Source organism: Halomonas sp. THAF5a (assembly GCF_009363755.1).
Lineage (GTDB): Bacteria > Pseudomonadota > Gammaproteobacteria > Pseudomonadales > Halomonadaceae > Halomonas.
Genome location: NZ_CP045417.1, coordinates 3,500,822 through 3,556,669 on the forward strand (window position 1 = coordinate 3,500,822; position 55,848 = coordinate 3,556,669).

Here is a 55,848-nt window from a genome sequence, read left to right on the forward strand (position 1 = left end):
CTCGGCGCCGAAGTCGCTCTGGGTGTTGGTCATGCGGGCCACCCGGCCGTCCAGACCATCCAGCACCATGGCGATGAAGATGGCGATGGAGGCCGCGGTGAAGTCGCCGTTGACGGCGGCCACCATGGCGAAGAAGCCCGAGAAGAGCGCCGAGGTGGTGAACAGGTTCGGCAGCAGGTAGATCCCCTTGCGGCGAATCTTCTTGCCGCCCTCCTCGGCCTCCTCGATGACCTCCGACTCGCGCACGAAGGTCGTCGCCAGGTCCTCCTCACCGGACTGGCCCGGCTCATGCTCGCTGCTGTGCGGATCCCGACTCATCTCTTTCTTCCATCGCCTTGGGTGTCGTTCCATTCTACACACACCGTGACGAAACACTCACGGGGGAGAGAACGCAACGAGGGCGCGGATATCCGCGCCCTCGTGTCGATCGAGACGACTCGCCGCGATCAGTTCTTGGACTTGTCGACCAGCTGGTTGGCGGCGATCCACGGCATCATGCCGCGCAGCTTCTCGCCGACCTGCTCGATCGGGTGCTCGGCGTTGAGGCGGCGACGCGCGGTCATCGAGGGGTAGTTGGTGTTGCCCTCGTTGATGAACATCTTGGCGTACTCGCCGGTCTGGATGCGCTTGAGCGCGTTGCGCATGGCCTCCCGAGACTGCTCGTTGATCACCTCGGTGCCGGTCACGTACTCGCCATACTCCGCGTTGTTGGAGATGGAGTAGTTCATGTTGGCGATGCCGCCCTCGTACATCAGGTCGACGATCAGCTTGAGCTCGTGCAGGCACTCGAAGTAGGCCATCTCCGGCTCGTAGCCCGCCTCGGTCAGGGTCTCGAAGCCGGCCTTGACCAGCTCCACGGCGCCGCCGCACAGCACGGCCTGCTCGCCGAAGAGGTCGGTCTCGGTCTCGTCCTTGAACGAGGTCTCGATGATGCCGCTGCGACCGCCGCCGATGGCCGCCGCATAGGAGAGCGAGAGCTCCTTGGCGTTGCCGGAGGCATCCTGGTGGATGGCGATCAGGTCCGGGATGCCGCCGCCGCGCACGAACTCGGAGCGCACGGTGTGGCCCGGGGCCTTGGGCGCGATCATCACCACGTCCAGGTCCTGGCGCGGCTCGATCTGGTTATAGTGGATGTTGAAGCCGTGGGCGAAGGCCAGGGTGGCACCCTGCTTTAGGTTCGGTTCGACCTGGGTCTCGTAGATCGCCTTCTGGTTCTCGTCCGGCGCCAGGATCATCACCACGTCGGCGCTCTTGCTGGCCTCCTCGACGGAGGCGACCTTGAGGCCGGCGGCCTCGGCCTTGGCGGCGGAGGAGGAGCCTTCGCGCAGGGCGACGGTGACGTCGACGCCGGACTCCTTGAGGTTGTTGGCGTGGGCGTGGCCCTGTGACCCGTAGCCCACGATGGCGACCTTCTTGCCCTGGATGAGGGAGAGATCGCAGTCCTTGTCGTAATAAACGCGCATGATGTGCTCCTGAGGCAAAGAGTGGTGATCGTTCGATGTTCTGTGTCGAGCTTCAGCGTTGATGGCCACCCGTGCCGTCTGACGCGGCACTGGGATTCGATGCAGCCGATGGACCCACCTTACGACAAGGGGCGCGTTGCGTAAAACGCGATATTTGCAATATCACATGCCGTCTTGTGCAATAATGCCAGCCATGGACATGCGCCCCCTCAAGCACTTCCTCGCCCTGGCCGAGACCCTGCACTTCGGCCGCGCCAGCGAGGCCTGCCACGTCAGCCCCTCGACCCTCTCCCGCGCGATCCGCCAGCTGGAGGAGAGCCTCGGCGTCGCGCTCTTCGAGCGCGACAACCGACACGTGGCGCTGACCCGCCAGGGTCGCACCTTCCAGACCTACGCCCGGGAGGCCCTGGAGGAGTGGGAGGCGCTGCGGCAGTCGCTGATGAGCGAGGCGCACACCCTGACCGGCGAGATCAGCATCTACTGCTCGGTGACCGCCAGCTACAGCTTCCTCTACGAGCTCTTGAGCGAGTTTCGCACCCGCCACCCGGGCATCGAGCTCAAGCTGCACACCGGCGACCCGGCCCAGTCCCTGCAGCGGGTGCTGGCCGGCAACGAGGACATGGCGATCACCCCGCGGCCCCGCCAGGTACCGGACGCCCTGGGCTTCAAGTCGCTGACCCGCTCGCCGCTCGTGTTCATCGCGCCCCACGCCGCCCACGGCTGGATCCCCACCACCCCCGAGTCGCCCTCGGCGACGCAGTGGCGGGAGGTGCCGATGATCCTCTCCGAGGCCGGACTGTCACGACAGTACACCGACACCTGGTTCCGGGCACTGGGCGTGGCACCGCGCATCTACGCCCAGGTGGCCGGGCACGAGGCCATCGTCAGCATGGTGGGGCTGGGCTTCGGCCTCGGCGTGGTGCCGCGGATCGTGCTCGACACGAGCCCGCTGGCGGAGCGGGTGCGGATCCTGCCGGTCAAGCCGGAGCTGCCCCACTACGACGTCGGCCTCTGCGTGCTCGAGCGCCGCCTGAAGAGTCCGCTGATCGCCGCGCTGTGGGACGAGGTCGCGGAGCGCTTCTGAGTCCGGCCAGCCAACCTGCTCTTAAGCAAAAAAAGCCGCCCCGAGGGGCGGCCTGGCAATTTAGCAGCAGGACGATTTACCTCACGAGCGAAGATAGGTCGGCCGCCGCCGGAGCGCAGCAACCGAAGTTGACTGGCTGCTCAATGAGGATTGTGAGCACCGCCGGCGGCCGAGATATCGAGCGCAGTAGTAAATCAAAGGGAGAGCACCTTGTCGCCCCGGGCAATGCCCGAGACCCCGGTGCGCGCCACCTCGAGCAGGCCCACCGGCGCCATGGCCTGGAGGAAGGCATCCAGCTTGCCCGCGTCGCCGGTGATCTGCACCGTGTAGAGGCTCGGCGTCACATCGACGATCTGCGCACGGAAGATGTCCACGGTGCGCTTCACCTCGTCGCGGGCCGCGCCCAGGGCCTTGACCTTGACCAGCATCAGCTCGCGCTCGATGTGGTTGCCCTCGGTCAGGTCCACCAGCTTGACCACGTCGATCAGCTTGTTGAGGTGCTTGGTGATCTGCTCGATCACCCGGTCATCCCCCACGGTGGTCACGGTCAGCCGCGACAGGCTGGGATCGTCGGTGGGCGCCACGTTCAGCGTTTCGATGTTGAAGTTGCGCTGCGAGAACAGCCCCACCACGCGAGACAGGGCGCCCGGTTCGTTTTCCATCAGAATCGAGATGATATGGCGCATCAGGTCCGCTCCGTCTTGGAAAGCAGCATGTCACGCATGGAGCCCAGGGGCACCTGCATCGGGTAGACGTGCTCGTGCGGGTCGACGAGAACGTCGAGGAACACCAGCTCGTGCTTGTCGGCAAAGGTCCGTTCCAGTGCCGGTTCGAGCTCGGCCAGCGTCTCCACCCGCAGCGCGGTGAAGCCATACGCTTCGATCAACTGCTGGAAGTTGGGCAGCGACTCCATGTAGGAGTGCGCATGGCGGGACTTGTAGTTCAGGTCCTGCCACTGGCGCACCATGCCCAGCGAGGCGTTGTTGAGGTTGACGATCTTCACGCCGCCGCCGAACTGCTTACAGGTCGACAGCTCCTGCATCATCATCTGGAAGCTGCCCTCCCCGGTCACGCAGATCACCTGCTCCTCCGGGAAGTTGTGCTTGATGCCCATGGCCGCCGGGAAGCCGAAGCCCATGGTGCCGAGCCCACCGGAGGTGATGAAGCGATTGGGCTTGTCGAACTTGTAGAACTGGGCCGCGAACATCTGGTGCTGGCCCACGTCGGTGGTCACGTAGGCCTCGCCGCGGGTCGCCCGGCAGACGGCCTCGATGACCTCCTGGGGCTTGATCGGCTCGTCGGGCTTGGAGGGCTCGTAGAGCTTGCCGCGACGCTCCTCGCGCCAGCCGTCGATCTGCGTCCACCAGTCGGCCAGCGCCTCGGGGTGGGCGATCTCCTGGCCCTGCACCAGGCTGATCATCTCGTTGATCACGCTCCCCGCCGGGCCGACGATGGGCACGTCGGCACGCACCGTCTTGGAGACCGAGCTCGGGTCGATGTCGACGTGGACGATCTTCGCGGTGGGGCAGAACTTGGAGGTGTTGTTGGTCACGCGGTCGTCGAAGCGCGCGCCGATCGCGATGATCAGGTCGGCGTGGTGCATGGCCATGTTCGACTCGTAGGAGCCGTGCATGCCCAGCCACCCCAGGCACTGCCGATCGCTCTGCGGATAGGCGCCGATGCCCATCAGCGTGGTGGTGATCGGATAGCCGAGCCGCTGCACGAGGTCGGTCAGCCCCTCGCAGGCGTTGCCGGTGACCACCCCGCCGCCGGTGTAGAAGACCGGGCGCCGGGCCTTGAGCATCAGCTCCACGGCCTTCTTGATCTGGCCGGTGTGACCGCGGGTGACCGGGTTGTACGAGCGCATCTTGACCTTCTTCGGGTAGACGTACTCGTAGCGTTCGGTGGGCGCGGTCATGTCCTTGGGAATGTCCACCACCACCGGGCCGGGACGCCCGCTCGCGGCCAGGTAGTAGGCCTTCTTGAGGACTTCGGGAATCTCGGTCGGGTGCTTGATCGAGAAGCTGTGCTTCACGATCGGCCGGGTCACGCCGACGATGTCGGTCTCCTGGAAGGCGTCGTCGCCGATCAGGTGGCTCATCACCTGGCCGCACAGCACCACCATCGGGATCGAGTCCATGTAGGCGGTGGCGATGCCGGTGACGGCGTTGGTCGCCCCGGGCCCGGAGGTCACCAGCACCGTGCCGGGCTTGCCGGAGGCCCGGGCATAGCCGTCGGCGGCATGCGTGGCGGCCTGTTCGTGGCGCACCAGGATGTGCTTGACCTTGTCCTGACGAAACAGCGCGTCGTAGATGTGCAGCGCCGCCCCGCCGGGATACCCATAGATATATTCGACGCCCTCATCCTGGAGGAAGCGGGCAATCATGTCTGCGCCGGAAAGCAGTTCCACAGATGTATCTCCCCTGGAGGTCTCGAGTGCGATCCGTGTCCGCCGTCGGGACACGAAGTCGAGTGCGGCGGTATGCCGCTGCCGGCCGTGCCGGCACCTGATGCCAAACCCTGGCAGTAAGGGCCCTGTTGGGGCCTGCACTCTCATCACGGCGGGTCGCCGCGTCGGGGCGTTGGCCAGGCCGGGCGGTTGGCCCGGACCCGGAAGTCCTTCGGCGGGTAGAGGCCCTTGGCCTACCCTTCGCGCGGGGTTGGGGGGTGGCCCGCTGGTATCCGCGCCCGCAAATCAGGAAGGCTCAAGGTTCCATTAGCGTTGTTGGCGTGTCAACCGCGGAAACCGCGTGGGTAGCCCATGGCGGGACTTTCGGCAAGTCCGGGCGGCCAGGCTGGCGCCAGAAAAAAGAGCCCGCCGACTCACGCAGAGCGGCGGGCAAGGGGGGTTACAGGACGCAACCTGATGTTAAGTCTAGACGGTTGTCGCCCGGGCGCCGGGCGACGAACGTAACGCTTTGTGGCGGTTTGTGGCGCATTGTGGTCACTGTCATGCCGGGGCTCGCGCCTCAGCTCTGGAAGACCAGCTGGTCGCCCTCCGTCTCGACATGGATGACGTCGCCGGGCGTGAACTTGCCGGCCAGCAGGTCCTGGGCCAGCGGGTTCTCGATGCGGCTCTGGATCGCCCGCTTGAGGGGGCGCGCCCCGAACACCGGGTCGAAGCCGACCACGGCCAGCTGCGCCAGGGCCGCGTCGCTGACCTCGAGCGACAGGTCGTGCTCGGCGAGGCGCGCGCGCAGGCGCTCGAGCTGGATGCCGGCGATGGCCTGGATCTGCTCCTGGCCGAGGGCGTGGAACACCACCACCTCGTCGATGCGGTTGATCAGCTCGGGACGGAAGTGATCGGCGACCACCGCCATCACCATCTCCTTCATCTGCGCATAATCCTGGTCGGCGTCACCGCTGTCGCTGCTCATGCGCTGGATGATGTCCGAGCCCATGTTGGAGGTCATCACGATCACGGTGTTGCGGAAGTCCACCGTGCGCCCCTGGCCGTCGGTGAGGCGGCCGTCCTCCAGCACCTGCAGCAGGATGTTGAAGACGTCGGCGTGGGCCTTCTCGACCTCGTCGAGCAGCAGCACCGAGTAGGGCTTGCGGCGCACCGCCTCGGTCAGGTAGCCGCCCTCCTCGTAGCCGACGTAGCCGGGAGGCGCGCCGATCAGCCGGGCCACGGAGTGCTTCTCCATGAACTCGGACATGTCGATGCGCACCATCGCCTCCTCGGTGTCGAAGAGGAAGTTCGCCAGCGACTTGCAGAGCTCCGTCTTGCCCACCCCGGTCGGGCCGAGGAACAGGAAGGAGCCGTTGGGGCGGTGCGGGTCGGCGAGCCCGGCCCTTGAGCGGCGCACGGCGTTGGCCACGGCGGTGACCGCCTCGTCCTGGCCGATCACCCGCTCGTGGAGCGCCTCCTCCATGCGCAGCAGCTTGTCACGCTCGCCCTCGAGCATCTTGGCCACCGGGATGCCGGTCCAGCGCGACACCACCTCGGCGATCTCCTCCTCGGTGACGTTGGAGCGCAGCAGCTGGTGCCTGGTAGTGTCGGCCTCGGCCTCGGCGCTCTCGGCGATCTTCTTCTCCAGGTCGGGGATCACCCCGTACTGGATCTCGGACATGCGCGCCAGGTCGCCCTGGCGGCGGGCCTGCTCCAGGTCGATGCGGGCGCGATCGAGCTCGTCCTTGAACTGCGCCGCGCCCTGAATGCTGGCCTTCTCGGCCTTCCAGATCTCGTCGAGGTCGGCGTACTCGCGCTCGAGCTCGCCGATCTGCTCCTCCAGGCCCTCGAGGCGCTTCCTGGAGGCTTCGTCGGTCTCCTTCTTGAGGTGCTCGCGCTCCATCTTGAGCTGGATCAAGCGCCGGTCGAGGCGGTCCATCTCCTCGGGCTTGGAGTCGAGCTCCATGCGGATGCGCGAGGAGGCCTCGTCGATCAGGTCGATGGCCTTGTCGGGCAGCTGGCGGTCGGTGATGTAGCGGGTCGAGAGCCTGGCTGCGGCGATGATCGCGCCGTCGGTGATGTCGACGCCGTGGTGCACCTCGTAGCGCTCCTTGAGGCCGCGCAGGATCGCCACGGTGTCCTCCTCGGAGGGCTCGTCGACCAGCACCTTCTGGAAGCGGCGCTCCAGGGCCGCGTCCTTCTCGATGTACTGGCGGTACTCGTCGAGGGTGGTGGCGCCCACGCAGTGCAGCTCGCCTCGGGCCAGGGCCGGTTTCAACATGTTGCCGGCGTCCATGGAGCCCTCGGCCTTGCCGGCGCCGACCATGGTGTGCAGCTCGTCGATGAAGAGGATCACCCGGCCCTCCTCCTGGGCCAGCTCCTTGAGCACCGACTTGAGGCGCTCCTCGAACTCGCCGCGGAACTTGGCCCCGGCCAACAGCGCGCCCATGTCCAGCGACAGCACGCGCTTGTCCTTGAGGCCCTCCGGCACCTCGCCGTCGACGATGCGCTGCGCGAGCCCCTCGACGATGGCGGTCTTGCCGACGCCGGGTTCGCCGATCAGCACCGGGTTGTTCTTGGTGCGCCGCTGCAGCACCTGGATGGTGCGGCGGATCTCGTCGTCGCGGCCGATCACCGGGTCGATCTTGCCACTGGCGGCCCGCTCGTTGAGATCGAGGGTGTACTTGGCCAGCGCCTCGCGCTGGTCCTCGGCGTTGGGATCGTCGACGCTCTCGCCGCCGCGCACGCCGCTCACGGCGGTCTCCAGCGCCTGGCGAGTCAGGCCGGCCTGGGTCAGCCGCTTGGTCAGCGCGCCGCCCATCTCCAGGGCGGCCAGCAGCACCAATTCGCTTGCGATGTACTGGTCGCCGCGCTTCTGGGCCTCGCGGTCGGTGAGGTTGAAGAGCTTGATCAGGTCGCGAGAGGGCTGCACCTCGCCGTCGAAGTTGGCGACCTTGGGCAGGTCGTCGAGATGGCCGACCAGGCCGTCGCGCAGCCGCGCGGCGTCGGCGCCGGCCTTCTGCACCAGCGCCTTCACGCCGGTATCGGTGGCATCGAGCAGCGCCAGCAGCAGGTGGGCGGGCTCCAGCTGGTTGTGCCCGCGGCCCACGGCCAGCGACTGGGCATCGGCCACGGCGTTCTGCAGCTTGGCGGTGAACTTGTCGAATCGCATGGTGATTCCTCCATCGGGATGGCGGCGCGTTCGGACGCGCCGCGTGACCCTGTCAATGTGTCTTGAGGGCTTCAATGGAGTCAGGGTGGCCGGCTTTCAAGTCGCCGGCCAGGGAAGGCGAAGGAGGTTGATATGGATCAAGCCTGCGGACTAGAGACCATGGCCATCGGGGTCAGACCCTTAAGCATGCTTTGGAATTTCATACCAAAGCATACTTAAGGGTCTGACCCCAAACAGTGGTGTGCCCGCCAACGGTGCCCACTTGGCTCTTGCCTCAGCGCAACCAAATCACGCTGGCCATGCGGCCGGTGACGCCGTCGTCGCGGCGGTGGGAGTAGAAGCGCGACTCGCAGGCGGTACAGAAGTGACCGCCGCTGATGTGCGACACGCCGAGGCGCTCCAGGCGCAGGCGGGCGAGCTTGTAGAGGTCGGCCATGTAGTGCCCCAGCCGATAGGGGCTCGGGTCGAAGGCCGCCTCGGCCTCGGGATGCACGCCGACGAAGGCCTGCTGCACCTCGGGCCCGACCTCGAACTGGGCGTTGGAGATCGCCGGGCCCAGCCAGGCCATCAGCGCCTCCGGGGGCAGCCCCATGGCCCCGACGGTCGCCTCGATCACGCCGCCGGCGAGCCCGCGCCAGCCGGCATGGATGGCCGCCACCCGGGTGCCGTTCCGGTCGCAGAGAAAGATCGGCAGGCAGTCGGCGGTCAGCACCACGCAGGCGTAGTCGCGGCTCATCGCCACCGCGGCGTCCGCCTCGGGCCGGGCAGCGGAGTAGGCCTGCTGCACCCGGGCGCCGTGTACCTGATCGAGCCACAGCAGCGGGCGGTCGTCGCCGACCTCCTTCTCCAGCTGGCGACGGCACAGCGCCACGTGGTCCGGGTTGTCGCCCACGTGGTCGGCCGCGTTGAAGGCGGCGAAGGCGCCCTGGCTGGGGCCGGTCTCGCGGGTGGTGACGAAGGCCCCGACGCTCTCCGGGGCGGGCCAGTCGGGCAGGATCGGCGTCGGGCGCAGGTCGAGGGTATCGCTCATCACGGGGTCCTTGGCACACGGGCCTCAGCGCATGGTCTCGCCGTCTTCACGCAGGAAGTCGAGCAGCATCAGCAGGTCATCCGGCAGCGGCGCGCGAAAGGCCATGCGCTCGCCGCTCTCCGGGTGCACGAAGGCGAGCTTGCGGGCGTGCAGCGCCTGGCGCGGGAACTCGCGCAGGATCTCCTTGAGCCGCTCGTCGGCGCCGGCCGGCAGCTTGAGGCGCCCGCCATAGACCGGATCGCCGATCAACGGGTAGCGCACGTGGGCCATATGCACGCGGATCTGGTGGGTGCGCCCGGTCTCGAGCTTGCAGCGCACATGGGTGTGGGCGCGGAAGCGCTCGACGACCCGGTAGTGCGTCACCGCCGGCTTGCCCGAGGCGTTCACCGCCTGGCGCTTGCGGTCGCGCGGATGGCGGCCGATGGGCGCATCCACGGTGCCGCCGGCGGTCACCACCCCGACCACCACGGCATCGTACTCCCGGGACACGCTACGCGCCTGGAGCTGCTCGACCAGCGCCGTCTGGGCGGCCAAAGTCTTGGCCACCACCATCAGGCCGCTGGTGTCCTTGTCCAGGCGATGCACGATACCCGCCCGCGGGATCGCCGCGAGCTCGGGGTCATGGTGCAGCAGGGCGTTGAGCAGGGTGCCGTCGGGGTTGCCCGCGGCCGGGTGGACCACCAGGCCCGGCGGCTTGTCGATCACCAGCACCGCGTCGTCCTCGTAGACCACCGTCAGCGGGATGTCCTCGGGCTCGAAGCGGGTGTCGTCCTCGATCTCGACGGCGAGCGCCAGGGCCTCGCCACCGTAGACCTTGTCCTTGGGCTTGGCCGGCTGGCCATCGAGGGTCAGGGCGCCGCTCTTGATCCAGGACTTGAGCCGCTCTCGGGAGAAGTCGGCGAAGAGCTCGGCGGCGGCCTGGTCGAGGCGCAGGCCCGCCATGCGTTCGGGAACGCGCTGCTGGGCTTCGAGGGTCTGGGACATGGGTCGGAACGGGGCTCCGTGCGCACCGGGAGCGATGACTGCGTTTCGCCGCAAGGTGCTTTATAGTGGGCGGATATCGGCCGATTCTATCACGGCCACCCGGGTTGTTAGACACGAGGATCACGATGCGCGTTATCACCTCCCCCGCTCGCCTGGCCGTTCTGATGCTGGCCGGCACCCTGCTGGCCGGCTGTGCCGGCACCCCCGAGGAAGAGGAACTCGACGGCGTCGCCGAACGCCAGCTCTACGAGGAGGGGCGCGAGGCCCTCGAAGAGAGCAGCTACACCACGGCGATCAACCGGCTCGAGGCCATCGACACCCGCTTCCCCTTCGGCGAGCACGCCGAGCAGGCCCAGCTGGAGCTGATCTACGCCTACTACCAGACCGACGACTGGGAGAGCGCCCGAGCTGCGGCGAGCCGCTTCATCCGCCTGCACCCCGATCATCCCCAGGTCGACTATGCCTACTACATGCGCGGCCTGGCCGCCTGGCAGGCGGGACGCTTCAGCCTGGAGCGCCTGCGCGTCATCGACATCTCCAAGCGTGACCTGGGCGCCACCCGCGACGCCTACGCCGACTTCAGCGAGCTGATCCAGCGCTACCCGAGCAGCCAGTACGCCCCGGACGCCCAGCAGCGCATCGTCTACCTGCGCAACGTGCTGGCCCGCCACGAGCTGCACGTGGCCGACTTCTACCTGCGCAAGGGCGCCTACCTTGCCGCCGTGGAGCGCGGCCGCTGGGTGCTGGAGAACTACCCGCAGACCGAGGCCAGCCGCGACGCCCTGGCGACCATGGTCGAGGGTTACCTCGGCCTCGAGATGCGCGACCGCGCCCGCGAGACCCTACAGGTGCTGATCGACAACGCGCCGGACCACGACCGGCTGCGCGGCCGCACCTTCCAGCCGCAGCACGTGAAGGCCGAGGCACTCTCGGCCTGAACCGCGCCTGACCGCAGCCAACACCCGCCAGAACCCACAACGCCACCGCCCTCTCGGGCGGTGGCGTTGCGTTAGGGGGAGGCAGACTCGCCGACGCGGCGCTATTCGCCGGGCTGCCAGCCGTTGACGATGGGGTAGCGGCGATCGCGGCCGAAGCCGCGACGGGTGACGCGCACCCCTACCGGGGCCTGGCGGCGCTTGTACTCGCAGCAATCCACCAGCTTGACCACCCTGTAGACGTCGTCGCGGTCGAAGCCCGCAGCGATGATCGCCTCGGCACTCATGTCGCCCTCGATGTAGCGCACCAGGATGGCGTCGAGCACGTCGTAGTCCGGCAGGCTGTCGCTGTCCTGCTGGTCGGGGGCGAGCTCGGCGGAGGGCGGCCGCTCGATGACCCGCTCCGGAATCGCCGGCGACTCGCTGTTGCGCCAGCGGGCCAGGCGGTAGACCCAGGTCTTGTAGACGTCCTTGATGGCATTGTAGCCGCCGACCATGTCGCCGTAGAGGGTGGCGTAGCCGACCGCCATCTCGCTCTTGTTGCCGGTGGTCAGCACCATCAGGCCCTTCTTGTTGGAGATCGCCATCAGCAGCACGCCGCGGCAGCGCGACTGCAGGTTCTCCTCGGTGGTGTCGCGCTCGGTGCCGGCGAAGCTCTCGGCCAGCGTCGACATGAAGGCCTCGACCATCGGTTCGATGGGCATCACCTCGTACTCCACGCCGAGCAGCTTCGCCTGCTCGGCGGCGTCCTGCTTGGAGATGTCCGCCGTATAGTGGTAGGGCATCATCACCGCGTGGACACGCTGCGGCCCCAGGGCATCGACCGCGATGGCCAGCGACAGCGCCGAGTCGATGCCGCCGGAGAGCCCCAGCACCACGCCCTCGAAGCCGCTCTTGTTGACGTAGTCGCGCAGGCCCGTGACCAGCGCACAGTAGAGGTTCTCCTCCGGCGCCACCTCGGGCTCGGTCTCGCCGGCGCGCGGCACCCAGCGCCCCTGCTCGCGGACGAAGGCGACCGGCATCAGGCCCACCGCCCAGTGGGGCGCCTGGACCATCAGCTCGCCCTGGGCATCGACGCAGGCCGAGCCACCGTCGAAAACCAGCTCGTCCTGGCCGCCGATCTGGTTGACGTAGACGATGGGGCGTTCCACCTCGCGGGCCCGCGCCTCGAGCAGCTCCAGACGCTCAGCGGGCTTGTCCTGGTGGAAGGGCGAGGCATTCAGGGTGACGAGGATCTCGGCGCCGGCATCGCGGGCCTGGCGCACCGGCGCCTCGCTCCAGATGTCCTCGCAGATCAGGATGCCGAGCTTGGCGCCCTTGTGCTCGATCACCAGCGGCTGGCTGCCGGTGGCGAAGTAGCGCTGCTCGTCGAACACCTCGTAGTTGGGCAGCGCCTGCTTGGCGTACTCGCCCAGCCACTCGCCGTTGTAGAGCACGCCGGCCAGGTTCCAGTTCTCGCCTTCCCGGCGCCCCGGGTAGCCGACGATGACCATGACGTCGCGGGCCATCTTCTCGGCCATGCGCGCGCGGGCGTGGCGCAGGCGAGTCTCCATGGAGGGGCGCAGCAGCAGGTCCTCCGGCGGGTAGCCGGTCAGGAAGAGCTCGGGCAGCACCACGATGTCGGCACCATGCTCGATGCGTGCCTCGCGTACCGTCTCGATGGCGCGGTCGGCATTGCCGGGAACGTCGCCGACCAGCGGGTCGAGCTGCGCCATCACCAGGGTCAGGTCTTGCATGGGCTTGGAAATCTCTCGAGAATCGGTGGACAGTCGCCATTGTCCCGCAAGGGCGGCCGAGTGGCAAAGCCGGCCCCTACCTGGGAGACGCACAAGGAATGAACCTGTTGCTGATTCGCCTGATCATCTTCGCCGTGCTGTTCTTCGCCGGCCTCAAGCTCTACCGCATCTACCGCGAGTGGAAACTGGACCGAGACGGCCCGCAGCAGGAAGGCGACGCCTCGGGTAACCGCATGGTGCGCTGCCGCTGGTGCCAGGTGCACCTGCCCGAGGACGATGCCCTGCGCGAAAAAGGCGACTGGTTCTGCTCCGGCGACCACCGGGACAAGTACCTGTCGGAGCAGGCGGAAGAGCAGCACAAGGACGACTAGGAGCCAGCCGGGCCAGTCGCTGGCCCATCCCCTCTCACACTCGGCCCCCTCGCAGCGACGACCAGGGCACAACCAGCGGAGGTACTCGCCGCCCTTCTCGACCTCTTGGCGCACAGCGTCTATACGCTATCGCCTACGGCGGAGATAGACCGCCCGGCTAGCCTGAAGAGTGACCCCCACCGTTCAGGACATCGCCGGGAGGCCCTATGCGCCGCTTCGCTGATCGTCGCTCCTCCCCTTACCGCCACCACGGCCTGACGCTGATCGAACTGATCGCGGCCATCGCCATGCTCGCCTTCATCGCGACGATCGGCATTCTCAGCTTCGCTTTCAGCGCTTCAGCGTACGCAACGAAGTGGCTATGGGAGGTGGAGACTGGCATGGAGGCTGCCCTACGTCACGCTGCCATGCGGGTCTTGGCGCAATGAACTGCTATCATGCTTGGGCGTGTATCCGCGTAGATAGCGGATAGACAGCGATTTCTTGGCATTGCGAGCAAACACCTGATGGGAACTGATCGTTATTCGGGCTTTACACTCATCGAACTCCTCATCGTCGTGGCCATTATTGCTATCATGGCTACCTGGGCCGTCCCCGGTTTTGGTCGACTTGTGGATCGTGTCGAACTCGACCGTCAGGTCGACCGGCTCTGGTTAGCACTCGGCACCACACGTCTGGAGGCGGCAGAGCGCCGCCAGCCCGTACACCTTTGCCCCAGTCGAGACAGCAGCGCCTGCTCCAGCGACTGGCAAGACGCGCTGATTCTGTTCGTTGACGCCGACGGAGACGGCGCCTTCGATGCAGGAGAGGAACTGATCCAGAGCTTTAATGCCGCCGCTAGCGAGGTAGTTGTCAGCCCTAACGGCCAACTGGGTAACGGGCTCAATTTCAAGGCTGACGGCTTTCCATCGGAGAGGGGGACGTTCGCGTTCTGCCACCCGGCCCAACCGGACGAACCAGCCCGACAGATCGTGATCAGTCAGGCAAGGCTGCGCCGAGACCGCGGCGCGGCCGATAGCTGCCAGAGCGACTGATGCTCAGCCCCAGCAGTCCGCGCCGTCACCGCTGGCGGTGACGCTACCGTCCTGCGCGAGCGTCAGGGTACCGCAGGCATCGTCCGCCTGGGGCCCATCAGCGATCGGCGTCGCCGCGAGGGCGAAGTCATCGCCCCCGTCGCTAATCGTAACGCTGAAGGTATAGCGATCGCCGATCTCTCCGTCGAGACCGTCGACGACGATCGACGGCGTCACGTCCCCCGGTGCCGCGTCAGCCACCACCGTGCCATAGCTGTAGGTCTGGCTGTAGCGCCGTTCGAGCTGCTGAGCCATCTGCTGCAGCATCATCTCGGCCTGGGTTCGGTAGGAGCGGTCGACGTAGCGCTCGTAGGAGGGCAGCGCGACGGAAGCCAAGATGCCGACGATGGCCACGGTGATCATCAGCTCGATCAGGGTAAAACCACGTGCAAGTCTCATTCAGCGCTCCAGTTCTCGCCATGAGACTCGCCCGAGCCCAAGGGGGTTGGCCGGATCACGCTGTAGCGTTACGGCGTCGCCGGTACTGCTCACGGTGTTGATGTTCTCCACATCCTCCTCCAGCCGGGTGTCCACCACCGGGGTGTAGAGCATCCCCTCGGTACCGATCCCTACCGGGGCGGGTTCGGCAGCGAAGAGAGGCACAGCTTCTACGTCGAACACGTTCTGGCCCCCATTAGTCAGAGGCACAGGCAGTCCCGAGAATGCCTGCAGTTCGTAAAGAAAGCCTTCGTCTTCGATACCGCAGATACCCTGCCCCGGGATCAGGCTAGTGATATAGAGCCGTCTACCATTGAGCAATGGCGCCTGGATCACACGCTCACGATTATCGGGGAAATCCATATACCAGCCACTTTCGGCAGGCACACCCGCTGAAGATGCCGAGAAAAAACGAAGCTTCCGCGTGTTGCCACCGTCGTCGGTGCCGGTTCCCTCAAGCAGCTTGCGCTCGGCGAGCCTATCGCGAGTAATGGGAAGTGACTGGCTGTTATCACGAATCGCATAGAAACTGTCCGAGCCACCCGCTTCCTGGGTATCGCCCAATGCATAGGCGTAGGCGCGCTTGCCCGTACCGAAGAAGATCATCATGCCGCCTTCGGGGTGCGTCGCCACCTCGATGGAGGCCGTGATCATCTGAGCGTTGCCGTCCGAGTCGGTGGCCCTGAACAGGAGGGTGCTCGTGATATTGTCGGGGTCAGACAAGTCGAAACGCCACAGGTTGCCCTGAAGGTCCCCCCCGTAACCGATGTCGACGCGACCGTTACCATCCGAATCCACCAAGGAGACAGAGGTCATGCCGTTGAGGCCAGCATTGGCCTCATTAGCCGGCACCGAGCGCAAGACATCTGCGGCCTCGATAGTGCCATCGGCGGCGCCATCCAGGTTGATCACGTAGAGTGCGGCCTTGCCGGAGGGGCTATTGTAGCCATTGGCGAACACCGCCGCGAAGTCACCCGTTTCGAGTTGAACCAGGTTGATCCTGTCCTCGAGATGGCCCAGATGGTCCCCTTGATCAGCGAAAAGGGCCGCTTCGTGAGAAGGGCCATACTCGAACAGCGCAATGCTGTCGGCATTGTTCTCTCCGAACGTCTCGGGGGAGGAGACATCCAGGGCAAAGAGCCCCCGACCGCCGTGGCCAAGACCGCTGACCAGCACGGTATGCCAGACGCCGCTGATCTTCACATCCAGCGCGTTGGGGCTACCATCGATACGGTAACGGTGGTCATAGTCGGGTGCGCCCAGCTCGCGCAGGTTCTTGTGCAGCATGCCGGGCACATAGGCAAGGCGCTCCTCGCCAGTTGCGGCATCGAAACCATTCAGCATGCCATCGTTGGCCCCCACATACACCACGGCGGGGCGCGGATCTTCATCACACACCGGCTTATCCGCCACTCTCCGACACCCGAGCTTATCCTCCCGATACTTCAGATAGGAGGTGTCGTCCGGCCCGCTGGGAACGTAGTAGCTATTGGGCTCGGCGACCACCACCGGGCGGGAGCCGATGATATCGCCTATCGGAGCATTTTCATCGCCGTCCTTCCACTTGCGGTTTCGGAACTCACCTCCGTTATCCTGTTCGAGGGAGCCATCGCCGCGCAGGTAATTGACCAGGTCTCTGTTACTGTCGCCCCCCAGATTATCTGGCCTGAAGGCGACTCCCGCGCCGTTCACTGACGTGATGATCTCGCGCTGGTCGGGTGCAGGCATCTGCTCCCTCGCACTCCAGATCACCTCACCAAGCCCACTGGCGGTGGTCTTCAACGCCACGAGGTCGCCTGACCAGCCGTTGGCGTTGTTGTACTCGGACTGGAAGGTAAGATCGCCATACGTCTGACTGAACCCCAGGCCGGCACCGGTCAGTCGTGAGTTGAGCAATACCTGATCCAACGCCGAACGCAGGGAATCGACCAGCTCACCGATGCGGTTGACCTCGAAGTAGTTCTCAGGCGGCTCCTCACCGGAATTACCTCCGTACTTGGCGGCATAATAGAGCGGCGGGCGCAGGCTACTCGCGCTATCCGAAGCCGATACGCGATAGCTCTGGGTGCTGGGGCCATCACCCAGCTCGCATGACCCTTTCGCCTTGCAGTAAGGCGACTCATCATAACCCTCGATTCCGGAGTGGACCTGAAATCCGTCGCTGATGCCCCCAGCGAGTGTCTCACTCTCCGCATCCACGTATCGTCCCGACGTGCCGCTGAGGATATAGCCGACCCCGGCTTCTCGGCTCGTGCTCTCGTCGGTTACCTCCGTGGTGATCGACAAGCGATTCCCGACGAGTTCGTACCCCATCGTCATTTCGATATCTGAATCGTAATCGCCCCCGAATTCCGCTACTTCCCAGGTAAGTTCGACGAGCCCGCTCGAAGCATCTAGAGCCTGGGGTCGAAAGTCCACCAACGCGCACTTGCCGTTGTCACGGACATTTTCACAAGCCGGCACGATACTGACCCCATCCAGCTCGATAATGGGTGTGTTGGCCGTCAAGCGAACGGCAAACGTATCCACCGAGCTGCCATCACTGCCGTCTGGTGACCTGACCACCTCGCTTTCATGGGCATACTTGGCCAATCCGGCCACGCTATAGGTACCTTCCAACCCTGGCGCGGCAGGACAGACCCCCTGTGCACTGGACAGGCTGCTGACCGACTTGGCCGTGCAGAGCTTGTCATCAAAGCCACCGTTCTCACCGATGAAGTATTGCCCGTCGATGCCCGACTCGGAGCCGACGTCGTCGGTCCATTGAGAAATATCCGGATTATCGGGAAGGCCGAGAGCGCCGAGATTGTCGCCATCCATCGATACCTCGCTGGCATTGATCAGGATCATCGAGTGGGCCGCACACCACTTGTCGCCGACGTAGTTGTCCCAGGCGGGCGAGGTCAGCCCTTCTACGAAAACCTTCTCGACCTCACCTTCCCCTACGCTGAAGGCCTGCGTGGGTGACTGGGCGCCGGAGAGATAGCGCAATGCCTCGGCGGTGATTTCGGCGAAGGGGTTGATCCAGCTGGAGCAGTCGCCATCGCCAACCGCGCTAAGCCGCTTTCCGAAAGGACAGTTGTCACTGTTGTAGGTGCCGTCGGAATAGCGGTATCTCGACAACCGGAAGGCATCCAGATTGCTGACAATGCCCGCCTCGCCGCTAAAGACTCCCGTCGCCGGACCATACTCGTCGTAGAAGCCTCTCAAGTTGGCACGCAGCACACCGCCCTGCGTATTATTCTCATAAGATCCCGTCATCAGCCCGAAATCGATGCTGCGAGCATACTCATGCAGCAGGCCGGTGGGCTTGGGATGACTGGATTCCGGATAGCTCGTGCAGGCCTCTCCCTCCTCTGGGCACGCCTCGACTCGAACATCAAAGGTAGCGCTGCCAGAATCGTCACTGTCGGGCCTTAGGTCATCGTCCCCATTGTTGCGCCCAGATTCATCGGCCCAAACGCACTGCCAGCGCTCGTTGGCCGCCCAGCGCGGCCAGCTGCCGGAGGCGGCACGGAGCAGCGGGGGTTCGTCGACGTCCTTGGACTCATCGTCAAAACCGCTACTGACGCCGGTGGTGTTACAGAAGGAGTAGGAGCCACTGGAGAACGGCGTATTGGCACTCAGCACCTGGTCGTCATCGACCACCTTGACGAAGGAGTGAGCGTCGTAGGGCAGATAGGCCCGTTCGAGTATGGTGGTATCCTCATCGTTGTCGCGGAAGCGCTTGCCGCCATAGAGCACCTTGCGCAGGACATCCATGCGCGTCATCGAGACCCAGTTCAGGAAGTTGCCGCTCCACTCGCCATCCCCCCCCGTGCAGCTGTAGTCCGCGGCCGAGGCGCCATCGGGGCTGAAGACGCCACCGTCATAGTCATAACAGACCCCGCTATCGAAATAGCCGTAGTATTCGTAGCTACTCTTGTAGCTGTCGTCGATGACGCCATCGCCGTCGATATCGCTCCAGTCGGTATAGGCCTTGAAGAACAGCTGATGGTCGTTGGACATGACCACCATGCTGCGCGGCGTGGCGCTGGCCAGGGCGCTGGGCGGGGTCAGCGTGGAGACATCGGAGCCGTCGGGGTCATCTTCGGCCTCGCAGAGCGGATATCCTTCACAGAGCTCGCCATTGTCGTCGTCTTCGTCGTCTTCGTCGTCTTCGTCGTCCTCGTCGTCCTCGTCGTCCTCGTCGTCCTCGTCGTCCTCGTCGTCCTCGTCGTCCTCGTCGTCGCTTTCGCCTTCATTATCACCAACCGAGCAAAGAGGGTGTCCCGTGGCTTCTTCACAGAACCCATCGTCCTCCCCACCGTCGTCGCAGAGCTCATCTCTTATCTCATCGTTATCTTTTCTGTTCTCCCAATTTTCTTGTGGGCTTGCACAGAACCCGGCGACTGTATCGGCGATACATATCGACCGCCCAGACCATGTATTTTTACTACATTTTTTGCTATACTTCTTTGAACTTTCCCACCATTCGTCATCCGCCATTGCGGAGTCAACCCCTCCCTCCGGGGACATGGCAAATGCGATTAGTGCCGGCAGCATCAGTTGCTTGATACGGCCAGGTAGCTTATTGCAGGACATACCGCGCCTCCAGGGTCCGACTGATATTGCCATTGGGTCCAAAGCCACGGGCGATCACGCGAAAGAAGTGATACCTCTCGCCACGCACCTCGTCCTTGCCGACCACCACGCTCTGGGTTCTGGTGTAGCCTTCGATGGAAGATTCATCGACGCAGGCGATCGCATACCGCGGTAGTGCTGCCAGGGTAATCTCTTCATCACCATCGCCCAGCGAAAAACCATCGACCGTGACGCCACTGGCGAGCGCCGCTTCCACATCATCGTCTTGCAGAGCATTGATGCTATCGATTTCGTAGCGCTCGGAGCCCCCCTCACAGAAGTTGATGCGATGGGGAGCCTCGTCCAGCTCCTGGAAAGCCTCGCGAAGCGCGGCCTCGGCGGCCTGGAAGGCGATCTGAGCGGCCTGATCGTTACTGGCCAGGCGCTGCTGCAGCCGCGAGGACTGGCTGCCGGTAAAGGCCAGCAGGCCGGTCAGGGCGAGCAGTATTAGAGTCACCAGCAGCGCCGCCCCGGTCTGTGCTCGACGTTTCACTATGGGCATCTCACTGGCGCTCCATCACATTGCGCAGGGTCACGACTCGGTTGAACCGCGCGAACATGCGCCGGCTGTCGAAGGTCAGATCCGCCCCCTGCCAGTCAAAAGACTGTTCGTTAGGAGCATCCCAGGTGTCGGTTTCCGAGCTCACCAGCATCTCAACGCGCACCGCCCGGAGGGTCGTCCAGTCGTCCACATCGTCATGGTCCTGAAAGCTCCCGGAGTCATCGAGATAGCTAAACTGCAACGCCTCGACGCCATTGAGTAGAGGCTGTTGCTGAATATCGTTGTCGTTATCGAATCCCGACTGGCAGCGTAGAGTAGAGGTGTCATCCAGGTAGATCCGAACCCAGGCGGTCCCATCATCCGGAGGAACCTCTCGACCGGCACAGTCCACGATGTCCTGATCGAACCAGTCACTGCCCTGATAACGCACCCAAAGCTCGGAGGAGTGATCGAGGCCTTCCCCCGAATCGGCCCCGGCAACAATCTGCCCCGTTGCAAAGGCGGGATGATCAACATGTGACGCCATGCTCGGGTAGCTCGTGCTCAGATCCATCCAACCCTCGCTGTAACCCGCCTGCAGCAGCTGACGTCCGATCAACTGCACCGCATATCGCTGAGCATTGTTCAACTCGCTCGATACCACGGTCGTCTGATAGCTCTGACGGCTAGAGAGGTAGTAGCTGGTGACCATGCCCACGATCAACAGGCCGATGACCATGGCAATCATCAGCTCGATAAGACCCACACCGGCCTGGTATCGAGGGTAGGCGAAACGTGGTGGCTTCATAGGCGGGTCTCCAGCATCACGCAGCCGCCCGAGGGTGCCTCGCTCCCACAGGCCGGCAAGGGATCGTCGGCCTCAGGGGGCTGCTGCCGCCAGCGCAGAGTGATAGTGACACGCTCAACACCGTCGGACTGCTGGACATCGATGGCGGCGAGCGAATTCGGCAGGGCCTGGGTGATATCGTCCAACCAGGTTTCCATACGCTCACATATGGCAGCATCGCCACCATCACAAGCCTCGATCGTCTCGTCAGCGCCTTCCACCTTGAATTGATCGGCGTTTTCCGGCCGTGTCCGGATGAGATCGGCCGCACTGTTGGCGAGCGAGACGGCATCGGACCGCCAGCGCGCATCGCGGGCATCCTGCAAGGTAAGCAACTGCAGTCCCGCCACGCCCAGCAGCGCCACGCTGATCAGCAGCAGGGCGATCAGCGATTCGATGAGGGTGATGCCGTCCTGTCGTGCCATTGATGCTCCATCTTTCTGACTGAGGCGCGGCGGCGCCCCGCTTGCCGGATCGGCCGCGTCCCCCGTCGCGAAGGTAGCGATCATGTAACCCAATGTTGCGACAGGTTTCAGCATAGCGGGTTTCACCAGATAACGCATACAAAAAGACCGGATGTTTTCCGGTCTTTCGAATGATGCAACATCAGGAAATCAAGGACACGAGACTTACGTCTCATCGCTGGCGATCACCCGGTCGCGCAGCTCCCGGGGCATGGAGAAGGTAATGGTCTCCTCGCGGCCGGCGAGTTCCTCGGGGGCACTGGCCCCCAGCGCCTGCAGCCGCTCGATCACGCCCTTGACCAGCACCTCGGGGGCGCTGGCGCCGGCGGTCACGCCGATGGCGCTCACGCCCTCGAGCCAGGCGGGCTCGACCTGCTCGGCGCTGTCGATCAGGTAGGCCGGGGTGCCGACCCGCTCGGAGAGCTCGCGCAGGCGATTGGAGTTGGAGCTGTTGGGACTGCCCACCACCAGCACCAGGTCCGCGCCTTCGGCCAGCTCGCGCACCGCGTCCTGGCGGTTCTGGGTGGCGTAGCAGATGTCGTCCTTGCGCGGCCCCTCGATCTCGGGGAACTTGGCGCGCAGGGCATCGATGACCCGGGCGGTATCGTCCATGGAGAGCGTGGTCTGGGTGACGAAGGCGAGCCGGCTCGGGTCCTTGACCTCGAGCCTGGCCACGTCCTCTTCGTCTTCCACCAGGTAGATCTGCCCGCCGTAGGCGGTGTCGTAGCGCCCCATGGTGCCTTCCACCTCGGGGTGCCCCTCGTGGCCGATCAGGATGCACTCCTGGCCGCGGCGGGCGTAGCGCAGCACCTCCATGTGCACCTTGGTGACCAGCGGGCAGGTGGCGTCGAACACCTTGAGGCCGCGCTCCTCGGCCTCCTGCTGCACGGCGCGGGAGACGCCGTGGGCGGAGAAGATCACGATGACGTCGTCGGGCACCTCGTGGAGCTCCTCGACGAACACCGCTCCCCGCTCGCGCAGGCTGTCCACGACGAAGCGGTTGTGCACCACCTCGTGGCGGACGTAGATCGGCGGGCCGAAGACGTCCAGCGCGCCGTTGACGATCTCGATGGCGCGATCGACGCCGGCGCAGAAACCGCGAGGGTTGGCCAGCTTGATCTGAATGGGATTACGTTGCATGTGGGCCTTGCCTTGATGCCGCAGCATCGTTGCATTGGATAAATCGAGAGACACAGCTATCGCGCTGCAAGCAGCGCTCCCACAGGAGCGTCTACCGCTCGCTCAACGCCAGATCGCCAGACTGAGAGCTCCTATAGGTGCTTCGGTGAGCCGCCACACACTGCAGGAGCTTTGCTTGCAAAGCGATGGGGTCAGTGAGTCGTGGCAGGCTTCACGTCCAGCACGTCCACCTCGAAGGTCAGGGTACGCCCTGCCAGCGGATGGTTGAAGTCCACCTCGACCTGCTCGCCCTCGATGCGCTTGATCACGCCGGGCAGCTCGCCGCCGGCGGCGTCGGCGAAGGACATCACCATGCCCACTTCCGGCGCGTCGCTCTCGAAGTCCTCACGCTTGAGCAGCTGGATGTTCTGCGGGTTGTGCTGGCCGAAGGCGTGCTCCGGGGTGATCTCGAAGGAGCCGCTCTCCCCGGCGACGAGCCCCTTGAGCGGGTGCTCGAAGCCGGGCGGCAGGTTGCCGTCGCCCACCTGGAAGGTCGCCGGCGCCTTGTCGCGGGTGGAGTCGACCACGGTGCCGTCTTCCAGGCTGAGGGTGAAGTGAAGGGTCACTTCCATGCCCTCGTCGATGCGAAGTTCCGGGGATTCCTGATGGCTCATGGCGTGTCTCTCTCGTGTTCGTGCCCTGGGTGCGGGCGCAGCGTGATCGAAGGTCGCACGCGTCTGGGTGTCGATGGTCGGGATATCGGGGCGCCGGGCCGGCTTCTCAACCGCGCCGCCGCGCCCGACGGCGCTCGGCGAAGAGCGACTCCCAGATCAGCCCAATGGCGCCGAGGGTGATGCCGATGTCCGCCACGTTGAAGGCCGGGTAGTACCAGCCGGCGGCGTGGAAGGAGAGGAAGTCCACCACGTAGCCGTGCACCAGTCGGTCGTAGAGGTTGCCCAGCGCCCCGCCGATGATCAGCCCGAGCGAGACGCCGAGCAGCGTCTCGTCGGCCTTCAGGCGGCGCATCCAGACCGTCAGGCCGATGCTCGCCCCCACGGCGATGGCGGCGAACAGCCAGCGCTGCCAGCCGGGATGGCCGGCGAGGAAGCTGAAGGCCGCGCCGGTGTTGTGCAGCAGCGTCAGGTTAAAGAACGGCAGCACCTCCACCGGCCGGGCGTAGTCGAGCAGCCCACTGGCCAGGTATTTGGTGCCCAGATCCAGCACGATCACCGCCGCGGCCAGCCACAGCCAGCGCAGCGGCCGGCGCATGGGCGCCACGAAGTCCTGACCTGTCTGCCGCTCGCTCATGGGCGCCTCGCCTTGCTGGGACATCGACTCTCTCCTGGGTGAACCTTAGGCAAAGCGGCGCGTCTCGCCGGGGCCATCCGGCAGGTTGCTGATGCAGCGCCCGCAGAGGTCCGGGTGCTCGGCGTGAGTACCCACGTCCTCGCGGTGGTGCCAGCAGCGCTCGCACTTGGCGTTGGCGCTCTCGGCCACGGCCACCTTCAGGCCCTCGAGTTCGGTGGCCTCGGCCGCCGCGCTCGCCTCCGCGAGCGGCGCCAGGCGCACCTCGCTGGTCAGCATCACGAAGCGCAGCTCGTCGCCCAGCCGGGTCAGGATCTCGCGCAGTTCATCGTCGACGTAGAGGGTGACCTCGGCGGCCAGGCTGCCCTTGATCGCCTTGGCGTTGCGAGCGTCCTCCAGGCACTTGTTGACCGCCTGCTTGACCTCGAGCACCCGCTCCCAGAAGTCGCGGCCCATGGCGGCGTCCTCTGCGAGAGTATCGAGCCCGGCGTAGTACTCCTCGAGCAGCACGCTATCGCCGCGGCTTCCGGGGATGTTCTCGTAGATCTCCTCGGCGGTGAAGGAGAGGATCGGCGCCACCCAGCGCGCGAGCGCCTCGACCACGTGGTAGAGCGCGGTCTGGGCGCTGCGGCGCGCCACGGAGTCGGCCTGGGTGGTGTACTGGCGATCCTTGATCACGTCCAGGTAGAAGCCGCCGAGCTCCCGGGCACAGAAGCCGTGCACCTGCTGGTAGACGTCAAGGAAGCGGTACTCCTCATAGGCGCGCTCGATGCGCGCCTGCAGCTGGGCGGCGCGATCCACCACCCACTGGTCCAGGGCCAGCATCTCGTCGAAGGGCAGCACGTCGCGCTCGGGCGCGAAGCCGTTGAGGTTGGCCAGCAGGAAGCGCGAGGTGTTGCGGATGCGCCGGTAGACGTCGGCGGTGCGCTTCAGGATCTCGTCGGAGACCGCCATCTCGCCGGAGTAGTCGGTGGAGGCGACCCACAGGCGCAGGATATCGGCGCCGAGCTTGTCCATCACCGCCTGGGGTGCGACCACGTTGCCCAGCGACTTGGACTGCTTGCGCCCCTTCTCGTCCACGGTGAAGCCGTGGGTCAGCAGCTGCCGGTAGGGCGCGTGGCCGTCGATGGCGGCGCCGGTGAGCAGCGAGGAGTGGAACCAGCCGCGGTGCTGGTCGGAGCCCTCCAGGTAGAGATCGGCGATCGGTCCCTCGGTGTGGCCGTGGGGGTGCGAGCCGCGCAGCACGTGCTTGTGGGTGGTGCCGGAGTCGAACCAGACGTCCAGGGTGTCGGTGACCTTGTCGTAGTCGGCGGCCTCCTCGCCCAGCAGCTTGGCGGGGTCGAGGCGGAACCAGGCGTCGATGCCCTCGGCCTCGACGCGCTTCGCGGCCTCTTCCATCAGCTCGACGGTGCGCGGATGCAGCTCGCCGGTGGCCTTGTGCAGGAAGAACGGGATCGGCACGCCCCAGTTGCGCTGGCGCGAGATGCACCAGTCCGGGCGGTTGGCGATCATGCTGTGCAGGCGCGCCTTGCCCCAGGCCGGGGTGAAGGCGGTGGACTCGATGCCCGCGAGCGCCCGCTCGCGCAGGGTGCGGCCGTCCTTGCCGGCGACGTCCATGCCGACGAACCACTGGGCGGTGGCGCGGTAGATCACCGGGGTCTTGTGGCGCCAGCAGTGCATGTAGCTGTGGGTGATCGGCGTGTGCGCCATCAGCGCGCCGACCTCCTCGAGCTTGGCGACGATCTGCGGGTTGGCCTTCCAGATCATCTGGCCGCCGAAGAACGGCAGGTCGTCGACGTAGACGCCGTTGCCCTGCACCGGGCTCTCGATCTCGTCGAAGCTCATGCCGTGGGCGCGGCAGGTGACGAAGTCGTCGACGCCGTAGGCCGGGGCCGAGTGGACGATGCCGGTGCTGCCCTCCTCGCTCTCCACGTAGTCGGCCAGGTAGACCGGCGAGAGGCGATCGTAGAAGGGGTGGCGGAAGCGGATGCCGTCGAAGGCCTCGCCCTTGGCGGTGGCGATCACCTCGCCCTCGAGGCCGTAGCGCGACAGGCAGGATTCGACCAGCTCCTCGGCCAGCACCAGCAGCCGCTCGCCGGTATCCACCAGGGAGTAGGTGAACTCCGGGTGCATGTTCAGCGCCTGGTTGGCCGGAATGGTCCAGGGGGTGGTGGTCCAGATCACCACGGCGGCGGCCTTGGGCAGCTCACCGAGGCCGAAGGCGGCGGCCAGGCGGTCGGCGTCCTCGACCGGGAAGGCGACGTCGATGGCGTCGGATTTCTTGTCCTGGTACTCCACCTCGGCCTCGGCCAGGGCCGAGCCGCAGTCGAAGCACCAGTTGACGGGCTTCAGGCCCTTGAAGACGTAGCCCGCCTCGACCATGTCGGCCAGCGCCCGGATCTCGCCCGCCTCGTTGGCGAAGTCCATGGAGCGGTAGGGGTTGTCCCAGTCGCCGATCACGCCCAGGCGGATGAAGCCCTGACGCTGGTCCTCGATCTGCTCGGCAGCGTACTCGCGGCACAGCCCGCGGGCCTGCTCGGGCTCGAGGTGCTTGCCGTGGGTGGTCTCGACCTTGTGCTCGATGGGCAGGCCGTGACAGTCCCAGCCGGGCACGTAGGGGGCGTCGAAGCCGGCCAGGTTCTTCGACTTGACGATGATGTCCTTGAGGATCTTGTTGAGCGCATGCCCCAGGTGAATGCTGCCGTTGGCGTAGGGAGGGCCGTCGTGGAGCACGAAGAGCTCCCTGCCCTGGCGCTCCGCACGCAGGCGATGGTAGAGGTCCATCTCCTTCCACTGCGCCACCCGGGCGGGCTCGCGCTTGGGCAGCATGCCGCGCATGGGGAAGTCGGTTTCTGGCAGGTTCAGAGTGTGCTTGTAGTCGCTCATATCCTGGGGGTCAGCCGTCGTCGTGGTCGGCGGGCTCGCCCGCCGAGGAATCGGAAGTCACGGCCTCGCGCGCCAGCGGCGCCGATGCCAGAGGAAGAGAATCGTCGTGCGTGTCGCCCGCCGGAGCGCCCGCACCGGCCGCGGGGTGCTGTGAAAAGTACGCCCGGGCCCGCGCGAGATCGGCGTGGATCTGCGCCTTCAGCGCCTCGAAGTCCGCGAACTTCACCTCGCCGCGCAGCTTGGCGCAGGGCAGCACGGTCAGGCGCCGGCCGTAGAGCTCGCCCTCGAAGTCGAACAGGTGCACCTCGAGCACCGGCCGGGTGCTGCCCACCGTGGGGCGCCAGCCGATGTTGGCCACGCCGTTCACCCGGCGGCCGTCGGGCAGCTCGGTCACCACCGCGAAGACGCCCTGCAGGGCCAGCGCGTGGGTCGGCTGGGGCAGGTTGGCGGTGGGCACGCCGATGGTGCGGCCGAGCTGGCGGTCCGGCACCACCCGGCCGCCCAGGCGATAGGGGCGGCCCAGCAGGCGCGCGGCGGCGGCGAAGTTGCCGCTCGCCAGCAGGGTGCGCACCCTAGTGCTGGAGACGCGCTCGTCAGCGATGGTGAAGGTGCGGGTGTGCTCGACGCCGAAGCCCCGCGCCTGCCCCACCTCGGTCAGCAGGTGGAAGTCGCCGCGCCGGTCGCAGCCGAAGCGGAAGTCGTCGCCCACCACCAGGTGACGAACGCCCAGCCCGTCGATCAGCACGCGATCGATGAACTCGCCGGCGGTGAGGCTTCTCAGCGCGTCGTTGAAGGGCAGGCAGAGGATGCGGTCGACGCCGCACTCGCCGAGCAGCGCCACCTTGTCGCGCAGCCGGGTCAGCCGGGGCGGTGCCTGGGCGCCGGCGAAGAACTCCCGCGGCTGCGGCTCGAAGACCACCACGGTCACCGGCAGGCCGAGCCGGGCGGCCTGCTCGCGGCACTGCTCGAGGATCGCCTGATGCCCGCGGTGCACGCCATCGAAGTTGCCGATGGTGGCCACGCAGCCGCGATCCTCGTCGCGCAGGTTGTGCAGACCTCGAATCACTCGCATGGGCGTCATCACGCTGGGAAATAAAGGGGTCGATTATAACGGACCGAGAGCCCCTTGACAGCCGGCGCGGCTTGGTCTTTCCCTGTGAGCGCGTGGCGACGCCGCCCGCGCCGCGCTAGCCGCGCATCCGGAAGTGGCGCAGGCGCATGCCGAAGGCCGCCAGCCAGGCGAAGTAGACCGCCGCCCCGGCCCCCACCAGGCCCGCCATCCAGGCGGCGCGGGTCCAGACGCTCCAGTCGAGCCAGGCTCGCCAGTCCGGCGCGAGCCACCAAAGCCCGCCGCCCATCACCGCGCAGCCGCCGAGCAGCTGCACCGCGTAGCGTCCCCACCCCGGCTGGAAGGCCAGCACGCCCTGCTTTCTCAGCAGCCAGCCGAGCAGCCCGGCGTTGAGGAAGGCGGAGAGCGCCGTGGCCAGCGCCAGGCCGGCGTGGGCCAGCGGCCAGATCAGGATCAGGTTGAAGACCATGTTGGCGACCATGGCGACGATGCCGACCTTGACCGGGGTCTTGGTGTCCTGGCGGGCGAAGAACCCCGGCGCCAGCACCTTGATCAGCATGAACGCCACCAGCCCGACGGCATAGGCGCGCAGGCTCATGGCGGCCATGGTGATGTCGCGCTCGGTCATCGCCCCGTAGTGGAACAGCGTGACCAGCAGCGGCTCGGCCAGCACGGCGAGCGCCAGGGCGGCGGGCAGGCCGAGCAGCAGCACGGTGCGCAGCGCCCAGTCGAGCATCGCCGCGAAGTGCTCGCCGGACTGCTCGGCGTGGCGCCGCGAGAGCGCCGGCAGGATCACCGTGCCGATGGCGATGCCGAACACGCCGAGCGGCAGCTCCACCAGGCGATCCGAGTAGTAGAGCCAGGAGACGCTGCCCGCGGCCAGCAGCGACGCCAGCACGGTGTCGAGCAGCAGGTTGATCTGCGACACCGAGACCCCGAACAGCGCCGGCGCCATCAGCTTGAGGATGCGCCGCACCCCGCGGTGGGCGAAGTCGGGCCAGGGCCGCGGCAGCAGCCCCAGTCGCGCCAGGAAGGGCACCTGAAAGGCGAGCTGGGCGGCGCCGGCGATCAGCACGCCCCAGCCCAGCGCCATGGCCGGCTCGGCGAACAGTGGCGTCAGCAGCAGCGCGGCCCCGATCAGCGACAGGTTGAGCAGCACCGGCGTGAAGGCCGGCACGGCGAAGCGGTTCCAGGTGTTGAGCGTGCTGCCGGCGAAGGCCGTCAGCGAGATCAGCAACAGGTAGGGGAAGGTCAGGCGCAGCATGTCGGCGGTCAGCGCCAGCTTCTCCGGGTCGCGGCCGAAGCCGGGCGCGAAGGCCCACACCAGCCAGGGAGCGGCCAGCATCGCCAGCGCCGTGATCAGCGCCAGCACCGCCGTGAGGCTGCCGGCCACCGCGTCGAGCAGCTCCTTCACCTCGCGCTTGCTGCCCCGGGTGGCGACCTCCGAGAGCACCGGCACGAAGGCCTGGTTGAAGGCGCCCTCGGCGAACAGCCGGCGCAGGAAGTTGGGGATCTTGAAGGCGACGAAGAAGGCGTCCGCCCCGTCGCCGGCCCCGAAGAGGGTCGCGATCACCACGTCGCGAACGAGCCCCATGACCCTCGAGAGCATGGTCATCACGCTGACCACCAGGCCGGAGCGCATCAGGCCGCCGGCCTTGGGCGCCACGGCACGGTCGTCGTCGGCCACCGCCGGGGGGGCGGCGCCGGAGGCGGCGGGCTTGTCGTCCCGGGACTCGGGGGGCTGCTCGTGATCCATCACCGTCGGCTCCTCGTACGGCGCGTGGCAGGAATAGCGGACACAAAAAAACCGGCCGCAGCCGGTTTTTCTGCTGGCGCTCGACCGGCTTACGCCGCGAGAGCCTTGATGCGCTTGTTCAGGCGGCTCTTCATGCGAGCGGCCTTGCGCTTGGACATCACGTCCTTGTCGGCGATGCGGTCGATGACCGGCTGCGCCGCCTTGAAGGCGTCCATCGCCTGGCCGTGGTCACCGCTCTGGATGGCCTTGATGACGCGCTTGACGTAGGTACGAACCATGCTGCGCTGGCTCGCCTTCAGGACACGACGACCTTCTGCCTGACGGGCACGCTTGCGGGCTTGCTTGCTGTTAGCCACTGACTGTCTCCTTGGAGAAAGTTGTAGCCACCGACTGTGGGTGGCATTTGATAACGATTTGATCCAACAGGGAAATAAAAAATCCCCGCCGGCCTGGCCATCTTTCCCGACGGCGCGAGTGAGCGCCATCGTCTACGGGCCGTGTCTGAGAGGATGGCATATCCTATCATGCGCCCCCGGGGCTTGCCAGCCCCGAACGTCGCCGGGCCGAGGCCGCCAGCCCGCGCCGGGCGCGGCTCCTAGAGCACCACCAGGTTGTCGCGGTGGATCAGCTCCGGGGCCTCCATGTAGCCGAGGATCGCCTCGATCTGGTGGCTCGGCTTGCCGACCAGCAGGCGGGCCTCGTCGGCGCCGTAGTTGACCAGCCCCTTGGCCACGCGCTGCCCGCCCTCGTCGACGCAGAGCACCATGTCGCCGCGACGGAAGTCGCCGCTGACGCCGGTCACGCCCACCGCCAGCAGGCTGGAGCCGCTGCTCTTGAGCACCTTCACCGCCCCGGCATCCAGGACCAGGCTGCCGCGCACCTGCAGCTGCCCCGCCAGCCAGCGCTTGCGCGCCGCCATGGGCGCCTGCTCCGGCAGCAGCAGGGTGCCCAGCCGCTCGCCCTCGGCGAGCCGGGTGAGCACCGCCGGCTGGCGGCCGCTGGCGATCGCGGTGACCGCGCCGGAGCGAGCCGCCAACCGGGCGGCCCGCACCTTGGTGGTCATGCCGCCGCGGCCCAGCGCCCCGCCGCCGCCGGCCATCGCGGCCAGGCTCGGGTCGTCCGCTCGCCCCTCGGCGATCAGCGTCGCCGCCGGGTTGCTGCGCGGGTCGGCGTCGAAGAGCCCCTCCTGATCGGTGAGGATCACCAGGGCGTCGGCCTCGAGCAGGTTGGCGACCAGGGCACCGAGGGTGTCGTTGTCGCCGAAGCGGATCTCGTCGGTGACCACGGTGTCGTTCTCGTTGACCACCGGCACCACCCGCAGGCCGACCAGGGTGCGCAGCGCCGAGCGGGCATTGAGGTAGCGCTTGCGGTTGGAGAGATCGTCGTGGGTGAGCAGCACCTGGGCGGTCAGCAGGTCGTGGCGGGCGAAGTGGCCCTCGTAGCACTCGGTGAGGCCGTTCTGACCCACCGCCGCCGCGGCCTGCAGCTCGTGCACCGCCGAGGGCCGGGCCTGCCAGCCCAGGCGCACCATGCCGGCCGCCACCGCGCCGGAGGAGACCAGCACCACCTCGACGCCGCGACGGTGCAGCTCGGCGATCTGGTCGACCCAGCCGCCGATGGCCGCCTCGTCAAGGCCGCGACCGTCGTTGGTCAGCAGCGCGCTGCCGATCTTCACCACCACTCGGCGGGCGCGCTTGAGCGCCTCGCGACCGATCACCTGCTCGTTGTCGTCCATTCGACCCTCGGTTCACCGTCCCGTCGGCAGGCGCCCGGCCCGCCTGTCGCCCTCAGGGCGCGTACTCGATCTCGACGTCGTGATCGTCGTCGTCATCGAAGTCGTCATCCGCCTCGGCGCGCGGGCGCTTGCGGCCCAGGCGAGCCTCGGTGCGCGCCACGGCCTCTTCCTCCATGCGCTCGCGCATCTCGCGCGCTCGCTCGGCGGCCTCCTCGTCCTCGTGCTCCAGCCGGCGCTGCTCGGTGAGCCAGCGGTGGGCGGCCTGCACCAGGGCGTCGGTGCCGTCACCGGAGATCGCCGAGACGCGGAACACCGGTCCCTGCCAGCCGAGCCGGCGCACGATCTCGTCGGCGGTCGCCTCGCGCTCCTCGGCCGGCAGCAGGTCGAGCTTGTTGAGCACCAGCCAGCGCGGCAGTTCGGCCAGCGCCGGCGAGAACTCGCCGAGCTCGTGGATGATCGCCTCGGCGGCCTGCACCGGGTCGGACTCGTCGAAGGGCGCGACGTCCACCACGTGGAACAGCAGCCGGGTGCGGGTCAGATGCTTGAGGAAGCGCAGCCCCAGGCCGGCGCCGTCGGAGGCGCCCTCGATCAGGCCAGGCACGTCGGCCATCACGAAGTGCTCGTGCAGGCCAAGCTGCACCACGCCGAGGTTCGGCACCAGGGTGGTGAAGGGGTAGTTGGCGACCTTGGGCTTGGCCGCGGAGACCGAGCGGATCAGCGTCGACTTGCCGGCGTTGGGCAGGCCCAGCAGGCCCACGTCGGCCATCACCTTCATCTCCAGGCGCAGGTTGCGCCGCTCGCCCTCGGTGCCCGGGGTGGTGCGCCGCGGCGCGCGATTGGTGGAGGACTTGAAGTGGATGTTGCCGAGCCCACGGCGTCCCGCCTGGGCCACCAGCACCACCTGGCCGATCTCGGTGACGTCGGCGATCACCTCGAGGGTGTCCTCGTCGATCACCGTGGTGCCCACCGGCACCTTGACGTGCAGGTCCTCGCCGGCGCGCCCGCTCATCTGCCGCCCCTGGCCGGGCTGACCGTTCTGCGCCTTGTAGAAGCGCTGGTACTTGAAGTCGATGAGGGTATTGAGGGCATCGTCACCGATCAGGTAGACGCTGCCGCCATGGCCGCCATCGCCGCCGTCGGGGCCGCCCTTGGGCACGTACTTCTCGCGGCGGAAGCTCAGGCAGCCATTGCCGCCCTTGCCGGCTTCCACGATGATCGAGGCTTCGTCGACGAACTGCATCTGTCACTCTCCAGGCGGCCTGTGCCGCCATGATACAAGAAGGCCCCGCCTGAGCGGGGCCTTCTCGATGCAAGTGCCGGCGGTCTCAGGCAGAGACGACGCTGACGAACTTGCGGTTCTTCGGACCCTTGGTCTCGAACTTGACCACGCCTTCGTCCAGGGCGAACAGGGTGTGGTCCTTGCCGATACCGACGCCGGTGCCGGCGTGGAACTTGGTGCCGCGCTGACGCACGATGATGTTGCCCGGGTTGACGACCTGGCCGCCGAAGAGCTTCACGCCAAGGCGCTTGGATTCGGAATCGCGACCGTTACGTGTGGAGCCCGCTGCCTTCTTATGAGCCATTGCAAATACCTCGCTCGTTCAGGGGGTCAACCGCTTACGCGGAGATCCCGGTGATCTTGACTTCAGTGAACCACTGACGGTGGCCCTGACGCTTCATGCTGTGCTTGCGGCGACGGAACTTGAGGATGGTCACCTTGTCACCGCGGCCGTGGGACACGATCTCGGCCGCCACCTTGGCGCCCTCGACGGTCGGCGCGCCGATCTTGACGTCCTCGTCGCTACCCACCAGCAGGACCTCATCGAACTCGATGGTGTCGCCGGTCGGCACTTCCAGCTTCTCGAGCTTGAGAGTCTGGCCTTCCTGAACGCGGTACTGCTTGCCGCCGCTCTTGATCACTGCGTACATGCTTTTCTCTCCAGGACTCATCGGGTGTGGGCTCTTCATCGACCTGCTGCGAGTGGCGCCGCTCTTGGCAACCATCTGACAGGGAGCATGATGAGTGGGGTCGCGGATTATAACCGCGCGCGAAATCGCATACAACCCGCGCCGCGCCTCCCTCGCCGAACCGCCGCGGAGCGCTCGCCCGCGTCCGCGGCGCGCCTTGACGCCCCCATGGGGGGCCCATAGCATGGCCGGCAACCCAAGGCCACCCGCGCCCTCGCGCCCCGGCCCCACCTACTCGTCGATACCGCCTCCATGCCAGCCAACGCCCCGCCCCCGTCGCCCAGCGCCACCGCCCACTCGCCGCTTCACGCGGTCGTCGCCGACGACTTCGCCGCCGTGAACCGGACCATCCTGGACCAGCTCGCCTCGCGCATCCCGCTGGTGGAGACCATCGGCCAGTACATCATCGAGAGCGGCGGCAAGCGGCTGCGCCCGCTGCTGGTGCTGCTGGCGGCGCGCTCGCTGGGCTTCGAGGGCGACAAGCACGTGACGCTCGCCACCCTGGTCGAGTTCATGCACACCTCGACCCTGCTCCACGACGACGTGGTCGACGAATCGCACCTGCGCCGCGGCAAGGCCACCGCCAACGACTCCTGGGGCAACGCCCCCTCGGTGCTGGTGGGCGACTTCCTCTATTCGCGCTCGTTCCAGATGATGGTCGAGGTCGGCTCGATGCGCGTCATGGAAGTGCTCTCGGCGGCCACCTGCACCATCGCCGAGGGCGAGGTGCAGCAGCTGACCAACGTCGGCAACCCGGATATCGACGAGGCCGCTTACTTCGAGACCATCCAGGGCAAGACCGCCATGCTCTTCGAGGCGGCCTCCCACAGCGGCGCCATCCTCGCCGGCGCCACCCCCGAGCAGGAGGCCGCCCTGCAGCATTACGGCCGCTACCTGGGCCTCGCCTTCCAGCTGATCGACGACCTGCTCGACTACCAGGGCGACGCCGAGGCCATGGGCAAGAACGTCGGCGACGACCTGGCCGAGGGCAAGCCGACCCTGCCGCTGATCCAGGCCATGGCCGTCGGCACCGCCGAGCAGGCCAAGGTGATCCGCCAGGCCATCCGCCACGGCGGCCTCGAGCGCCTCGAGGAGGTGCTGGCGATCGTGCACGACACCGGCGCCCTGGACTACACCCGCGCCAAGGCCGAGGAGATGGCCGCCAAGGCGCTGGCGCAGCTCGACGCCCTGCCCGCCAGCCCCTACCGCGACAGCATGGCCCACCTCGCCCGCCTGGCGGTGGATCGCCAGAGCTAAACATCGGCGGCCACGACGAAAAGCCACGCGAGGGGCTTGCACGTGGCCGCGCTTTGCGTATAATGCCGATCCGTCGCCAGGCATTACGGCGAACATCGGAGTATAGCTCAGCTTGGTAGAGCGCTGCCTTCGGGAGGCAGAGGTCGTAGGTTCGAATCCTGCTACTCCGACCACAGAATCGAGTAAAAAACGGCCACTTAGCTCAACAGAGCGGTGGCCGTTTTTCGTTGGGCGGGCGCCCGGGTCTAGGCGCGCCCTGCAAGGACGCTCCCGAGGAGCGCCCGTGCGGCCTACCGCCCCGTCACCTCGTCACCGCGCCTCGGCACGCGGCGAGCGTGGCTCATGAGGCCAGGTCGACGATGTCGTCATACAGGCTCCGGGACAGGGCGACGCCCTGCGCAAGATGCCGGCGCCGCGCCTCATAGCGCCGCCGGGATGCCAGCCTCGCCCCCTGCTGCTGGACCAGCGAGAACAGTCGCTCGGAGCGTCCCATGTGCACGGCCGCCTCGTCGCCGGTGATCCTCGCCGGATCCATGGCGATGATCAGCTCGCCATGGTACGGCAGGCCGCCCCGCCCACGGTCATGCTCGCTCGACTCGACGCTCAGCATGTCCCCGATCAGCGGCCCCGCAATCAGCTCGATCATGATCGCCAGCGCGGAGCCCTTGTGCTCGCCGAAGGGCAGCATGGCGCCGTGATCCAGCACCTCGCCGGGGTCCTGGGACGGCGCGCCGTCGCGTCCCACTCCCCAGCCGGGCGGAATCGCCTTGCCCTGGCGGCGGTAGAGCTCGATATCGCCGCGGGCGATGGCGCTGGTCGCGAAATCGAAGACGTAGGGATCCGCGTCGGGGCGCGGCCAGCCGAAGGCGATCGGGTTCGTGCCCAGCAAGGGCTCACGACCACCGAAGGGTGCCATGTACGACTGCGTCGGGTTGCAGGCGATCGCGACCAGCCCCTCGCGCGTCAGGCGCTCGATCTCCACCCACAGCGCGGTGCCGTGGACACAGTGATTGATCGCCAGCATCGCGATCCCCGAGGCCCTCGCCTTGTCGACCAGCGCCGGCAGGCCCTCGCGGAAGGCATGGGGAGAAAAGCCTCCCCTGGCATCCACCTTGACCACCGACGCCGCCGTATCCTCCACCACCGGCTCGGCATCGGGCACCACGCCGCCGTGGCGAAGGGTGTCGACGAAGCCCAGCAGTCGGTAGAGCCCGTGGGAGCGGCTGCCGTCCACCTCCGCCGCCACCAGGGCATCACTCAGGGCCTCGACATGGGGCTCGCTGAAGCCCTGCCGCCTCAGCACCCGGCGGCAGAGGGAGAAGAGCTCTTCTCTCGTCAGGGTCACATCGGCATCCGAGCCGCCCAGGGTTGCATCACTCACTCGATCTCACTCCTTTCTTGTGGCCCGGGGTCATTTCCATGATGGTCCGCTCAGTGCATCCGGTAGCCACAGCGCCAGCGAGGGGAACGCCAGCACCAGCGCCAGCACGATCAGCTGCAGGCCGATGAACGGCATGACGCCCTTGTACATGTGCTTGAGCGTCACCTCGGGCGGCGTGATGGCCCGCAGGTAGAAGATCGACGGCGCCAGGGGCGGCGTCAGGTAGCTGGTCTGCATGACCACCAGGAAGGCGACGCAGAACCAGATCTCGTCGAAGCCCAGGGCGCCCACGATCGGCATCGCGACCGGAATGACGATCAGCACCACGGAGATCATGTCGAGCACGAACCCCGCCAGGAAGGCGATCAGCAGGATGGTGCCGAGGATGAGCCAGGGGCTCATGCCCGTCTCCATCAGCATGGACTGGACCGTTGCCATGCCGCCGGAGGCGAAGAACACGCCCGCGAACATGTTGCCGCCCAGCACGATCAGCAGGATCATCGCGGTGATATTGAGCGTCCTGATCGCGGCCTGCCAGAGCACGGCGGCCGTCAGGTTACGATAGGCCAGCGCCAGCAGCACCGAGCCCAGGGCGCCGCAGGCCGCGGCCTCGGTGGGCGTCGCCACCCCCATCAGGATGGTGCCCAGCACGATCATGATCAGCCCCATGGTCGGCAGCAGGGCGCTGAAGGTGACCCACAGCATCTCTCCCCAGCTCGGGCGCGCCTGCGCATCATCGAGGCGGGGGGCCAGCCGGGGCTTCATGGCGGCGATGAACACGATGTACAGCAGGAACAGCACCGCCATCAGGAAGCCGGGGAACAGCAGGCCACTGAACAGCGAACCGACCGACACCCCGGCCACGGGGCCGAGCACGACCACGGTGATGGAGGGCGGGATCGCCGTGCCCAGGGAGCCACTGGCGCAGATGGTGCCCGAGATCAGCGACTTGTCGTAGCGATGCTTGAGCATCACCGGCACGGCCAGCATGCCGATCACGGCCTCGGTGGCACCGACCACGCCGCTGGCGGCCGCGAAGACGGTCCCCATGATGACGGCCCCCACGCCGAGCCCGCCCGGGAGGCGGCGCGTCCACAGATGGATGGCGCCGAACAGCCGCTCGGCGATCCCCGAGTTCTCGAGCATCGCCCCCATGAAGATAAACAGCGGCACGGCGGCCAGGATGGAGTTGGAGGCCGTGTCCTCGATCTTGGTCAACAGCTGGTAAGCGGCGGCATCCCCGAACTGGGCGATGCCGAAGAGGGTCGCCACCACGATCATCGAGAACGCGATGGGGAACCCGAGAACGATCAGCCCGATCAGGGAGGGAAACATGATCAGCGCTAGATAGTCACTCATGAGCCTTCTCCCTGCCCGACCGCGCGCCCGGTCAGCGTCGCGGCAAACTTCAGCATCTCGGCGATGACCTGCAGGGCGAGCAGCAGGAAGCCAAGCAGCCAGACGCTGAACACCGGCCAGATGACCGGGTTCCATGCCGAGCGCCCGGAGCGCTCGCTCGACGCGAAGGCCTCCAGGGCGTAGAAGGAGAGCTCCCAGACCAGCCAGCCCAGCACCGGCAGGAAGCCGGCATAGCAGACCAGGTTGACCAGCGCCTTGGTGCGAGGCGCGAACCGCTGGCTGACGACATCCACGCTCACGTGCTGGCCGACCCGCAGGGCATTGGCCATGCCCAGCATGAAGATCGCCCCCATCACCATGTAGCTGATTTCAAACGCCCAGAGCGTGGGCCGGCCGAGCACGTACCGGCTGAACACCTCGTAGACGAGGGACGCCACCAGCGGGAACGTCAGCAAGGCACCGACATATCCCGCCCAGCGCGTCAGGCGCTCGATGAGACCAATTGTTTTCATGGGAAAGCCCCGAACAACGACATAACGACATGAAGACGACACGGGCGGGGAGCCCGCCCGTGTCGCCGTCGGGTAGGAAGGGTGGGCGCCTAGCGGCCCATGGCACCGATCGGCAGGCGATAGTCCTGCCAGGTGGTCATCTCCTGCTTGAAGGCGCGCTGGGATTCGAGCACGCGGGCGAACCACTCGTTCTCGGCCGCCTTCTCGTCTTCCCAGGCGCGCGTCTCCTCATAGATGGCATCGACGAAGGAGGGATCCAGCTGCACGAGCTCGTTGGGGCCCTCTTCCAGCTCCTGGAACGCGGAAAGGTCGGCGAAGGAGCTGGCGAGCCAGGAGTCGAAGACGCTCAGCTTGCCGGCCAGGCGCAGCTGCTCCTGCTGGGCCTCGGTCAGCTGGTCCCAGGCGTCCTGGTTGACTTCGCACTCGAGGAAGCCGCCGGACTGGTGCACGCCGGGCAGGATGACGTACTGCGCGACGTCCTGGAAACCGGTGGGCTTGTTGAGCTCCGGGCTGCCCCACTCGGCGGCATCGATCACGCCGCGATCGAGGGCCGTGTAGATGTCGCTGCCGGCCATCACGACGGTCGAGGCGCCGAGCCGAGAGGCGATTTCCGCCCAGGCCCCGGACGTCCTCAGGCGCAGCCCCTGGAAGTCCTCCAGCGTCTGCACCTTCTTGTTGGAGTGCAGGAAGATCTCGGTGCCGAGAATGGAGCACGGGAAGGCCACCACACCGAACTCTTCACGGCGGAACGTCTCGTACAGCTCGACACCCCCGCCCTCGTACATCCACAGCATGAACTCCTCGGGGGTCAGCCCGCTGGAGTGCCCCGCCAGCAGCGCGGCGGTCGGATCGGAACCATAGTCGTAATTGATGTAGTTATGGCTGACTTCGGCGACGCCCGACTTGACGGTATTGGTGACGCGCAGGGCGCCCCCCAGGGTCCCCCCGGGGAAGACCTCGATGTTCACGTCGCCGCCGGTCAGCTGGTTGGCATAGTCGGCGAAGGTCTTGGCGTCACGCTCCAGCCAGGGGCCGCCGCCCCAGGGCGTCGCCATCTTCCAGCTGACCTCTTCCGCCTGGGCGGAGGCGGCGACCAGCAGGCCCGCCACGACCCCGATATGAAGCACACCCCTATTTGCTTTGTACATTCTTGTTTTCCCTATCTTTTATGGTTAGACCAAGGACCAGACGCTCGCTCTAGTGAGCGACATGTGAGTAATCGGTTTACCGACGAAGCATTGCAGATACGCAAAAATGCGTCAAATATGGATGAACGCCACTCACCACGCACCACCATCCCGATGGAGCCAGCCATGACCACCTCGACGGAATCGTCAAAGATCCTGAAGCACCGGCAGCGCAAGGCGGGAGCGATCGGCGACAACCTCCGCGCCCTGCGCAAGGCCAGAGGGCTGACCATCGCCGCCATGGCCGCCGCCTCCGGCATCTCGGCGGCCAGCGTGTCGCGCATCGAGAACGGGCACATCTCGCCCACCTATGAGGCGATCGTCAGCCTCGCCCAGGGGCTGCAGGTCGATGTCAGCGAGCTGTTCTACCACTCGGGGCAAGCCGCCTTTCGCGGCTGGTGGGCGCTGACGCGCGCCCAGGAAGGCGACATCATCGAGACGCCCAACTACCGCTTCAGGCCGCTCTGCAACAACGTGGCCGCCAAGGAGTACATGGTGCTGGACACCACGATCCTTAACCGCAGCCTCGAGGAGTTCGGCGAGCTGCAGAAGCACCCCGGACAGGAACAGGTCATCGTCACCAACGGCGAGGTGACGGTGTGGACAGAGCTGTATGACCCGGTGGAGCTCGGCGTCGGCGACAGCTTCGCCTTCGACAGCACCCTGGGCCATGCCGTGACCTACCGCGGGGAGCGGCCGGCTACCTTGATCTGGGTCTGCAGCGCGCACGCCTGAGCCGGCGGGCCCGCCGCCCCTCAGACGATAGACGGAGCCGCGACGGGTCCTCGCGGGGTCGCGATAGGCAGGAAGAGACAAGCCACTATGCGGCCCTGGCGGAGCGAATAGGCCGAGGCCGGCGGCTCGGCCTCATCCCGGTCGCCCCCGCAAGGCGATCCAGCCATTGAGCCGCCATATGCCCCAGGCCACGGGAATCGCACCGAGACCGCCAACCACATAGGCCAACGGCTCATCCCCCAGGGATTCGAACAGCTGCGTGTAAGCGTGGATGCCGGCGAAACTCAGGGCAGCATTGAAGAGTCCCCGATTGGCGCGAACAGCCGAGGCAACGACGACCGCAACCAGCGCCAACGCCCAAGCAACAGTGAAGGCCTCGGGCCCAATGGTGATGGTCGACTCAGGGAAGACCTCACGCAAGGCCCTCAGCTCCTCCCAGCTCTGGCCAGGGGCAGGCACGGCACCCGGCCCCCACAGGCTCTCCCCCACCACATCCCCCCAGAGGGAGCCCACCAGGGCGCAGAGGTTGGCCGTGATAAATCCCATCATCGCCAGCACTCGGGCATGGCGCGCGTGGCGCTCTGCCCATCGGGTGTGCGCCCGGACACAGAGCGCCACCAGCACGGCCATCTGGAGGATGGAAAGGGTCGCCTCGGGGGAGTAGAAGGCATAGACCGCGTGCAGGTAGAAGGTGCCGGTATCCAGCATCTGAGCAAAGGGCAGGATCGCCAGGGCGGTGATAAACCGAACATCGATCAGCCACCCGACGCCTGCGATCGCACAGGCGGCGTAGAGGTAGAACAGGCTCACCAACCAGCCTGACGCGTCATGGGTGGCCAGCACCACACCAGCGCCGCCAAGGTGCATCGCCAGCCCCATGACGACGACAGCACCGGTAACGAACCGGGCAGGCGCCCCATCCCGAAGCAGCCTTGCTCCCGCGACGGCTGCGACAACGAACCCCATGCCCAGGATGCCCCAGGCTCCATCACCCTCGAACCGCTGCAGCAGTTCCGCTGAACCACCGCCCAGCAGCATGCCCGTCCCGATCAACACGGCGGCATGGCCGAACATGCGATAGAGCTCACCGGCTTTCGACAGGATCGCCAGGCCACCCACCACGAACAGCGCCCCGAACAGTGCCACCGACGCCGCATCCGCCAGCCAGAGAATCAACCCGGCGGTGGCAGCCACGATGCCGAAACACAGGATCGTGCTGATCGCCAACGCCACCATCGCTTCACGGCCGCGACGCTCGATTTCGCGAGCCTGCTCGGTGGTGATGATCCCCTCGCTCGCCAGTCGCTCGGTATCCGCAATGCAGTGCATGGATCCTTCCCTCACATGGATGGAAACGCCGCCAGGCTCGTGTCGACGAGCGGCCCCTCATAGGCCTCGAGTGTCTTCCAGCCTGAGCGATCAAGCAACGCGATGGCCCGAACCGCCTTGGCGTCGTCCAATGGCAGCGGCCGCCAGCGTTGCATGGGTTCACCTGGCCCCCCCGTCAAGGCGATGCTCGGCCGGTTGAGGGCCGGGCCTAGCGGCTCGCACTCACCTCGAACAGCCCCTCCGATTCGCGCTCGAGCCGCTTTAGCGACTCGTCCAGCAGGGCGAGGTAGGAGCGGGTAAGGCCCGAGGTCCCTCTCTGCCGCGGCAGGATCACGCTGTAGCGGTACTGGACCCGCGGCTCGAAGCGCCTGACGACGAGGCCCAGTCGTCGGTAGTGCCAGGCCGTGATGGGATCCACCAGCGACACCCCCGACCCGGCCAGCACGAAGGCACAGGCGGCGTAGTGAAGCTGCGTGTCGATCAGCAGCTGGCGCTTGACGCCGGCCCGCTCGAAGACGCCATCGATGGTGTGGCGAAGGCTCTGCTCCGACCCCAGCGAGACGAACACCTCGCCCTCGAGATCCGACGGCACGATGACCTCCCGGTCTGCCAGGCGATGCCCGGGCGGCAAGGCGCACACTAGCCGGCTGTCGGCCAGAGTGCGCTCCTCCACGGCGGGATCGTCGAGGGGAATGCCGGAAATCACGCCCAGGTCGAACTGCTGCGTGGCCACCAGATCGACCACCTGCTGGGTACTGCGCACCTGCAGGGTGATCGAGACGCCCGGGTGTTGCTGGCTGAACCGATCCGTCAGGTTGGGCAGGAATTCCACCGAGGCCGCCGGCATGGAGGCGATCCTCAACGACCCGAGGTGGAACTCGCGGAGCTCTTTGGCGGCGCGCGACAGGTGCTCGAGGGAGACGAAGGCGCGCTCCACCTCCTCGAAGAAGAACCGGGCCTCGGGCGTCGGATGGAGACGACGCCGACGTCGCTCGAACATCGCCACCCCGACCGTGCTCTCGAAATCGGCGAGCAGGCGACTCACGGCCGGCTGGGAGACGCACAGGATCTCCGCGGCCCCACTGGTAGTCCCGCTGATCATCACCGCGCGAAACGCCTCGATCTGGCGGTAGGTCAATTTCGGCATGCCGGCCCCGCAGTTAACAACACAGTATTATCAAATCATACATATAAACGATTTGATGTTATATACCGCGCCACCCAACATTGCCGGGTATGCCGCACGGCCCCGGCAGACAACCACAACAAGCGAGAAGGCCCCATGGAACGACTCTTTCGTTACACCCTCACCCTGCTGATCGGCACCGTCGCGATCTGCCAGTTCATCCAGGTCATCACCCGCTACCTCTTCGAGACGCCGATCATGGGGCTCGAGGAGGCCGCCATCATTCCCACGATCTGGCTCTACATCCTCGGCAGCGTCAACGCGTCACGGGAAGACACCCAGATCCGTGCCAATGTCCTGGATATCTTCCTCAAGACCGAACGCGCTCGTGCGCTGCTGCAGGCCATCGCCGACACCGTCAGCATCGTGGTCTCGGTCTGGCTCACCCTCTGGGCCTGGGACTACTTCACTTACGCGCTGCGCGTCGACAAGGAGACGCCCACGCTTTACCTGCCCACGATCGTCTACGAATCGGCCCTGTTCATCGGCCTGGTGCTGATGATCGCCTTCACCCTCTGGCACCTGCTGCGCAACCTCGGCTTCCTGTTCGGCATTCGCCAGCGCCCGGACCACGCCCCCGAAGATCCCGACTATCCGGAGACCTCCGAGGTCCACGAGTTCCGGGTACTGACCGATTCCCAGAAGGACTCCTCCCATGATTGAGATCGCCCTGCTGGCCTTTGCCGTCCTGATTGTGCTGCTGACCATCGGCGTTCCCCTGCCCTACTGCTTCGGCGCCGCCCTGATGGTGATGACCCTGATCGGCGAAGCCACCATGCGCGGCATGATGGTGTGGGGCTTCAGTCAGCTGACGAACCCGATCCTGCTGGCCATCCCGCTGTTCGTCTTCGCCGGCACCCTGATGAGCGTGAGCGGCATCGCCGGCAGCCTGCTGAAGTTCGTCAACGTCTTCGTCGGGCGCATCCGCGGCGGCCTGGGCGCCGTGGCGGCGGTGAGCTGCGCCATCATCGGCGCGATCTCCGGCAGCGGCCTGACCGGCATCGCCGCCATCGGCCCGCTGCTGATCCCGGAGATGGAGCGCAAGGGCTACCCCCGCGCCTACTCCACCGCCCTGATCGCCAACTCCTCGATCCTCGGCCTGCTGATTCCCCCCAGCGTCACCATGATCGTCTACGGGTGGGTCACGGACACCTCGATCCTGGCGAGCTTCCTGGCCACCCTGGGGCCGGGCCTGTTGATCATGCTCAACTTCTGCCTCGTCAACATGGTGATGTCGCGCAAGTTCGACCTGGTCCTCGACGAGCCGCTGCCCTTCGATCAGATGATGCGCGATGCCGGGCGTCGCACGGGCCATGCCCTGCCGGCGCTGCTGATGCCGGTGATCATCCTCGGCGGCATCTACGGCGGCATCATGACGCCGACCGAGGCCGCGGCCGTGGCGGTCATCTATGCGCTGCCGGTGGGCTTTCTGATCTACCGCGGCCTGACCTGGCGGACCCTGCTGGAGTCCGGCAAGGAGTCGGCCACCGCCATCGGCGCCATCCTGATCATGATCCTGTTCAGCCTGATGCTCAGCCAGATCTACGTCATGGAGAGCATTCCCCAGGCGCTGGTCGACATGATCTTCCAGATCACCGACAACAAGCTGGTGCTGTTGCTGCTGATCAACCTGCTGCTGTTCTTCATCGGCATGATCGTCAACGACATCACCGCCATCATCCTCACGGCGCCGCTGCTGCTTCCGCTGATGGAGGCGCTGGGCGTCAGCCCCGTGCAGTTCGCCGCCATCATGGGCGTCAACACCGCCATGGGCGGGGTGACGCCTCCCTACGCCAGCATCCTCTACCTGGGGTCCCGCATCGGCAAGGTGCGCTTCACCGAGGTGGTGAAGCCCGCCATGACGCTGATCCTGTTCGGCTACATCCCGGTGGTGGTGCTGGTCTCTGCCTGGCCTGACCTGTCCGAGTTCCTGCCCGGCCTGTTCGGCTACTGATCGTCCATCCGCTCTCATCAGGAGACAACAATGAAAACCCTCGAGATGAAAACTCTTGTCAGCGCCGTCGCCCTCGCGGCCAGCCTCTCCACGGTCGCCGAGGCCGCCACCCTGAAGCTCTCCCACGTGCGCCCCCAGGACACGGCCATCGACACCGCCGCCGCGGCCTTCGCCGAGGACGTCGCGGCGGCCACCGACGACGAGGTGAACGTGCGTCTCTTCCCGGCCAACGCCCTGGGCGACTACACGGTGGTGCAGGAGCGCGTCAGCCTGGGCGCCGTCGACATGGCGGTCCAGCCGCCGGCATCCGGCGCCGACAAGCGCTTCCAGCTGGCCTACCTGCCCTACCTCGTGCAGAGCTGGGAGGACGCCCAGCAGGTGTTCCAGGAGGGCGCGCCGCTGCGCGAGGAGGTGGAGAAGATCTACGCGGAGCAGAACATCCGGGTGCTGGGCGCCTGGCCGGTCTACTTCGGCGGCGTGGCCCTGAACAGCCAGGTGGAGAACGCCGCCGACCCGACCGCCGACAAGGGCGCCAAGCTGCGCGTACCGCCCATGAAGTCCTTCCAGCTGATGGCCGACAACATCGGCTACATCGGCTCGCCGCTGCCGTTCTCCGACGCCTTCACCGCCGTCCAGACCGGCGTGGTCGACGGCGTGATGGGCTCGGGCGCCGAGGGCTACTACGCCTCCTTCCGCGACGTCACCGAGTACTACCTGCCGCTCAACACTCACTTCGAGATGTGGTACCTGCTGATCAACCAGGACATCTACGACGAGCTGGACGAGACCCAGCAGGTCGCGCTCCAGGACGCCGCGCAGCGCTTCGAGGCGGCGCGCTGGGAAGGGGCCGAGGCCGACCAGGCCCGCAACGAGCAGCTTCTGGTCGAGGCCGGCGCCACCATCGTGCCGGTCTCCGACGAGCAGATCGCCGGCCACGCCGAGCTGGTCCGCGAGAACGTCTGGCCGGTCATCCTCGAGGACATCGGCGCCGAGTGGGCGAACTCCGTGCTCGACAAGGCCATTCGCTGAATACCCCGGCCCGGCCACCCGCCGGGCCTCCCTCCCCCTCTCGACCATCATTCAGGTAACGACGATGACGCCAAGGCCACCAAACGGCTCGCGTAGCGCCGACGCATGCGTGATCGGCGGCGGGCTCGTCGGCATCGCCATCGCCCTGGGACTCCAGCGCCATGGCCTGAAGGTCGCCGTGCTCGACGAGGGCGACGTCGCCCTGCGCGCCTCTCGCGGCAACTTCGGGCTGGTGTGGGTCCAGGGCAAGGGCGATACCCAGCCCGCCTATGCCAGCATCACCCGTCGCTCGGCCCGGCTGTGGCCGGACCTCGCCCGGCGCCTGCAGGAGCAGACCGGCATCGACGTCCAGCTCCAGCAGCGCGGCGGGCTCTACCTCTGCCTCACCGAGGACGAGCTCGAGGCCAGGCGACGCATGCTGGCCAAGATGCGCGACGCCGCGGGCGGCGACTATCCCCACGAGACGCTGGATCTCGCCCAGGTGCGCGACTATTTCCCCGACATCGGCGACGAGGTCGCCGGTGCCACCTGGTGCCCGGAGGACGGGCACCTCAACCCGCTGCTGCTGCTGCGCGCGCTGACCCAGCGCTTCCGCGCCCAGGGCGGCGTGATCGACAACGGCGGGCGGGTCCAGGGCATCGAGCGCCAGGGCGAGGCCTTCCGGGTCACCACCCCGGCGGGCGACTGGTCCTGCGGCAAGGTCGTGCTGGCCGCGGGGCTCGGCAATCGCGAGCTCGCCCCGATGGTCGGCCTGTCGGCGCCGGTCTTCCCCAATCGTGGCCAGGTGCTGATCGCCGAGCGCGTCCGGCCCTTCCTCCACTACCCCACCGGCCACGTCCGCCAGACCGGCGAGGGCACCGTGCAGATTGGCGACTCCAAGGAGGACGTCGGCTTCGACAGCGGCACCACCACCGACGTCATGGCGCACATCGCCCGGCGCGCCGTGCGCCTCTTCCCGCTGCTGCGCGACGTCCGGATGGTCAGGGCCTGGGGTGCCCTGCGCGTCATGACCCCCGACGGCTACCCGGTCTACGAGGCCTCCCGGGATTGCCCCGGCGCCTACCTCGTCACCTGTCACAGCGGCGTGACGCTCGGCGCCCTGCACGAAGGCCCGCTGGCGGACTGGATCGCCGGCGATGCAACCGACCTGCCCCTGGAGGTGTTCCATGCCCAGCGCTTCGCCCTTTGAGCGCCTGCCCTGCCGGCCTCAGGCCACGGTGACGGTGTTCGTCGAGGACGCGCCCGTCGAGGTGGATCGGCACGACAGCGCCGCCGCCGCGGTGCTGGCCGCCGGCCTGCTGCCCTCCCGCACCACCCCGACGAGCGAGGCCCCGCGAGCGCCCTACTGCCTGATGGGAGTGTGCTTCGAGTGCCTGATCGAGATCGACGGCGCGCCCAACCAGCAGGGCTGCATGATTCCGGTGCGCGACGGCATGCGGATTCGCCGTCAATGCGGGGCCCGCGACATGCACGGGGAGGACCACCATGGCGACGCCTGACTACGACCTGATCATCATCGGTGCCGGGCCGGCCGGCATGGCCGCCGCCGCGGAGTCCGCCCGCCAGGGGCTGCGCTGCGCCCTGCTCGACGAGCAGGAGGAGGCCGGCGGCCAGATCTACCGGGCGATCGGCCGGGCCCCCCTGGCGAACGAGGCGATCCTCGGCGAGGACTACTATCACGGCCGCGGCCTGCTCGAGGCCTTCGAGCAGGCCGGCGTGGACTACCGGCCGGGCACCACCGTCTGGGGCGTCGAGGAGGACCTGAGCCTCGACGTTTCCCACCGGGGCGCCAGCCAGCGCCTGCGCACCCGGCGCCTGCTGGTGGCGACCGGCGCCCAGGAGCGCCCGGTGCCCTTCCCCGGCTGGACCCTGCCGGGCGTGATGACCGGGGGCGCCGCCCAGATCCTGCTCAAGAGCAGCGCCATGGCCCCGCCCGGCCCCATCGTCCTGGCCGGCAGCGGCCCCCTGCTGCTGTTGATCGCCGCCCAGCTCGCGCGCGCCGGCGTCACCGTCGAGGCGCTGCTCGACACCACGCCGCGCGACAGCTGGCGCCGGGCGGCGCGCCACCTGGCCGGCGCGCTGCGCAACCCGCGGCTGCTGGCCAAGGGCCTGGGGCTGCTTCGGGAGATTCGTCGCGCCGGCATTTCCCACCTCAAGGGCATCGAGGGTCTCGAGGCCGCGTCCCACGACGGAGAGCGCCTGACGCACCTGCGCTACCGGCAGGCGGGGCAGTGGCACGAGCGCCCCTGCCAGACCCTGCTGGTGCACCAGGGCGTGGTGCCCAACGTCCAGCTGACCCGGGCGCTCGAGCTGGCCCACGACTGGGACGAGGCCCAGCAGTGCTGGCGGCCGCGGCTGGATGCCTGGGGCGAGACCTCGCGCCCGGGTATCTTCGTCGCCGGCGACGCCGGCGGCATCGCCGGCGCCATGGCCGCCGAGGACGCCGGACGCCTCTCCGCCCTGGCCATCGCCGAGCAGCTCGAGCGCCTCGACGCCTCGACCCGCGACCGCCTCGCCGCCCCGCTGCGTAATCGCCTGGCGCCCCAGCTGGCCATCCGCCCCTTCCTGGACGTGCTCTACCAGCCGGCACGGCGTTTCCTGGTGCCCGACGACGAGACCATCGTCTGCCGCTGCGAGGAGGTCACGGCGGGGGAGCTCAGGCGCATTGCCGATGCCGGCTGTCGCGGCCCCAACCAGGCCAAGGCCTTCTGCCGGGCAGGCATGGGTCCCTGCCAGGGGCGCCTGTGCGGCCTGACGGTCTCCCAGGTGATCGCCGACCAGTGTGGCGAGCCGGTCGACGCCGTCGGCTACTACCACATCCGCCCCCCGATCAAGCCGCTCAGCCTGGGCGAGCTGGCCAGCCTGAACGAAACCGATACCCCGACGAGGAACTGAGATGACCCTGCAACGCTTCGAGACCGGCGTCCGAATGAGCCGCGCCGTCGTTCACCACGACATCGCCTACCTGTGCGGCCAGGTGGCCGCGGATCGCCATGCCGACATCGCCGGCCAGACCGAGACAATGCTGGCCAAGGTCGACGCCCTGCTGGCGAGCGTCGGCAGCGACCGCGACCACCTGCTGTCCGCCACCCTCTACCTCAAGGACATGGCGCTGTTCGACGAGATGAACCGCGTCTGGGACGCCTGGGTCCCCGACGGCAAGGCGCCGGCCCGCGCCTGCGTGGAGGCTCGCATGGCGAGCCCGGAGCTGCTGGTCGAGATCTCCGTGGTGGCCGCCCTGGCACGCTGACCCGACGCGCCACGCATCGGCCACACCAGACGGGCCCCGCGATAGATCGCGGGGCCCGTCTGGTGTTCACGCACAAAAGTTCACGCATAAAAGGCCGGTGCAGATGCCGAGCGCTGTCGGCGACAAGGCCAGATCCGAGACGAACGGCGAAGGACGGAATGGCCTGGCGAGGTCACCTTCGCATCGCCCTCCCCTGTCCGCCCGGCCGTCGACCCGCTCAGGTCACGGTGATCACGGTGCAGCCGGCGGTATGGCTGACCTTGTGGGAGACGCTGCCGAAGACCATCCCGCGCATGTCGCTGACCCCGCGGCTCCCCATGATGATGGCATCGACGCCGAGGCTCTCGGCCGCCGCGTTGATATTCTCGGCGGGACGGCCCTGGCGCACCGTCTCCTCGACCTTGATGCCCGCGAGGTCGACCGCCGCGCGGGCCTGGTCGATCACCTTGTGGGCCTCCTCCTTCATGCCGGCGGCCAGCTTCTCCCGCTCCTCCTCGGAGAAGGGCTCGGCGGTGCCGCCGGTGAACAGGCCGATATTGTCGGGCGGAAACTCGGCCACGGTCATCAGGTGCAGGGTCGCGCCCGCGCCACGGGCCAGCTGTGCCGCCACACCGAGCGCCTTCTCGGCATGGGAGGAACCATCGAGGGGAACAAGGATTGCGCTATACATGACGGGTCGATCCTGTGCGGGTGGGAAGCGGGCCGTGGCTGGCCCCATACCCTCAGACTAGACGCTGCCCCCATTTCGGCAAACCGCGATATGGGACGGGCCGAGATGGTCGCCTACGCGGCCGTGGACGTCGCCACTTCCTGAGGCTCGTCCCGCCGGGAGGGCGCTTTCTCAGCCCGCCCCCCGTCGTCCCAGCTCCTCGAGATAGCTCTCCAGCACCCGGTTGGGCGGCGCGCCCTTGCGGGTGATGGCGCTGTAGTGGGTCACGTAGCGGCAGGTGTCAGGCTTCAAGGCGCGCATCCTGCCGTCACGCACCCAGCGCTCGGCGAAGTGCGTCGGCAGGTAGCCGATGTAGCGCCCGGTGAGGATCAGGAAGGCGATGCCCTCGCGATCGGTGGCCGAGGCGGTGGCCCGCAGCGGCTCGTGCAGCACCTTGATCTCCGGGCTCTGGGCATAGGCCGGGATCACCGCATCGCTGTGCGCCAGCGCCGCGTCGGTGACGTGCGCGGCGTCGAACAGCGGATGCCCGGAGGCGCAGTAGAGCCGCGAGGTCTCCTCGTAGAGCGCGCGATAGTGCAGCCCCGGCAGGGTCTTGATCGCCGGCACCACCCCGGTGTGCAGGCGGCCATCCAGCACACCGAGCTCGATGTCGTGGGGGGGAATCATGCGGATATTGATCTGCACATCCGGCCCGCGCGCCTTCAAGGCACTGAGGGCATCGGTGATGTGCATCTCCGGCATGGTCACCAGGTTGTCGGTGATACCGATGTTGAGCTCCCCCTTGAGCCAGGCATGCAGGCCATTGACCCGGGTACGAAACCCCTCCGTCGCCGCCAGCAGCTGCAGGGCGGCCTCGTAGACCTCGGCGCCCTCGTCGGTCAGCGCGAAGCCGCTTCGGCCTCGCTGGCAGAGCCGCAGCCCCAGGCGCGTCTCCAGGTCGCTCATCGCCATGCTGATGGCGGCCCGGCTGATGTCGAGCTCCACCTCGGCGGCGGAGAAGCCGCCGCACTCCACGACCTTGCGATAGATCCGCAGCAGCCGCAGGTCCGCATCGCCGAGCGCCCCGCTCAGCGCCTCCTTGCGACGTGACATCGCTCCCTCCTCTTTCCCTGCATGAACCCGCCCGCTGAACCGGCTCGCGAGGCCGGCCGACGCACCGAAGGGCGCGCCGAAAAGTTAACCTTACGCTTACATGAGATTCAATATATCGGAATTTAACTGATCGTCGCCCTGATCCACGCTGCACTCAACCGTCACCCATACGACAACCATCAACAAAGGGGGTGTGTCATGTCTGATCGTTCTCCCCGACAGACCGCGGGCCTGAGCGCCGAGCAGCTGGACGCCTACTGGATGCCCTACTCCGGCAACCGCCAGTTCAAGCGCGACCCGCGCATCATCACCGGCGCCGAGGGCAGCTACTACACCGACGCCGACGGGCGCCGGATCTACGACGGCCTCTCCGGGCTCTGGACCTGCGGCGCTGGCCACTGCCGGCCTGAGATCGCCGAGGCGGTGTCCCAGCAGCTGCGCGAGCTGGACTACGCCCCGGCCTTTCAGTACGGCCACCCCAAGGCCTTCGAGCTGGCTCACCGCATCCGCGGCCTGACGCCTGCGGGCCTCGACCACGTCTTCTTCACCGGGTCCGGCTCCGAGAGCGCCGACACCTCGCTGAAGATCGCCCGCGCCTACTGGCGCAAGAAGGGCAAGCCCACCAAGACCAAGCTGATCGGACGCGCAAAGGGCTATCACGGCGTCAACTTCGGCGGGATCAGCCTCGGCGGCATCGGCGCCAACCGCATGATGTTCGGCCAGGGCATCGATGCCGACCACCTGCCTCATACCCTGCTTCCGGAGAACGCCTTCACCCGCGGCATGCCGGAGCGCGGCGCCGAGCGGGCCGACGAGCTGCTCGAGCTGATCGCCCTGCATGATGCCTCCAACATCGCCGCGGTGATCGTCGAGCCCATGGCCGGCTCCGCCGGGGTGATCCCGCCGCCGGTGGGCTATCTCAAGCGGCTGCGCGAGATCTGCGATGCCAACGACATCCTGCTGATCTTCGACGAGGTGATCACCGCCTTCGGGCGCATGGGCTCGATGACCGGCGCCGAGGAGTTCGGCGTGGTCCCTGACATCATGAACGTCGCCAAGCAGCTGACCAACGGGGCGGTGCCCATGGGCGGGGTCATCGTGAAGGGCGAGATCTACCACACCTTCATGCAACAGGGCGGCCCCGACTACATGCTCGAGCTGCCCCACGGCTACACCTACTCGGGCCACCCGGTGGCCTGCGCCGCGGCCCTGGCCGCCCTGGACGTGCTCGAGAACGAGCGCCTGATCGATCGCGTGCGGGAGATGGCGCCGATCTTCGAGAGCGCCCTGCACTCTCTGCGCAGCGACCCCAAGGCCAGCCGCTACATCACCGACATCCGCAACTATGGCCTCGCCGGCGCCCTGCAGATCGCGCCCTACCCCGGCGAGCCGGCCCGCCGCCCCTTCGAGATCGCCATGAAGTGCTGGGAGAAGGGCTTCTACGTGCGCTACGGCGGCGACACCATCCAGCTCGGCCTGCCCTTCATCGTCGAGCGCGAGGAGATCGACCGGCTGATCAACGCCCTGGGCGACGCCCTCGGCGAGCTGGACTGAACGAAGCCACCGTCGTGGCGAGTGACGAGGGAGCGCGAGGCAGCGGCCCCGAGTGACTCCGCCAGCGGCAATCGGACAACAGAATGAAGGCCTCAACCTACAACTTCCTACTCGAGAGGTAACACATGACCACCCTTGGCCATCTGATCAACGGCACCCGCGTCGACGCCGACGGGCGCACCCAGGATATCTTCAACCCCTCTACCGGCGAGGTCGGAGGCCAGGTCGGCCTGGCCGGCAAGGCCACCGTCGAGCAGGCGATCGCCGCCGCCGAGGCCGCCTTCCCGGCCTGGCGCGACACGCCGCCCGCCAAGAGGGCCCGCGTCATGTACCGCTTCAAGGCGCTGCTGGAGCAGCATGCCGACGAGATCTGCCGGCTGATCGGCCAGGAGCATGGCAAGATCGTCCACGACGCCCAGGGGGAGCTCGCCCGCGGCATCGAGAACGTCGAGTACGCCTGTGGCGCCCCGGAGCTGCTCAAGGGCGAGCACAGCCGCAACACCGGCCCCGGCATCGACTCCTGGAGCGAGTTCCAGCCGCTCGGCGTGGTCGCCGGCATCACCCCGTTCAACTTCCCGGCCATGGTGCCGCTGTGGATGTATCCCATGGCCATCGCCTGCGGCAACACCTTCGTGCTGAAGCCCTCCGAGCGCGATCCCACCGCCTCGCTCTACATCGCCGAGCTGGCGCTGGAGGCCGGCCTGCCCGCCGGAGTGCTGAACGTGGTCAACGGCGACAAGGAGGCCGTCGACACCCTGCTCGACGACGAGCGCGTGAAGGCCGTGAGCTTCGTCGGCTCCACGCCGATCGCCGAAACCATCTACAGCCGCGCCAGCGCCAACGGCAAGCGCTGCCAGGCGCTGGGCGGCGCCAAGAACCACGCCATCGTGATGCCCGATGCCGACATGGACAACGTGGTCAGCTCGCTGACCGGGGCCGCCTTCGGCTCCTCCGGCGAGCGCTGCATGGCGCTCTCCGTGGCGGTGGCGGTGGGCGATGAGGCGGCCGATACCCTGATCGCCAAGATGCAGGCGCAGATGACGACCCTGAAGGTCGGCCCCTTCCATGACGCCGGCAACGACTTCGGCCCGGTGATCACCAAGGCCCACCAGGAGAAGGTCTGCGGCTACATCGACGGCGCCGAGGCCCAGGGCGCCGAGATCGTGGTCGACGGCCGCGGCGTCCGGGTGCCGGGCCACGAGCACGGCTTCTACGTGGGCGGCACCCTGATCGACCGCGTGACCCCGGACATGACCTGCTACCTCGAGGAGATCTTCGGCCCGGTGCTGCTGGTGGTGCGGGTCGACACCATGGAGGCCGCCATGAAGCTGATCGACGATCACGAGTACGGCAACGGCACCTGCATCTATACCCGCGACGGCGAGGCGGCCCGCTACTTCAGCGATCGCATCCAGGTCGGCATGGTGGGGATCAACGTGCCACTGCCGGTGCCGGTCTCCTACCACAGCTTCGGCGGCTGGAAGCGCTCGCTGTTCGGCGACCTCGCCGCCTACGGCCCGGATGCCGTGCGCTTCTATACCAAGCGCAAGACCGTCACCCAGCGCTGGCCGTCGGCCGGCATCCGCGAGGGGGCGCAGTTCTCCTTCCCCTCCTGAGGTCCTGCCCCATGGCGGTGACGCCCGCCCCATCACAGCCGAACCGGGCCTCCCGGTTCGGCTGTCGGCGTTATGGAGAGCCTGGCGCGTGCCTGTCCTCGCATGAAGATCGACGGCTACTCCTCGCCGTGCTGTCGCGCCATCGCCTTGCGCGCCTTGTTGCGCCGGTAGAGCCGCACCAGGGCGATGCCCAGGGCGAAGGCGACCATGGCCGCGAGCGTCCAGCCCTGCCAGGGCCGCGCCGCATCGCCCATCACGGTCTCGAGGGTGAGGATCAGGAGGAAGCCCAGGGCCTGGCTGGCGATGGCCAGGGCGCGCAGGGTATCGAAGGCCGGTCGTGACATGCGTGCTCCCGCTGGATGACAGCCCTGCCCGCCGGCAGTAGGCTTGGCGAAACGAATGCGCCCAGTGTAACCGCTGCGGCCCCCGCCGCCGACCTCTCGGAGCCACCGCCACGACATGGATGCCATCGCCCTGGGACCGCTGCTGATCGCGCTGCCGCGCCTCTACGCTTTCCTCGCCGCCCTGGTGCTGCTGGGCGCCAGCGCCCTGCTCCTCGGCCTGCCGCGCCGCCGCCACGCCCGCTGGTTCAACGGCCTGCTGGTGGCCTGGCTGGTCGGCGCCCGCCTGGGCCACGTGGCGATGAACGCCGGCGCCTATGTCGATGCCCCGCTGGATATCCTCAAGCTCTGGCAGCCCGGCTATCACGGCCTTTGGGGGCTACTCGCGGCGCTCGCCTGGACGGGCTGGATCCTTCGGGACCGGCTGGGGGCGATGCTCGGCGGCATGGGCCTGGCGCTCGGGGTCTCGCTCGGGTGGCTCGCGCTGGTGACCCTGGCGCCGCTGGGCGGCGGCATGGCCCTGCGCGAACTGCCGGACCTGGCCCTCGAGAACCTCGAGGGGGAGCCCGTGAACCTCGCCGACCTCGCGGGCGAGACGGTGATCGTCAACCTTTGGGCCACCTGGTGTCCGCCCTGCCGGCGCGAGATGCCGATCCTGGCCGAGGCCGATGCCCGGGAGGATGTCAGCGTGGTGATCGTCAACCAGGGCGAGACCCTGCTTGAGGCGGTGCGCTATCTCGACGAGCAGGGCCTGGCCTTCCGCCATGCACTGCTCGACCCGCGCCAGCGGATGATGGTGCTGGCCGAGTCGCCGGGGTTGCCCACCACCCTGCTCTTCGATGCCGAGGGGCGCGCCCGCGAGCAGCACGTCGGCGAGCTGACCCGCGCCCAGCTCTCGGCCTGGCTGGACGAGCGCTGAACCGCCGCGGGGCGATCGCTCCCTGATCGGTGCCAGAGCTATCGCAGATAGCGTTATCGCTCAGGGCTGATCCGTCGACAGGTCGGCGAGGGGGCGCTGTGAACCCATCCCTGGGCGCTACCGACGCCATCCATGGCGTAGGACCCCCTCTTTGACCTGTCCCCGGCGCCCCTCATCATGCCCAATGGCAATTACCTGTGATCGCTCCCCGAACGCTTAAGCCGCGTCGGGCTTTGCTGTAAGATACCGCGCCCTGTCGCCGCCGGGCCGGGTGTGGCCAGCGGCAACGAACCGATCCCAAGCATCCCCCGAGGCATCATGAGCGACTTCTCCCCCGGCCAGCGCTGGATCAGCGACGGCGAGGCCGAACTCGGCCTGGGCACCATTCTCAACGTCGACGGCCGCAGCGTCACCGTGCTCTTCGGCGCCAGCCAGGAAACCCGCACCTACAGCAGCCGCAATGCCCCCCTGACCCGCGTGGCCTTCGGCAGCGGCGATCGCATCCAGTCCACCGAAGGCTGGCAGATGACCGTCGACGACAGCAAAGAGGTCGGCGGCCTGATCGTCTACATCGGCGAGGACGACGCCGGCGAGCTGTGCGAGCTGCCCGAGGCGCGCCTCGCCGACACCATGCAGTTCGACCAGGCCCGGGACCGCCTGCTGACCGGCCAGGTCGATCGCAACGACTGGTTCGACCTGCGCTTTCGCACCCTGCATCACCATCATCGGGTCGAGCAGAATCCGGCATTGGGCCTGGCCGGCCCGCGCATCGACCTGATTCCCCACCAGCTCTACATCGCCGACGAGGTGTCGCGCCGCCACGCCCCGCGCGTGCTGCTGGCCGACGAGGTGGGCCTCGGCAAGACCATCGAGGCCGGCCTGATCCTGCACCGGCTGCTGCTCACCGGCCGCGCCGAGCGGGCGCTGATCCTGGTGCCGGCGAGCCTGACCCACCAGTGGCTGGTCGAGCTGCTGCGCCGCTTCGCCCTGGAGGTCACCTTGCTCGACGAGCAGCAGAGCCTCGCCCACGGCAGCGCCAACCCCTTCGAGGCCGGCCAGCTGGTGCTGGCGAGCCAGGACTGGCTGTTCGCCAACGCCCATCGCCAGCAGCAGGCCCAGGCCTGCGACTGGGACCTGCTGATCGTCGACGAGGCCCACCATCTGGACTGGAGCCCCGAGCAGAGCGGGCCCGGCTATGACTGCGTGGAGCAGCTGGCCGGCCAGGTGCCCGGCATGCTGCTGCTCACCGCCACCCCGGAGCAGATGGGCCTCGAGAGCCACTTCGCCCGCCTGCGGCTGCTCGACCCGGACCGCTACCACAGCCTCGAGGCCTTCCGCGAGGAGGAGGCCCACTACGTGGAGGTCGCCGAGGCGATCGACGCCCTCGAGCGGCTGCCCGGCGAGGCGGCCGACCGCGAGCGGGTCGCCGCGGTGATCCACGAACCCGACAGCCTGGCGCTGCTCGACACCCTGGCCGATCCCGAGCGCGGCGACGACCAGCGCGCCGCGGCCCGGGAGCAGCTGCGCGACCAGCTGCTCGACCGCC

The 55,848-nt window shown here is 67.2% G+C and carries 52 protein-coding genes and 1 tRNA gene (2 of these 53 only partly in view); 19 read left to right on the forward strand and 34 right to left on the reverse strand.

Going from position 1 to position 55,848, the window contains the following annotated elements; all coding sequences use genetic code 11:
- Both pssA and ilvC read right to left on the reverse strand, forming a co-directional pair.
- Positions 1-318: the start of a CDP-diacylglycerol--serine O-phosphatidyltransferase gene (gene pssA / locus FIU83_RS15865; RefSeq protein ID WP_152484940.1), read on the reverse strand. The gene continues 519 nt to the left of window position 1, outside the view; only the first 318 of its 837 coding nucleotides appear in the window; the start codon lies at positions 316-318; the stop codon falls past the left edge of the window.
- 128 nt (positions 319-446) lie between these two features.
- Positions 447-1,463, reverse strand: a complete 1,017-nt coding sequence (gene ilvC, locus FIU83_RS15870; protein ID WP_152484941.1) for a ketol-acid reductoisomerase — start codon at positions 1,461-1,463, stop codon at positions 447-449.
- Between the two features lie 193 nt (positions 1,464-1,656).
- On the opposite strand from ilvC, the gene ilvY reads away from it, so the two are divergent.
- The gene (ilvY, locus tag FIU83_RS15875; RefSeq protein ID WP_152484942.1) at positions 1,657-2,547 is read left to right on the forward strand and encodes an HTH-type transcriptional activator IlvY; all 891 of its coding nucleotides are present in this window, start codon (positions 1,657-1,659) and stop codon (positions 2,545-2,547) included.
- 194 nt (positions 2,548-2,741) lie between these two features.
- On the opposite strand, the gene ilvN is transcribed toward ilvY, so the two are convergent.
- The 5 genes from ilvN to rluD all read right to left on the reverse strand — a co-directional run bounded on the left by ilvN (position 2,742) and on the right by rluD (position 10,125).
- Positions 2,742-3,233: an acetolactate synthase small subunit gene (gene ilvN, locus FIU83_RS15880; RefSeq protein WP_108446949.1), complete on the reverse strand. Its 492-nt coding sequence runs from the start codon at positions 3,231-3,233 to the stop codon at positions 2,742-2,744.
- Complete coding sequence (locus FIU83_RS15885; RefSeq protein ID WP_152484943.1) at positions 3,233-4,957, reverse strand: acetolactate synthase 3 large subunit; 1,725 nt, start codon at positions 4,955-4,957, stop codon at positions 3,233-3,235. Before FIU83_RS15885 ends, ilvN begins: the two co-directional genes overlap by 1 nt.
- Before the next feature lie 559 nt (positions 4,958-5,516).
- Positions 5,517-8,111: an ATP-dependent chaperone ClpB gene (gene clpB, locus FIU83_RS15890; protein ID WP_152484944.1), complete on the reverse strand. Its 2,595-nt coding sequence runs from the start codon at positions 8,109-8,111 to the stop codon at positions 5,517-5,519.
- A 274-nt stretch (positions 8,112-8,385) separates the two neighbouring features.
- Positions 8,386-9,141, reverse strand: a complete 756-nt coding sequence (pgeF, locus tag FIU83_RS15895; protein WP_152484945.1) for a peptidoglycan editing factor PgeF — start codon at positions 9,139-9,141, stop codon at positions 8,386-8,388.
- Between the two features lie 24 nt (positions 9,142-9,165).
- A complete protein-coding gene (gene rluD / locus FIU83_RS15900; protein ID WP_152484946.1) occupies positions 9,166-10,125 on the reverse strand; it encodes a 23S rRNA pseudouridine(1911/1915/1917) synthase RluD in 960 nt (319 codons plus the stop codon).
- Between the two features lie 125 nt (positions 10,126-10,250).
- Here rluD and FIU83_RS15905 point away from each other — a divergent pair, with 125 nt between their 5' ends.
- A complete protein-coding gene (locus FIU83_RS15905) occupies positions 10,251-11,063 on the forward strand; it encodes an outer membrane protein assembly factor BamD (protein ID WP_152484947.1) in 813 nt (270 codons plus the stop codon).
- Positions 11,064-11,164: 101 nt separating this feature from the next.
- Here the strand turns inward: FIU83_RS15905 and FIU83_RS15910 are convergent, their stop codons facing one another.
- Positions 11,165-12,796 (reverse strand): NAD+ synthase, encoded by a 1,632-nt coding sequence (locus tag FIU83_RS15910; protein WP_152484948.1) that lies wholly within the window; start codon positions 12,794-12,796, stop codon positions 11,165-11,167.
- Between the two features lie 98 nt (positions 12,797-12,894).
- On the opposite strand from FIU83_RS15910, the gene FIU83_RS15915 reads away from it, so the two are divergent.
- The 3 genes from FIU83_RS15915 to FIU83_RS15925 all read left to right on the forward strand — a co-directional run bounded on the left by FIU83_RS15915 (position 12,895) and on the right by FIU83_RS15925 (position 14,201).
- Positions 12,895-13,167 carry a PP0621 family protein gene (locus FIU83_RS15915; protein WP_152484949.1) on the forward strand — a complete coding sequence of 91 codons (273 nt, stop codon included), beginning with the start codon at positions 12,895-12,897 and terminating at the stop codon, positions 13,165-13,167.
- Between the two features lie 206 nt (positions 13,168-13,373).
- A complete protein-coding gene (locus FIU83_RS15920) occupies positions 13,374-13,595 on the forward strand; it encodes a prepilin-type N-terminal cleavage/methylation domain-containing protein (RefSeq protein WP_152484950.1) in 222 nt (73 codons plus the stop codon).
- 78 nt (positions 13,596-13,673) lie between these two features.
- Positions 13,674-14,201 (forward strand): GspH/FimT family pseudopilin, encoded by a 528-nt coding sequence (locus tag FIU83_RS15925; protein WP_152485409.1) that lies wholly within the window; start codon positions 13,674-13,676, stop codon positions 14,199-14,201.
- 3 nt (positions 14,202-14,204) lie between these two features.
- Here FIU83_RS15925 and FIU83_RS15930 read toward each other — a convergent pair whose 3' ends face one another.
- The 16 genes from FIU83_RS15930 to rplU form a co-directional block, all read right to left on the reverse strand.
- The gene (locus FIU83_RS15930) at positions 14,205-14,639 is read right to left on the reverse strand and encodes a type IV pilin protein (protein ID WP_152484951.1); all 435 of its coding nucleotides are present in this window, start codon (positions 14,637-14,639) and stop codon (positions 14,205-14,207) included.
- The gene (locus FIU83_RS15935; RefSeq protein ID WP_216645043.1) at positions 14,640-19,262 is read right to left on the reverse strand and encodes a pilus assembly protein; all 4,623 of its coding nucleotides are present in this window, start codon (positions 19,260-19,262) and stop codon (positions 14,640-14,642) included.
- A complete protein-coding gene (locus FIU83_RS15940; RefSeq protein ID WP_152484953.1) occupies positions 19,249-19,803 on the reverse strand; it encodes a PilX N-terminal domain-containing pilus assembly protein in 555 nt (184 codons plus the stop codon). The genes FIU83_RS15935 and FIU83_RS15940 overlap by 14 nt, the downstream gene beginning before the upstream one ends.
- Position 19,804: 1 nt before the next feature.
- Positions 19,805-20,590 (reverse strand): PilW family protein, encoded by a 786-nt coding sequence (locus FIU83_RS15945; RefSeq protein WP_152484954.1) that lies wholly within the window; start codon positions 20,588-20,590, stop codon positions 19,805-19,807.
- Positions 20,587-21,168 carry a type IV pilus modification protein PilV gene (gene pilV, locus FIU83_RS15950; RefSeq protein WP_172976105.1) on the reverse strand — a complete coding sequence of 194 codons (582 nt, stop codon included), beginning with the start codon at positions 21,166-21,168 and terminating at the stop codon, positions 20,587-20,589. The genes FIU83_RS15945 and pilV overlap by 4 nt, the downstream gene beginning before the upstream one ends.
- Before the next feature lie 90 nt (positions 21,169-21,258).
- On the reverse strand, positions 21,259-22,233 hold the full coding sequence (ispH, locus tag FIU83_RS15955) for a 4-hydroxy-3-methylbut-2-enyl diphosphate reductase (RefSeq protein WP_152484956.1): 975 nt from the start codon (positions 22,231-22,233) through the stop codon (positions 21,259-21,261).
- 191 nt (positions 22,234-22,424) lie between these two features.
- Complete coding sequence (gene fkpB, locus FIU83_RS15960; RefSeq protein ID WP_152484957.1) at positions 22,425-22,886, reverse strand: FKBP-type peptidyl-prolyl cis-trans isomerase; 462 nt, start codon at positions 22,884-22,886, stop codon at positions 22,425-22,427.
- 106 nt (positions 22,887-22,992) lie between these two features.
- Positions 22,993-23,481, reverse strand: coding sequence for a signal peptidase II (gene lspA, locus FIU83_RS15965; RefSeq protein ID WP_152485410.1), 489 nt, complete (start codon positions 23,479-23,481; stop codon positions 22,993-22,995).
- An 84-nt stretch (positions 23,482-23,565) separates the two neighbouring features.
- Entirely contained in the window at positions 23,566-26,403 is a 2,838-nt protein-coding gene (gene ileS / locus FIU83_RS15970; protein WP_152484958.1) for an isoleucine--tRNA ligase, read from the reverse strand.
- Between the two features lie 10 nt (positions 26,404-26,413).
- The gene (gene ribF / locus FIU83_RS15975) at positions 26,414-27,475 is read right to left on the reverse strand and encodes a bifunctional riboflavin kinase/FAD synthetase (protein WP_152484959.1); all 1,062 of its coding nucleotides are present in this window, start codon (positions 27,473-27,475) and stop codon (positions 26,414-26,416) included.
- A 115-nt stretch (positions 27,476-27,590) separates the two neighbouring features.
- On the reverse strand, positions 27,591-29,114 hold the full coding sequence (gene murJ, locus FIU83_RS15980) for a murein biosynthesis integral membrane protein MurJ (RefSeq protein WP_253939605.1): 1,524 nt from the start codon (positions 29,112-29,114) through the stop codon (positions 27,591-27,593).
- Between the two features lie 203 nt (positions 29,115-29,317).
- Complete coding sequence (gene rpsT, locus FIU83_RS15985) at positions 29,318-29,584, reverse strand: 30S ribosomal protein S20 (protein ID WP_152484961.1); 267 nt, start codon at positions 29,582-29,584, stop codon at positions 29,318-29,320.
- Positions 29,585-29,823: 239 nt separating this feature from the next.
- Positions 29,824-30,963, reverse strand: coding sequence for a glutamate 5-kinase (gene proB, locus FIU83_RS15990; protein ID WP_152484962.1), 1,140 nt, complete (start codon positions 30,961-30,963; stop codon positions 29,824-29,826).
- Between the two features lie 52 nt (positions 30,964-31,015).
- Positions 31,016-32,203, reverse strand: coding sequence for an Obg family GTPase CgtA (gene cgtA, locus FIU83_RS15995; RefSeq protein ID WP_152484963.1), 1,188 nt, complete (start codon positions 32,201-32,203; stop codon positions 31,016-31,018).
- An 85-nt stretch (positions 32,204-32,288) separates the two neighbouring features.
- Positions 32,289-32,546 carry a 50S ribosomal protein L27 gene (gene rpmA / locus FIU83_RS16000; protein WP_040183062.1) on the reverse strand — a complete coding sequence of 86 codons (258 nt, stop codon included), beginning with the start codon at positions 32,544-32,546 and terminating at the stop codon, positions 32,289-32,291.
- 34 nt (positions 32,547-32,580) lie between these two features.
- Positions 32,581-32,892, reverse strand: a complete 312-nt coding sequence (gene rplU, locus FIU83_RS16005) for a 50S ribosomal protein L21 (RefSeq protein WP_108446968.1) — start codon at positions 32,890-32,892, stop codon at positions 32,581-32,583.
- Between the two features lie 291 nt (positions 32,893-33,183).
- Between rplU and ispB the strand changes: the two genes are divergently transcribed.
- Together ispB and FIU83_RS16015 are read left to right on the forward strand one after the other, a co-directional pair.
- Positions 33,184-34,188, forward strand: coding sequence for an octaprenyl diphosphate synthase (gene ispB, locus FIU83_RS16010; RefSeq protein WP_152484964.1), 1,005 nt, complete (start codon positions 33,184-33,186; stop codon positions 34,186-34,188).
- A gap of 96 nt (positions 34,189-34,284) precedes the next feature.
- A tRNA-Pro gene (locus tag FIU83_RS16015) sits at positions 34,285-34,361 on the forward strand.
- A 167-nt stretch (positions 34,362-34,528) separates the two neighbouring features.
- Here FIU83_RS16015 and FIU83_RS16020 read toward each other — a convergent pair.
- The 4 genes from FIU83_RS16020 to FIU83_RS16035 form a co-directional block, all read right to left on the reverse strand.
- Positions 34,529-35,569 (reverse strand): Ldh family oxidoreductase, encoded by a 1,041-nt coding sequence (locus FIU83_RS16020; RefSeq protein ID WP_253939501.1) that lies wholly within the window; start codon positions 35,567-35,569, stop codon positions 34,529-34,531.
- A gap of 30 nt (positions 35,570-35,599) precedes the next feature.
- Positions 35,600-36,928: a TRAP transporter large permease subunit gene (locus FIU83_RS16025; RefSeq protein ID WP_152484965.1), complete on the reverse strand. Its 1,329-nt coding sequence runs from the start codon at positions 36,926-36,928 to the stop codon at positions 35,600-35,602.
- Complete coding sequence (locus FIU83_RS16030) at positions 36,925-37,440, reverse strand: TRAP transporter small permease subunit (protein WP_152484966.1); 516 nt, start codon at positions 37,438-37,440, stop codon at positions 36,925-36,927. Before FIU83_RS16030 ends, FIU83_RS16025 begins: the two co-directional genes overlap by 4 nt.
- An 89-nt stretch (positions 37,441-37,529) precedes the next feature.
- Complete coding sequence (locus FIU83_RS16035; RefSeq protein WP_152484967.1) at positions 37,530-38,588, reverse strand: C4-dicarboxylate ABC transporter substrate-binding protein; 1,059 nt, start codon at positions 38,586-38,588, stop codon at positions 37,530-37,532.
- Positions 38,589-38,753: 165 nt separating this feature from the next.
- On the opposite strand from FIU83_RS16035, the gene FIU83_RS16040 reads away from it, so the two are divergent.
- Complete coding sequence (locus tag FIU83_RS16040) at positions 38,754-39,362, forward strand: helix-turn-helix domain-containing protein (protein WP_172976106.1); 609 nt, start codon at positions 38,754-38,756, stop codon at positions 39,360-39,362.
- 132 nt (positions 39,363-39,494) lie between these two features.
- Here the strand turns inward: FIU83_RS16040 and FIU83_RS16045 are convergent, their stop codons facing one another.
- Genes FIU83_RS16045 through FIU83_RS16050 form a run of 3 tightly spaced genes read right to left on the reverse strand, consistent with a single transcriptional unit; the run spans position 39,495 to position 41,838 of the window.
- The gene (locus FIU83_RS16045) at positions 39,495-40,691 is read right to left on the reverse strand and encodes a hypothetical protein (RefSeq protein WP_152484969.1); all 1,197 of its coding nucleotides are present in this window, start codon (positions 40,689-40,691) and stop codon (positions 39,495-39,497) included.
- Between the two features lie 11 nt (positions 40,692-40,702).
- Positions 40,703-40,846 carry a hypothetical protein gene (locus tag FIU83_RS17500; protein WP_172976107.1) on the reverse strand — a complete coding sequence of 48 codons (144 nt, stop codon included), beginning with the start codon at positions 40,844-40,846 and terminating at the stop codon, positions 40,703-40,705.
- Between the two features lie 53 nt (positions 40,847-40,899).
- A complete protein-coding gene (locus tag FIU83_RS16050) occupies positions 40,900-41,838 on the reverse strand; it encodes a LysR substrate-binding domain-containing protein (RefSeq protein WP_152484970.1) in 939 nt (312 codons plus the stop codon).
- Positions 41,839-41,973: 135 nt separating this feature from the next.
- Between FIU83_RS16050 and FIU83_RS16055 the strand changes: the two genes are divergently transcribed.
- The 7 genes from FIU83_RS16055 (at position 41,974) to FIU83_RS16085 (ending at position 48,110) form a co-directional block, all read left to right on the forward strand.
- Positions 41,974-42,540, forward strand: coding sequence for a TRAP transporter small permease (locus tag FIU83_RS16055; protein ID WP_152484971.1), 567 nt, complete (start codon positions 41,974-41,976; stop codon positions 42,538-42,540).
- Complete coding sequence (locus FIU83_RS16060) at positions 42,533-43,831, forward strand: TRAP transporter large permease (protein WP_152484972.1); 1,299 nt, start codon at positions 42,533-42,535, stop codon at positions 43,829-43,831. The genes FIU83_RS16055 and FIU83_RS16060 overlap by 8 nt, the downstream gene beginning before the upstream one ends.
- 30 nt (positions 43,832-43,861) lie before the next feature.
- Positions 43,862-44,860 carry a TRAP transporter substrate-binding protein DctP gene (gene dctP / locus FIU83_RS16065; RefSeq protein WP_152484973.1) on the forward strand — a complete coding sequence of 333 codons (999 nt, stop codon included), beginning with the start codon at positions 43,862-43,864 and terminating at the stop codon, positions 44,858-44,860.
- A gap of 64 nt (positions 44,861-44,924) precedes the next feature.
- Complete coding sequence (locus FIU83_RS16070; RefSeq protein WP_152484974.1) at positions 44,925-46,049, forward strand: FAD-binding oxidoreductase; 1,125 nt, start codon at positions 44,925-44,927, stop codon at positions 46,047-46,049.
- Positions 46,027-46,359, forward strand: coding sequence for a (2Fe-2S)-binding protein (locus tag FIU83_RS16075; RefSeq protein ID WP_152484975.1), 333 nt, complete (start codon positions 46,027-46,029; stop codon positions 46,357-46,359). The genes FIU83_RS16070 and FIU83_RS16075 overlap by 23 nt, the downstream gene beginning before the upstream one ends.
- The gene (locus tag FIU83_RS16080; protein WP_152484976.1) at positions 46,346-47,755 is read left to right on the forward strand and encodes an NAD(P)/FAD-dependent oxidoreductase; all 1,410 of its coding nucleotides are present in this window, start codon (positions 46,346-46,348) and stop codon (positions 47,753-47,755) included. The genes FIU83_RS16075 and FIU83_RS16080 overlap by 14 nt, the downstream gene beginning before the upstream one ends.
- A 1-nt stretch (position 47,756) precedes the next feature.
- Entirely contained in the window at positions 47,757-48,110 is a 354-nt protein-coding gene (locus FIU83_RS16085) for a RidA family protein (protein WP_152484977.1), read from the forward strand.
- A gap of 217 nt (positions 48,111-48,327) precedes the next feature.
- Here FIU83_RS16085 and FIU83_RS16090 read toward each other — a convergent pair whose 3' ends face one another.
- On the reverse strand, positions 48,328-48,780 hold the full coding sequence (locus tag FIU83_RS16090) for a universal stress protein (protein ID WP_152484978.1): 453 nt from the start codon (positions 48,778-48,780) through the stop codon (positions 48,328-48,330).
- Between the two features lie 171 nt (positions 48,781-48,951).
- On the reverse strand, positions 48,952-49,872 hold the full coding sequence (locus FIU83_RS16095; protein WP_152484979.1) for a LysR family transcriptional regulator: 921 nt from the start codon (positions 49,870-49,872) through the stop codon (positions 48,952-48,954).
- A 198-nt stretch (positions 49,873-50,070) separates the two neighbouring features.
- Between FIU83_RS16095 and FIU83_RS16100 the strand changes: the two genes are divergently transcribed.
- Positions 50,071-51,426, forward strand: a complete 1,356-nt coding sequence (locus tag FIU83_RS16100; RefSeq protein WP_152484980.1) for an aspartate aminotransferase family protein — start codon at positions 50,071-50,073, stop codon at positions 51,424-51,426.
- 125 nt (positions 51,427-51,551) lie between these two features.
- A complete protein-coding gene (locus FIU83_RS16105; protein WP_152484981.1) occupies positions 51,552-53,042 on the forward strand; it encodes a CoA-acylating methylmalonate-semialdehyde dehydrogenase in 1,491 nt (496 codons plus the stop codon).
- Between the two features lie 116 nt (positions 53,043-53,158).
- On the opposite strand, the gene FIU83_RS16110 is transcribed toward FIU83_RS16105, so the two are convergent.
- Positions 53,159-53,386, reverse strand: a complete 228-nt coding sequence (locus FIU83_RS16110) for a hypothetical protein (protein WP_152484982.1) — start codon at positions 53,384-53,386, stop codon at positions 53,159-53,161.
- Between the two features lie 115 nt (positions 53,387-53,501).
- Here FIU83_RS16110 and FIU83_RS16115 point away from each other — a divergent pair, with 115 nt between their 5' ends.
- Together FIU83_RS16115 and rapA are read left to right on the forward strand one after the other, a co-directional pair.
- Positions 53,502-54,302 (forward strand): TlpA disulfide reductase family protein, encoded by an 801-nt coding sequence (locus tag FIU83_RS16115; RefSeq protein WP_152484983.1) that lies wholly within the window; start codon positions 53,502-53,504, stop codon positions 54,300-54,302.
- Positions 54,303-54,620: 318 nt separating this feature from the next.
- Positions 54,621-55,848: the 5' portion of an RNA polymerase-associated protein RapA gene (gene rapA / locus FIU83_RS16120; RefSeq protein WP_152484984.1), read on the forward strand. It continues 1,721 nt past the right edge of the window; the window shows 1,228 of its 2,949 coding nt (coding positions 1-1,228); the start codon lies at positions 54,621-54,623; its stop codon lies beyond the right edge, outside the window.

What these genes read in the sequence shown, in the direction of transcription:
- FIU83_RS16095 (WP_152484979.1), bottom strand. Translation starts at nt 49,872, where the DNA reads ATGTCACGTCGCAAGGAGGCGCTGAGCGGGGCGCTCGGCGATGCGGAC.
- FIU83_RS15945 (WP_152484954.1), bottom strand. Translation starts at nt 20,590, where the DNA reads ATGAAGCCACCACGTTTCGCCTACCCTCGATACCAGGCCGGTGTGGGT.
- FIU83_RS16050 (WP_152484970.1), bottom strand. Translation starts at nt 41,838, where the DNA reads ATGCCGAAATTGACCTACCGCCAGATCGAGGCGTTTCGCGCGGTGATG.
- FIU83_RS15930 (WP_152484951.1), bottom strand. Translation starts at nt 14,639, where the DNA reads ATGAGACTTGCACGTGGTTTTACCCTGATCGAGCTGATGATCACCGTG.
- FIU83_RS16105 (WP_152484981.1), top strand. Translation starts at nt 51,552, where the DNA reads ATGACCACCCTTGGCCATCTGATCAACGGCACCCGCGTCGACGCCGAC.
- FIU83_RS16075 (WP_152484975.1), top strand. Translation starts at nt 46,027, where the DNA reads ATGCCCAGCGCTTCGCCCTTTGAGCGCCTGCCCTGCCGGCCTCAGGCC.
- rpmA (WP_040183062.1), bottom strand. Translation starts at nt 32,546, where the DNA reads ATGGCTCATAAGAAGGCAGCGGGCTCCACACGTAACGGTCGCGATTCC.
- clpB (WP_152484944.1), bottom strand. Translation starts at nt 8,111, where the DNA reads ATGCGATTCGACAAGTTCACCGCCAAGCTGCAGAACGCCGTGGCCGAT.
- FIU83_RS16085 (WP_152484977.1), top strand. Translation starts at nt 47,757, where the DNA reads ATGACCCTGCAACGCTTCGAGACCGGCGTCCGAATGAGCCGCGCCGTC.
- ilvC (WP_152484941.1), bottom strand. Translation starts at nt 1,463, where the DNA reads ATGCGCGTTTATTACGACAAGGACTGCGATCTCTCCCTCATCCAGGGC.
- lspA (WP_152485410.1), bottom strand. Translation starts at nt 23,481, where the DNA reads ATGCGCCGGCCGCTGCGCTGGCTGTGGCTGGCCGCGGCGGTGATCGTG.
- FIU83_RS16025 (WP_152484965.1), bottom strand. Translation starts at nt 36,928, where the DNA reads ATGAGTGACTATCTAGCGCTGATCATGTTTCCCTCCCTGATCGGGCTG.
- FIU83_RS15905 (WP_152484947.1), top strand. Translation starts at nt 10,251, where the DNA reads ATGCGCGTTATCACCTCCCCCGCTCGCCTGGCCGTTCTGATGCTGGCC.
- FIU83_RS17500 (WP_172976107.1), bottom strand. Translation starts at nt 40,846, where the DNA reads ATGCAACGCTGGCGGCCGCTGCCATTGGACGACGCCAAGGCGGTTCGG.
- FIU83_RS16110 (WP_152484982.1), bottom strand. Translation starts at nt 53,386, where the DNA reads ATGTCACGACCGGCCTTCGATACCCTGCGCGCCCTGGCCATCGCCAGC.
- FIU83_RS16030 (WP_152484966.1), bottom strand. Translation starts at nt 37,440, where the DNA reads ATGAAAACAATTGGTCTCATCGAGCGCCTGACGCGCTGGGCGGGATAT.
- FIU83_RS16115 (WP_152484983.1), top strand. Translation starts at nt 53,502, where the DNA reads ATGGATGCCATCGCCCTGGGACCGCTGCTGATCGCGCTGCCGCGCCTC.
- FIU83_RS16100 (WP_152484980.1), top strand. Translation starts at nt 50,071, where the DNA reads ATGTCTGATCGTTCTCCCCGACAGACCGCGGGCCTGAGCGCCGAGCAG.
- FIU83_RS15925 (WP_152485409.1), top strand. Translation starts at nt 13,674, where the DNA reads ATGGGAACTGATCGTTATTCGGGCTTTACACTCATCGAACTCCTCATC.
- FIU83_RS16035 (WP_152484967.1), bottom strand. Translation starts at nt 38,588, where the DNA reads ATGTACAAAGCAAATAGGGGTGTGCTTCATATCGGGGTCGTGGCGGGC.
- FIU83_RS15915 (WP_152484949.1), top strand. Translation starts at nt 12,895, where the DNA reads ATGAACCTGTTGCTGATTCGCCTGATCATCTTCGCCGTGCTGTTCTTC.
- FIU83_RS16055 (WP_152484971.1), top strand. Translation starts at nt 41,974, where the DNA reads ATGGAACGACTCTTTCGTTACACCCTCACCCTGCTGATCGGCACCGTC.
- FIU83_RS16040 (WP_172976106.1), top strand. Translation starts at nt 38,754, where the DNA reads ATGACCACCTCGACGGAATCGTCAAAGATCCTGAAGCACCGGCAGCGC.
- cgtA (WP_152484963.1), bottom strand. Translation starts at nt 32,203, where the DNA reads ATGCAGTTCGTCGACGAAGCCTCGATCATCGTGGAAGCCGGCAAGGGC.
- murJ (WP_253939605.1), bottom strand. Translation starts at nt 29,114, where the DNA reads ATGCGCTCCGGCCTGGTGGTCAGCGTGATGACCATGCTCTCGAGGGTC.
- ilvN (WP_108446949.1), bottom strand. Translation starts at nt 3,233, where the DNA reads ATGCGCCATATCATCTCGATTCTGATGGAAAACGAACCGGGCGCCCTG.
- fkpB (WP_152484957.1), bottom strand. Translation starts at nt 22,886, where the DNA reads ATGAGCCATCAGGAATCCCCGGAACTTCGCATCGACGAGGGCATGGAA.
- FIU83_RS16070 (WP_152484974.1), top strand. Translation starts at nt 44,925, where the DNA reads ATGACGCCAAGGCCACCAAACGGCTCGCGTAGCGCCGACGCATGCGTG.
- pilV (WP_172976105.1), bottom strand. Translation starts at nt 21,168, where the DNA reads ATGCTGAAACCTGTCGCAACATTGGGTTACATGATCGCTACCTTCGCG.
- dctP (WP_152484973.1), top strand. Translation starts at nt 43,862, where the DNA reads ATGAAAACCCTCGAGATGAAAACTCTTGTCAGCGCCGTCGCCCTCGCG.
- FIU83_RS16045 (WP_152484969.1), bottom strand. Translation starts at nt 40,691, where the DNA reads ATGCACTGCATTGCGGATACCGAGCGACTGGCGAGCGAGGGGATCATC.
- FIU83_RS15935 (WP_216645043.1), bottom strand. Translation starts at nt 19,262, where the DNA reads ATGTCCTGCAATAAGCTACCTGGCCGTATCAAGCAACTGATGCTGCCG.
- FIU83_RS16090 (WP_152484978.1), bottom strand. Translation starts at nt 48,780, where the DNA reads ATGTATAGCGCAATCCTTGTTCCCCTCGATGGTTCCTCCCATGCCGAG.
- rluD (WP_152484946.1), bottom strand. Translation starts at nt 10,125, where the DNA reads ATGTCCCAGACCCTCGAAGCCCAGCAGCGCGTTCCCGAACGCATGGCG.
- FIU83_RS15940 (WP_152484953.1), bottom strand. Translation starts at nt 19,803, where the DNA reads ATGCCCATAGTGAAACGTCGAGCACAGACCGGGGCGGCGCTGCTGGTG.
- ileS (WP_152484958.1), bottom strand. Translation starts at nt 26,403, where the DNA reads ATGAGCGACTACAAGCACACTCTGAACCTGCCAGAAACCGACTTCCCC.
- FIU83_RS16080 (WP_152484976.1), top strand. Translation starts at nt 46,346, where the DNA reads ATGGCGACGCCTGACTACGACCTGATCATCATCGGTGCCGGGCCGGCC.
- ispB (WP_152484964.1), top strand. Translation starts at nt 33,184, where the DNA reads ATGCCAGCCAACGCCCCGCCCCCGTCGCCCAGCGCCACCGCCCACTCG.
- rplU (WP_108446968.1), bottom strand. Translation starts at nt 32,892, where the DNA reads ATGTACGCAGTGATCAAGAGCGGCGGCAAGCAGTACCGCGTTCAGGAA.
- proB (WP_152484962.1), bottom strand. Translation starts at nt 30,963, where the DNA reads ATGGACGACAACGAGCAGGTGATCGGTCGCGAGGCGCTCAAGCGCGCC.
- FIU83_RS16060 (WP_152484972.1), top strand. Translation starts at nt 42,533, where the DNA reads ATGATTGAGATCGCCCTGCTGGCCTTTGCCGTCCTGATTGTGCTGCTG.
- ilvY (WP_152484942.1), top strand. Translation starts at nt 1,657, where the DNA reads ATGGACATGCGCCCCCTCAAGCACTTCCTCGCCCTGGCCGAGACCCTG.
- FIU83_RS15920 (WP_152484950.1), top strand. Translation starts at nt 13,374, where the DNA reads ATGCGCCGCTTCGCTGATCGTCGCTCCTCCCCTTACCGCCACCACGGC.
- ribF (WP_152484959.1), bottom strand. Translation starts at nt 27,475, where the DNA reads ATGCGAGTGATTCGAGGTCTGCACAACCTGCGCGACGAGGATCGCGGC.
- FIU83_RS15910 (WP_152484948.1), bottom strand. Translation starts at nt 12,796, where the DNA reads ATGCAAGACCTGACCCTGGTGATGGCGCAGCTCGACCCGCTGGTCGGC.
- pgeF (WP_152484945.1), bottom strand. Translation starts at nt 9,141, where the DNA reads ATGAGCGATACCCTCGACCTGCGCCCGACGCCGATCCTGCCCGACTGG.
- ispH (WP_152484956.1), bottom strand. Translation starts at nt 22,233, where the DNA reads ATGCAACGTAATCCCATTCAGATCAAGCTGGCCAACCCTCGCGGTTTC.